This window comes from Gordonia westfalica, assembly GCF_900105725.1.
In the GTDB taxonomy this organism is placed as follows: domain Bacteria; phylum Actinomycetota; class Actinomycetes; order Mycobacteriales; family Mycobacteriaceae; genus Gordonia; species Gordonia westfalica.
Map to the genome: position 1 here is coordinate 1 of NZ_FNLM01000036.1, position 56,438 is coordinate 56,438.

The following is a 56,438-nucleotide window of genomic DNA, read 5'->3' on the forward strand; positions in this document are numbered from 1 at the left end:
CGCGGCGGTGTCATTAGTGCCACTCCCCGAGTTGGCATCACCCCCGCCCAGTCACCCACGAGACCGTGCTCGCCGACGAAGAACACGCCCCCCACGCGCGGAGCATAAGTTTCCTCAGCTACCTCTTGTGTGAGGAAGCTGTGGTGCCTGCTGCGACACGGGCATCGACCGCGGCACGGGAGGCAGACCCCTCGCGGTGATCTTCGATGCCACCGCCGAATCCGGTACCGCACCTGCCGTCACGTCCTCCAGGATTTGGGCTGCCTCATCACGGGCCGTGCGGGTCTCGTCCCGCAGGGTGGCGACAGCGTTCACCACGGCTGGGGTGTAGGCGTCGGGGTCGTAGTCCTCGATCAACTCCTGCAGCGTGTGCGAACCTTCTGTCAGGACAACCGAATACCACTTCGACCGGTAATCCTTCGCCCCGAAGATCGCCTTCTGCACCTGGTACGGACCCTCAGGGAGCAACCCCGAGTCGTAGAAACCAGGGGCGGACGGGTGCGTGGGCGGGTTGATGGGGATGACGGTGGGCGCCGAGTACACGGTCACCCCAGCGTTGTTGCGGTCCACCGGCACCCGAATCCACAGTTTCGAATCCCGCGGCGGGAACCCCCCATCGGGGAGCTGATACACACCAGTCAAACGTCCGGACATGAACTTCCTTTCGAACAGGAGGGGGGGTACCGCAGACGGGCGCCTTATGCGGGGGTGATGTTGATCCAGCAGCCAGACACTGACTGAGGTCCGCCATTCGAGGCATGCCACATGGTGAGTTGGTCGCCTGCGGCGACGGTCAACGACACTGTGCCGGTGAGTCCGACGCTGCCGACGTCGACACCGTTGCGTTGGATTTTGATGTTGCCGTTACCAGTCGCCGACCAGGTGAGGGTGACGTTCCCGGCGCCCTTCACGACGAGCGCATTGTTGGTGACCGTCGCCGGATAGGTGGGGTCAGAGGTGAACCCGGTCACCTGCACATACGGGAGGAACGAGTTCGATACTGACCCGTTCTGCATGCGTTGACGGGTGAACGTGACGAGGGTGGCGGTCGCGGCACTCGATGTTGCAGCACTGTTGGTGCCGGTCAGGGTGTGGCGGGGTCGGGATGTGGCTGTGCCAGTGACAGTCACAGTGTTGGCGGCGGCGAGCTGGGGGCGCAGGTCTGCGGTGTCGGCGACATTAATGGTTTGCAGTGCCGCCAGCGTGTAGCGTGCCCGCGCCGTACCGGTTTGGTCGGCAGCCACCGTTTGAGAAGCGGCTAACGGTACGCGTAGGCCACCCAGTTCGGTGGCCTGCCCCACGGTGGTGGTTTGGGTGGCGGAGATGGTGTGTCGTACCCTCACCACCGCCACAGACGTCACCTCGAACGTTTGGGAGGCATCCGCATTCACCGATCCCACCGATGGCACTGACGATGCTGTCGGCGCCACCACCATGTCTTGTGCTGCATCCAGCTCAATGCGTGGGCGGGTGACGACAGGTTGGGTGATGGTGATGTCTTGTGTGGCGGTCAGGGTGTAGAGAGTTGCCGTCGACGCTGCAGGGGTGACAGTGGTCGCTTGTGTAGCGTCGAGTGTGTAGCGGGCGCGGCCATCGCTGCTGGTGTCGGTGGTGATGGTGTTGGTTGCGGTCAGGGTGTAACGGGCACGCACCACACCCACACCAGCCACCACACCCGAACCGGTACCGGCTATGCCGACACCGAGTTTCCCGGACTGCCCCACCTGGACGGATTGCTCCGCATAGTCCACGCAGAGTCGGGCGTACACCACACCCGCAGCGGTGACGGTGATGGTGTTGCCGGACATCAACCGTTCTTTGGTGCGGGGCCGGCGGGTCCGATAGTGCGGGGCCGTCGGCAACCTCACCCCAGTGTGCCGGGCTTCCGGTACCACCACCCGCGTGTGGGGTGCAGCAGGTAGCACCACACCCACCCGCGGAACCGGTACCGCCGTAAACAGGTAGGGACGGTTGGGGACTGCCGTCACCACCCTGCCTGCCAGAACGATCATCTACGTGATGGTGATCGTGGGGGTGACGTCGATGGTGGCGTTCGCACTGACTGTGGTGGAGGGGATGGACAGTTTGTCCAAATAGGTGCCGGAGGTTTGCGCCGAGTACACGCCGGCCGCGACGACGGTGGTGGCGGGCACGTTGATCGACACCTTCGACCCGGTCATGGAACCCGACGCCGGAGTCCCCCAGGTCGTCTGCTGGCGGGCATACGCGGGGGTACCGCCCGACACCTCGGATGCGCCGGTGCTGCCGGGGTCGGCGGTGTGCAGGGAAATCCACGTTCCCTGCGCTGCATACGCATTGAGCAGGGCGGTTTTCATCGCGTTGGTGGCGAGTGCCATGTCATTCTCCTAGGTTGTAGTTGATGTCGAGGTGGAGGGTTTGTTCGGCGGTGAGGTCGACGTGTTCCCGCCCGTGATCGTCGATCCAATGTCGGGTGCCGTTGTCGTCGGTCCACTCAGACACGGCGGACTGCTTTCCCGTAGTAGAGGGGATATTCCTGGGTGGGGGTTTCGGGCATCGACACCGTGAGCAGGAAGTGGGTGGCCCGCCCGATGATGGGGGCCAGCGTTTCCTGTTGCACCACATAGTCGATGGAGGGTGGTTCCACCACGCCGGGGATGGAGATGATGGGGGTGGTGGCGTTCCGGACGGGGTCGCCTTCGAAAAAGTAGAGGGTCGATGCTGCACCGACCGGCCACGATGTGATGTTGCCGGAGGTGGCGTCGATGGGGTCGAGGGAGAAAACCAGGTCACTGTTCTGGTAGAGATCGCCGCGATGTTCGCGGCATCGGTAGCTCACGCAGTCGAGACACCATGGATCGACCGCGGAGCCCCCCTACCAGAACAGTGACCTGGTTTTCTCCCTCGACCCCATCGACGCCACCTCCGGCAACATCACATCGTGGCCGGTCGGTGCAGCATCGACCCTCTACTTTTTCGAAGGCGACCCCGTCCGGAACGCCACCACCCCATCATCTCCATCCCCGGCGTGGTGGAACCACCCTCCATCGACTATGTGGTGCAACAGGAAACGCTGGCCCCCATCATCGGGCGGGCCACCCACTTCCTGCTCACGGTGTCGATGCCCGAAACCCCACCCAGGAATATCCCCTCTACTACGGGAAAGCAGTCCGCCGTGTCTGAGTGGACCGACGACAACGGCACCCGACATTGGATCGACGATCACGGGCGGGAACACGTCGACCTCACCGCCGAACAAACCCTCCACCTCGACATCAACTACAACCTAGGAGAATGACATGGCACTCGCCACCAACGCGATGAAAACCGCCCTGCTCAATGCGTATGCAGCGCAGGGAACGTGGATTTCCCTGCACACCGCCGACCCCGGCAGCACCGGCGCATCCGAGGTGTCGGGCGGTACCCCGCGTATGCCCGCCAGCAGACGACCTGGGGGACTCCGGCGTCGGGTTCCATGACCGGGTCGAAGGTGTCGATCAACGTGCCCGCCACCACCGTCGTCGCGGCCGGCGTGTACTCGGCGCAAACCTCCGGCACCTATTTGGACAAACTGTCCATCCCTCCACCACAGTCAGTGCGAACGCCACCATCGACGTCACCCCCACGATCACCATCACGTAGATGATCGTTCTGGCAGGCAGGGTGGTGACGGCAGTCCCCAACCGTCCCTACCTGTTTACGGCGGTACCGGTTCCGCGGGTGGGTGTGGTGCTACCTGCTGCACCCCACACGCGGGTGGTGGTACCGGAAGCCCGGCACACTGGGTGAGGTTGCCGACGGCCCCGCACTATCGGACCCGCCGGCCCCGCACCAAAGAACGGTTGATGTCCGGCAACACCATCACCGTCACCGCTGCGGGTGTGGTGTACGCCCGACTCTGCGTGGACTATGCGGAGCAATCCGTCCAGGTGGGGCAGTCCGGGAAACTCGGTGTCGGCATAGCCGGTACCGGTTCGGGTGTGGTGGCTGGTGTGGGTGTGGTGCGTGCCCGTTACACCCTGACCGCAACCAACACCATCACCACCGACACCAGCAGCGATGGCCGCGCCCGCTACACACTCGACGCTACACAAGCGACCACTGTCACCCCTGCAGCGTCGACGGCAACTCTCTACACCCTGACCGCCACACAAGACATCACCATCACCCAACCTGTCGTCACCCGCCCACGCATTGAGCTGGATGCAGCACAAGACATGGTGGTGGCGCCGACAGCATCGTCAGTGCCATCGGTGGGATCGGTGAATGCGGATGCCTCCCAAACGTTCGAGGTGACGTCTGTGGCGGTGGTGAGGGTACGACACACCATCTCCGCCACCCAAACCACCACCGTGGGGCAGGCCACCGAACTGGGTGGCCTACGCGTACCGTTAGCCGCTTCTCAAACGGTGGCTGCCGACCAAACCGGTACGGCGCGGGCACGCTACACGCTGGCGGCACTGCAAACCATTAATGTCGCCGACACCGCAGACCTGCGCCCCCAGCTCGCCGCCGCCAACACTGTGACTGTCACTGGCACAGCCACATCCCGACCCGCCACACCCTGACCGGCACCAACAGTGCTGCAACATCGAGTGCCGCGACCGCCACCCTCGTCACGTTCACCCGTCAACGCATGCAGAACGGGTCAGTATCGAACTCGTTCCTCCCGTATGTGCAGGTGACCGGGTTCACCTCTGACCCCACCTATCCGGCGACGGTCACCAACAATGCGCTCGTCGTGAAGGGCGCCGGGAACGTCACCCTCACCTGGTCGGCGACTGGTAACGGCAACATCAAAATCCAACGCAACGGTGTCGACGTCGGCAGCGTCGGACTCACCGGCACAGTGTCGTTGACCGTCGCCGCAGGCGACCAACTCACCATGTGGCATGCCTCGAATGGCGGACCTCAGTCAGTGTCTGGCTGCTGGATCAACATCACCCCGCATAAGGCGCCCGTCTGCGGTACCCCCCCTCCTGTTCGAAAGGAAGTTCATGTCCGGACGTTTGACTGGTGTGTATCAGCTCCCCGATGGGGGTTCCCGCCGCGGGATTCGAAACTGTGGATTCGGGTGCCGGTGGACCGCAACAACGCTGGGTGACCGTGTACTCGGCGCCCACCGTCATCCCCATCAACCCGCCCACGCACCCGTCCGCCCCTGGTTTCTACGACTCGGGTTGCTCCCTGAGGGTCCGTACCAGGTGCAGAAGGCGATCTTCGGGCGAAGGATTACCGGTCGAAGTGGTATTCGGTTGTCCTGACAGAAGGTTCGCACACGCTGCAGGAGTTGATCGAGGACTACGACCCGACGCCTACACCCCAGCCGTGGTGAACGCTGTCGCCACCCTGCGGGACGAGACCCGCACGGCCCGTGATGAGGCAGCCCAAATCCTGGAGGACGTGACGGCAGGTGCGGTACCGGATTCGGCGGTGGCATCGAAGATCACCGCCGAGGGTCTGCCTCCCGTGCCGCGGTCGATGCCCGTGTCGCAGCAGGCACCACAGGCTTCCTCACACAAGAGGTAGCTGAGGAAACTTATGCTCCGCGCGTGGGGGCGTGTTCTTCGTCGGCGAGCACGGTCTCGTGGGTGACTGGGCCGGGGGTGATGCCAACTCGGGAGTGGCACTAATGACACCGCCGCGTTGACTGATCTCATCGCTGCCGTGCCTGACGGTTCGACGATCGTCTTCGATGCCACCAAGACCTACCGCTCGACCCCTTGTCGATCACCGTAAGTCACTCACGCTCGACTTCAATGGCGCACGGGTTGTGACGAAAACGATGGACTCCGGCGACCTGTCGGTGGCCAGCCCTTTATCTCGTGGTCGTCCACCGTCGGCCCTGAGGTTGATCTCAGCAGCTCGGGTTCGCCCGTGGAGCTACCGAGGTAATCACGAACCCTTTCTCAGGATCGAACGGGTTCTCAACCGACGACCTGGTCATCGTCCGTGACCGATACCCGTCGCCGGTGGGACACTGGCGCGAACGCCTCGTGGGTCGGACGCGGCGAGGTCAACATCGTGCAGTCGATCACGCCGTCCACAGGAACCGTGCGCCTCCGCATCCCCCTCAGCCACCAGTACCAGGCCAACTTCTCCGTGGTCCCCACGCTGCAACGCATCTCGACCCCGGTCCGTCCGGTCGTCAAGAACATCGGACTCATCATCGACACCAACCCCGACGGCATGTACACCGGGACATCGAGACCTCAGGCGGTCACCTGTTCTACTTCTACGCCTGCGTGACCCCGAGTGGAGAACGTGCGCGCCGAGGGTGGAGAACCACATCGTCAACTTCAACAAGTGCCTGCGCCCGCGAACCATCGACATCGAGGGCGAAACCCATTCCAGACAGGATCAGGCACGGGTACATCGGGCGCATGACTCACTGCGTCGATGGCGAGTTCACCCGTAGCGTCGCCTACGGGACACGACACGTCGCCAACTACGTGGCGTCGGCGCGGTGTGGGTCGCGGTCGTGCCGGTCGTACCGCCCGCTGGGGTGTCCTACCAGACCCACGGACTGCGGTCACGCGACATCTACTCGGTCGATGACACCGTGGTCGGCGGCGACTCGTCGGGCTGGTCACACGGCAACACCACCTACGCGGGCGACTACGGTATCGCATTCTACGACCGCGCTACTACGGCACCAACAACGGTGTTCTCGCGCGCTGCGCAGCACTGGTACACGCATCATCGACCCGAGATTCACACACAGCCAAGGCGTGGAGGTGTCGAGCCTCGCGTCAGACGTGATCGTGGACCTCACCAGGGACCATCGAGATATTCGGAGAAGCGGACGTCCTACGCGTACACGCCGCGATGTCAACGCAGCGGCGAGTACAAGCGGCTCGGTCACGTCCACGGCCCGGCGATCTCGTTGGAACTCGCGCCCTGGTGTCCCTCGAGTGACTGTGCGGCCCGCATAGGTGGCGTCGAGTACGACCAGGGCGACGACCAGTTGCAGCGATGGGACGGCACCGACTGGGCCGAAGTCGAATCCGCAGCGGCGAGTACAAGCCGGGCTCGGTCACCGTCCACGGCCCCGGCGATCTCGTTGGAACTCGCGCCCTGGTGTCCCTCGACGTGACTGGTGCGGCCCGCATAGGTGGCGTCGAGTACGACCAGGGCGACGACCAGTTGCAGCGATGGGACGGCACCGACTGGGCCGAAGTCGAATCCGGTGGCGCAGCAGGCGTCACGCTCGATACCGACCAGACGATCACCGGGGCGAAGTCGATGGCCGAGGTGGGATTCTTCGGCACGTCCGCGCTCGGCACGAAGCCGTCCGCAACAGACGACCTCGGCACCGTCCTGTCCAGCCTTGGACTTCGCACTGCTGGTGGTGCGTATCCGATCACGACCTCGGGGGCGGTCGCTCTCACAGGCGGATTCCGTACCGGGCTCGGCAATCGATCCGGTACCTACAACATCACCACCAACACCGCGCCGTTCAACATGTGCGATGCCAGTGGTGGAGCGTTCACGATCTCACTGCCGAACACCGGATCGGCTGGGTATCGCTTCACTATCAAGAAGATCGACGCCTCAGCCAACGCGGTCACCGTGTCCGCGCCGATCGGCATCGACGGTGTGCCGACCCTCGTGCTCACCGATCAGTGGGAGTGGGTGGAGGTCGTCAGCACTTTCACCACAGGCCAGTACATGATCGTCGGTCGGGGCTGACCCCCGCCCATAACCGGAATCGGGACACCGCTGTCACGGCTCCCAGGCGTCGCCGAGTACCGCGGCGAGCCGGTCGGTGAGGTCCGGGGCCTCGGCGCGCTGGGAGTAGACCACGTCGTCGCATTCGACGGCGAGTGCGAGTAGGTCGGGGTCGGGTGGTGTCCATCCGCCGTCGGTGGCTTGTGTCATTTCGGCTTGCTGGCGGCGCATCTGTGCGCGTATGGCTTCGGCTGCGGCGCGTAGTACGTCCCGATCGGTCACCAGGTGATCATACGGGTTTCGTGAAATGTGTTGCGCTGCAACAGAAGTCGATGCTACTGTTATCTCACAAGTTCAGAGCGGGTGAGGTTCAGGAACACACACTGATCGTCGGAGCGCGATGCGCCGGCCACTGATAGGAAACACTGGGAACCCGATCGCAGAGCGTCATGATGCGACACCCGCTCTGAACTTGGACAACCTTGAACGCCCCATCCTCTTCGTGAGGGTGGGGCGTTTTCTTTGCGTTGAGGGGAACCCCGCCACCCCGCGGCTGCGTCCAAGGCTCATGACTCCACGCATCCGCATCTACCGACCACCCTACGATCCGGACTGCCCCGAATGCCGGCGACTGGTGGAGGACTTTGGGGGAGACGCCAGTCTGTTGGTGTCCCCAAAGTCGGATCAAAGTGCGGACTGGACGGACTGGTTCAGGACGGACGCAGAATCTCCCGCTCCGCATTCACGTCCACCAACTCACTCAGTGATACCTGATCGAGGCCAAGGGTGAGCTCTGTGACAGTACGTGATGTGACCTGCCGCCAGCGGCCCTTGGCAAACACAAAGTCACCCTCCTGGATGTCCTTGAATAGCGTGGGCACCGGACCATTCGCGAGTGCGCTCAGCCATTGACTTTCCCTGCCACCGTTGCGCACTCCGCAGGTCAGCGGAGGTGACTGACACTCTGCGCGGCCCCAGACTGTGGGCCGAGCGCGTACCTGAGTTCGCTCCTCGCGGCTGATGATCTGCGATCCACACGCGCACGTTCCGAATTGCCGGGTGTTGCCTGTGAGTTGACCCATGTGGGGATCTTAATGGCTTGCCCGGCAAGGGTGGGTGTGTCACCGGAGAAATAGGCCACAACCTGGGACAATAGGAGAATGACCGTAGCCGAACTGATCGCCAAGCTGCAGCAGATGCCCCAGGATGCCACCGCCTGTATCGACTGGGCGCAGATGGGCGTGTGGTCTGAACCTACGGGCGGCTACTACTACGGCGAAGCCGAGAGTGTCGTCCTCCATGACGGAGACGTGTACATCACCTCTGGTGAGGTCGAGCCGTGAGCGCGCCTGAGCTCAAGGACGAGTGTCTCGTGGTTCCCGGGCAGGGATGCCGCAACTTCCGCCCGGCACACCGGCGTGAAGCCCACCCCGCCGACACCTTCTCAGAGGTTCGTGTCGCCGACCACGGCGATCGGACCTGGGAGGCTCGCGAGTTCTCCGTCAACGTCCTGTCTGGCCGCGACTGCCCGTTGAATGCGGAGCTGTTCCCTGCCCAAGCTGAGGCGCAGGTGTACGCCGACGCCCGCAACACGGGCTATCTCCACACCGGCGCAATGATCTGCGTACACGAATGGCGGTTGGAACAGGCGAGGGCGGGGAACGATGCTTGAGTTCAAGGTAGGGGATCGTGTGCGGACTGTTGTCGGTGACCACACTGGGCGAATCGTGGACTTCGTACCTGGAACCGACTGGCCCATCCTCTACGTCACCAACTCCACCAGCCATCCCGAAACGGTTGGCGAGTATGTACCCAACGATCCCAGCAAGCTCGTACGACAGGACTGGACCGATGCCTGAGTTCAAGGTAGGGGACCGCGTGCGGGTGACCTCACTAGGGAACGCCGAGGCGGCTGGGAAGATCATCGCCCAGGAACGCGTGCCCGACCTACTGCACCGGGTGGAGTTCACTCACGCCACGGCATGGGCGCGGGAGTTGTTCGGCGACGGGTGGTGGTTCGCCGACACCGCGCTGGAGCACATCGACTGATTACGAAGGCTCATGCCGCTCTCCATCGACGTGTATGTACAAGTACAGCCACCCAGCGTGGTGCTGGATGGCTGTACTTGAATGCCTTGGCTGTAACCGTGGCTGTAGTCGAGAGCCTGTGTGGTCTCTGACCTGGAGCGGGTGACGGGAATCGAACCCGCGTAGCTAGTTTGGAAGACTCGCGACGGAGGGGACTGGACCTCACTTTGCGAGATACACGTAAGTCTAAACGTAAGCGTCGGAGTGAAAATGCCCTCTGACCTGGAGCCGATGACGGGAATCGAACCCGCGTATTCAGCTTGGGAAGCTGATGTTCTGCCATTGAACTACATCGGCGTGCGAGCGCTGGGCTCGCGATCGAAAGCCTAGCAAACCGGCGTCCGGGTCTTCGCGAGCGGCGCGAAAAATCTTCCCGGATGGGGTTGCGCACCTGCGAGGACGCACGTACACTCGAACATAGTTTCGAGTAAAGCCATGATGACGGGGGTTTAATCATGGCTTTAGGCGAGCCATCTGCATCACAACCACTTCTTCTCGACCAGTACGAGCGTCTACACGCGCTGCTGGACGAGATCAGTGAGACGGCGTCCACGGACTGTTCCGATACAGACCTGCTCAAGGTCGCGATGGAGCACGAACGCGCCGAGCGTCGCATGCTCACGTCGTTCGCCGCCCACATCATCGATATCGACGAACGCTCCGCATACCGGAAAGCCGGCAGTCAGACCGTCACCAACTTCGTCACCAGCGTGCTCAACCGCAGCGGGGAGGCCAATCGGCTGCTGAACCGCGTGTGGGCGATCGGCAAGTTCCCCGACATGCAGGGCGAGGTGCTCGAGCCGCGATTCCCGGAGACCGCCAAAGGTGTTGCCGAAGGCGAGATCTCGGGGAGGAACGTCGACGTCATCGTCGAGGTGATGAAGAAGATCCCGGTCGCCGTGGACCCGGCCGACCGCGAAGCCGCCGAGGCGACGCTTGCCCACTACGCGAGCGACTACGACCCGTCCTCGCTGCGCCAGCTCGGCACACGCATCCTCGCCCACCTCGACCCCGACGGGACACTGACCGACGACCGCGATCGCGCCCGAATGCGCGGCATGCGCCTCGGTCCGCAGGACGCACAGCTGATGTCCAAGCTGACCGCCGATCTCGACCCGAAGACCCGGGCGATGCTCGACGTCGTACTGGCGGTGTGGGCAGCGCCGGGCATGAACAACCCCGACGACCCGGAGTCACCCGTCGGAGACCCCGGCAGTGCTGATCCCGATGCCCTCGCGGCCGCTGCCGAACGCGACAACCGGTCGGCCGCGAAACGCAACCACGACGCCTTCTCCGCGTTGCTCCGGTACGCGCTCGACAGCGGCGCGCTCGGCGGTTCCCACCACGGGCTGCCACCACACCTCATCGTCACGATCACCGAATCGGCCCTCCGCGAGCGGGCCGGGGCTCCCGCGCGCACCGCAACGGGCACCCTGCTTCCGATCAAGGACGCCGTCGAACTCGCCGCAGAGTCGCAGCAGTACCTCGAGGTGTTCCGCGACCACACCAGCGAGGTCCTCTACCTCGGACGAGCCAAGCGCCTGGCATCCCGGGCCCAGCGGATCGCCGCGGTGGGTCGCGATGGTGGCTGCACGTGTCCTCGCTGCACGCGGTCGTCCTTCGACTCCGAACTGCACCACGTGGCCGAATGGACAGCCGACGACGGCCCCACCGACATCGACAACATGACCACCGCATGCGGACCGCACAACCGTGCGGTCGGCCCCGGCGACGACCAGTGGGCCACCACGATCGCCACCGATGGGGTCGACGCAGGTCGCGTCGTCTGGCGCCCACCGACGTCGCACCCGGATCAGACCCCGAAGGTCAATCACGCCAACCGCACCGACGAGGTCCTCAACCGCATGCGAGCCGACGCCCGACGACGCCGGTCGGGTGGCCACGGGGGAGCCGAATCGTCCGGGCGGACGGATACCGGCGCAGATCCACCCTGACCATTCGATAACCTCGACACCGTGCTGCTCTCCGACCGCGACATCCGCTCCGAGATCGCTGACGGGCGCCTCGCCATCGATCCATTCGATCCTGCGCTCGTCCAGCCCTCCAGCGTCGACGTCCGGCTCGACAGTCTGTTCCGCGTGTTCAACAACACCCGGTACACCCACATCGACCCGGCCCAACGCCAAGACGAACTCACCACCCTCGTCGAACCCACCGAGGGTGAGCCTTTCGTGCTGCACCCGGGTGAATTCGTGCTGGGCTCCACCCTCGAGGTGTGCAGCCTGCCCGACGACCTCGCCGGACGCCTCGAAGGAAAGTCCTCACTCGGCCGCCTCGGTCTCCTGACACACTCGACGGCCGGCTTCATCGACCCCGGCTTCTCCGGCCACATCACGCTGGAACTCTCCAACGTGGCCAACCTGCCGATCACGCTGTGGCCGGGCATGAAGATCGGCCAGCTGTGCCTCATCCGGCTCAGCAGCCCGGCCGAACATCCCTACGGCAGCGAGAAGGTTGGTTCGAAGTACCAGGGGCAGCGCGGACCCACCCCGTCGAAGGCCTACCTGAACTTCCTCAAGAACGACTGACCGCGCCAGTTTTCGATACCGCTCATCGCACGCTCCTCGCCTACTCAACCGGCGACGGCTGACTGAGGAGTTCACCCGACCGACCGCCACACGCAACTCCACGGTCGGTTCGTGGCTCACCGTCGGCGTAACCGTTGCGGTATGAAGCTCACGGTTATCGGATGCGGATACCTCGGCGCGACGCACGCGGCCTGCATGGCCGAACTCGGGCACGACGTCGTCGGCATCGACGTCGACCCCCGGAAGATCGAACGCCTACAGGACGGTGATGTCCCGTTCTTCGAACCCGGGCTCTCCGACATCCTCCGCCGCAACCTCGACGCCGGACGCCTCCGATTCACCACCGATCCACTGGCGGCCGCCGACCACGGATCGGTCCACTTCATCGGCGTCGGCACACCCCAGGAAGCCCGTGGACACCGCGCCGACCTGTCCCACGTCCACACTGCCGTCGAGACGCTCGTGCCGACGCTGCGAGGCAAGCACGTTCTGATCGGCAAATCCACCGTTCCCGTCGGCACGTGTGAGGAACTGTCGCAACGGATCTCGTACCTCACCGCGCCGGGCGCCGACATCGAGCTGGCGTGGAGCCCGGAGTTCCTGCGGGAGGGCTTCGCCGTCGAGGACAGCCTCGCGCCCGACCGTCTCGTCCTCGGCACCGGGCGACTCGTCGACGACCCGCAGGCGCCGCGGACGGAAACCCTGGCCGGGGAGGTCATCCGGGACATCTATCGCGAGGTCCTCGAGACCGGAGTCCCGCTCATCGAGACCGACTGGGCCACCGCAGAGCTCGTCAAGGTATCCGCCAATGCGTTTCTGGCGACCAAGATCTCGTTCATCAACGCGATGAGCGAACTATGTGAGATCGCCGGCGCCGACATCGGCACCCTCGCCGACGCCATGGGTCACGATCCCAGGATCGGCCGACGCTTCCTCAACGCAGGGCTGGGTTTCGGCGGCGGCTGCCTCCCCAAGGACATCCGGGCGCTGACGGCACGCGCCGACGAGATGGGCGCACCACGGGCCGTCGGGTTCTTGCGCGAGGTCGACGCCATCAACATGCGTCGACGCAGTGCCGCTGCGGAACTCGTCGCCGAAACGATCGGGGGAGAGGTGTTGGGGCGCAACGTCGCCGTCCTCGGCGCCGCCTTCAAACCCGAGAGCGACGACGTCCGGGACTCCCCGGCGCTCGCCGTCGCGAGCCGACTCGCCCTCGACGGGGCGTCTGTCACGGTCTTCGACCCCCAGGCCATGGAGAACTCGCGCCGATTGCAGCCGTCCCTCGGCTACGCGGCGTCGGCACGTGAGGCCTGCGACCGCGCGGATGTCGTCGTCATCACAACCGAATGGGCGGAGTTCGTCCACATGTCGCCCGACGAGCTCTCGCCGGTGGTGCGGCACAAGCGCATCGTCGACGCCCGACGCTGCCTCGACGCGCAGGCCTGGCGTGCGGCGGGGTGGGATTACCGCGCCCTGGGCGGTCCCGTGGCTGCACCGAAGAATCGGGACAAGAAGTTCGTTCACGCAGGTGAACGGGCTGTCGTCGAAAGCGGCCCTGCGCGTTGACGTGTTAGGTTGAACCCCGCGATTGACCGGGGGGCACCTTCTCGCCGTGGGGGGCGTGTTGGGCGAGGTGCACACAAGTGCAGGAATTGATCAGATGACCGACACGGTGTTCGATTCGGCTACGGGGCCGGCCTCTGCATCTGCAGGGGTCCCGGTGAACCCAGCCGTGCTCGACGACGTGCGGGCCAAGCTGCGCCGGCGGGGACTGGACGACGATCCCCAGGTGGTCCTGCTCGGTCTCGACGGAAACGGATGCGTGTCCGTCGGGCGTTTCGACACCTCGCGCGGCACCGTCGCCGACACATACTCCGACGTGACGCTGTCGCTGGGTGCACTCGACCATGCCATCGCCGACCACCTGACCAGGATCGGACGCGTCGAGTCACCGACTTCACCGGACTGGCAGAACGAACTGTTCGAGCTCATCGCACGCGGACGCGAAAGGCTGCAGGACTCCGACGGCACGTTCCTGATGGGACGGCAACACATTCGGCTGTTCCGGATGGCGCGGCGCGACGTCGAGGAGGCTGGTGGCGCTCTCACGGCACGCAGTGAGGAACTGGCATGCGCGGCGGTCGCCGGAGCACAGGCGCACGCTGTCGTCGTCGCCGACGGACTCGGGGTGTGGCCGGGCTTGCGCGACGGGATCGCGAGAGCCGTGACGGTGCCGATCATCGACGCCGTGCCCGGGCCGTTGGCCGCCTCCGTATCGGCGGGGCCGATCAGCCCTCCTCCGGAATCACTCACGCCGACTACGGCGGGAGACGGTCCCGAGGTCACGGGCGGAGGCGATGTCCCGCCGGACCCCGCCGACGACACAGACCCCCGCGCCAGCGGACACCCCGCAGACACTCGACCCCCAGACACTCACCCTGCAGACACCATTGACAGCACAGACCTGACCGAACCGGAAGCTGTGGACGACAATCGAGACGAGGTGCAGTTGGACGCGGACGCCGCCGTGGCGGCCGAGAACTCCGACGAGCCTGTCGCCGGGTGCGCCGAGCCTGCGCCGGAGCCCGGGCGCCCCGATCCCGAACCCGAGGTCGAGGTCACCGTCGAGGCTGTTACTGAGGCTGTCACCGAGGCCGCGACAGAATCCGGCACCGACACGACGCCGGATCCGGTCGCCGATGAGGTGACGGCGCCGCCGGTCCCGGAAGCGCCCGAGGCTGGTGACATCGCTCCCGATGCCCCGACCGGCGGCTTCTCGATCCCGGTCGATCCTCCGGCCGGAAGTCCGGGCCGCTCAGGGGATTTCCCGGCCATCGGTGTCGAGAAGATGTCTCCCGAACAGCTCTCGCAGCCGGTATCGCCTGCTCCCGCAACGGCTTTCGGCGCCCTCACGGCCTCCGCCGCGGCCGACGCGTTGTTCACCGCTCCGCAGGTCCCGGGCGTCGGTGCTCTGCCGTCTCAACAGCCCACGGCATTTCAACAGCCCACGGTATTTCAACAACCCACGCCCGTTCAAGCGCCGGTTGCCTCCCACCCCGTCGAGCATGCGATGCCGCAGAACGGGATCGGTCACCCTGGCGTCGGTCCGGCTCCGATCGGGCCACAGCCCGGCATTTTCCCTGCGCCGGAACCGTATTCGCTGGTCAATCCTATCCCTCCCGCGCCGGCGCGTCGACGAGGCAAGGTCCCCGCGAAGCGGGTACTGACAGGGCTGGCGCTGCTGTGCGCGCTTGCCATCGTCGGTGTCGCGGTCGCGCTGGCTGCGGGCGGCAACGGCTCCTCGCAGGCGCCCGTCGCGACGCCCACCACGCCCACCACGACGGCGCCGACGAGCCAGGAGTACGCCGATCCGGCCATCTTCGCGGAGGCGCGTCAGCCTGCGCAGCGCTACACCTCACCGCCGCCACCCGTGGCGACGAACGAGCCCGCGCCCTCGCCGCGACCGCGTTCCCGCGCACCGCGTCCGCAGCGCGGTGTGACGATCCCGAACCCGATCCCCGGACTCCCGCCGATCGTCCTCCCGTGAAATCAGCCGGCGGGGCGCGGCGCCAAGCCCCGCGCGACGAACGCCAGCACCCTCTCGTAGTTGTCCGCGCCGTCGACCTGTGGTGGATGCGTGCCGGCGAGTTCCAGGCCGACTGCGCCGTGAACCGCCGACCAGGCCTGCATGGCGAGATCGGCCGGATCGCCGGCCATCACGACACCGGCGACCTGCCCGTACCGGATGACGTCGACGAGTACGTCGAACGCGTGCGCCGCCACCTCGAGATCCGCTGTGCAGCGACTGGAGAACATCAGGCCGTAGAGGACAGGGTTCGACACGGCGAACTCGCGGTAGCCGCGACCTGAGTTCTGCAACCGGTCGACCGGGTCGTCGTCGGTGGCTCCGACTGCGCGTGCGAATTCGACGAAACCATCGGTGACCAGTGCATCCAGGAGTCCGTCGCGCCCGTCGAAGTGGTTGTAGACGCCCATCGGCGCGACCTTCGCCTCGGCCGCCACCGCTCGCACGGTCAACCCGGCCTCGCCGTCCCGCTCGAGGATCTCGCGACCGGCGCGCAGGAGGGCGGACCGGACTTCGGCGGCTGACGTTCGGGTGCGCGGCTTCGCGGTGGACATATTGACAATCTACTAGCACGGTGTTCTTCTTGAATAGAACGTTGTTCTACAACAGTGTGACGACGTTCTATATCTGAACCTCATCTCGCTCACGGAACAGGAGAATGCCGATGCGTACAGGACGTATGGGCTCACGCTGGTGGGCGCTCGGCGCCCTCAGCTTTGCCGAACTGCTGGTCATGATCGACAACACGATCGTCAACGTCGCCCTGCCGACGCTGGCCCGCGACCTCGACGCCGGGATCTCCGGGCTGCAATGGATCGTCGACGCCTACACGCTCGTGTTCGCCGGACTGCTCCTGACCGGCGGCTACCTGGGCGACCGATTCGGCCACCGGCGCATGCTCCTGACCGGTATCGCCGGGTTCATGGCGGTGTCGGTCCTCGCGGCGTCGTCGCAGAACCTCGGCCAGCTCATCGCTTCCAGAGGAGGACTGGGACTCTTTGCCGCCCTGGTGTTCCCGGCGACACTGGCCATCATCACGACGATCTTCGTCGACGCCAAGGAGCGGGCGATGGCCGTCGGTATCTGGGCGGCGGTCTCCGGTATCGCCGTCGCCATCGGTCCGGTGCTGGGCGGTTGGCTTCTCGAACACTTCTCGTGGACCTCGGTGTTCTGGGTCAACGTCCCGTTCGGTCTCGCCGCGTTGATCGTGATCCTCGCCGTCGTGCCCGGCACCCGACCACTGGCGGTGCCACGATTCGACTCCATCGGTGTGGGCCTGTCCGTCGCCGGCCTGGGGCTGCTGACATACACGCTGATCGAGGCGCCGCACGTCGGCTGGGGTGAGGTCCGGACGGTGCTCGGAATCATTGCGGCACTGACGATCCTGTCCGTGTTCGTGGTGACGCAGCTGCGTATCGCCCATCCGATCCTGGACGTGCGGTTGTTCGCCAACCGGCACTTCGCCACCGCGGCCGGGATGATCAGCGTGGCGTTCTTCGCGCTGTTCGGGTTCATCTTCCTGATCACCCAGTTCTTCCAGGCGGTCAAGGGATACGGCCCGCTCGCCGCCGGCGTGCGAACCCTGCCGTTCGCCGTGGTGATGGCGGCGCTGTCGCCGGTGGCGATGGCGCTGTCGCACCGGTTCGGGCCCCGCTTCGTCGCCGTGGCCGGCGCCTTCCTGATGTCGGGAGGCTTCGCACTCGTCGAGATCTCCTCGCGCGCTTCGGGTTACTGGGAGCTCATCGTGTGGTCGATGTCGCTGATGGCCGCCGGCCTGGCATTCATCTCGGGCCCGTGCACGCAGCTCATCATGGATGCGCTGCGGCCGGAACAGGCCGGTGCCGGCAGCGCCGTCAACGACACCACCCGCGAGATCGGCGGCACCCTCGGGGTCGCGGTGCTCGGCTCGATCCTGACCTCGGCCTACGTCGCCGGCATCGGGGATCGGCTGTCGGGCAGTGGTTTACCGCGTGAGGTCGTCGCGACCGCGGAACAGTCGGTGATGGCCGGTGTCGAAGTGGCCGGCCGGGTACCCGCCGAGATGAGCGACCCGGTCCGGGCCGCGGTCCAGCAGGTGTTCATGGACGGTCTGCACAACGCGGTGTGGGCCGCGGTGGCGATCACTGCTGCAGCCGGTGTGACAGCGGCGTTCCTGCTGCGCGGCACGGTCGCCGGACGGCACGCGGTGCCCTTCGAGACGCATCCTCCGCAAGCTCCGGATGCTCCTCAGGGGGCAGTCGAGACGCATCCTCCGCAAGCTCCGGATGCTCCTCAGGGGGCAGTCGAGACGCATCCTCCGCAAGCTCCGGATGCTCCTCAGGGGGCAGTGGGGACGCATCCTCCGCAAGCTCCGGATGCTCCTCAGGGGGCGGCAAGCACTGGAGCCGGGGACACCTCACAGGTCGAGCGTGAGGTTCCCGCCGGCACTGCGTGACACGCAGGTCAGAATGGTCCCGGCCTCGCGTTCGGGCTCGGTCAGGATGTTGTCCCGGTGATCGATGTCGCCGGACAACGTCCTGACCTTGCATGTGCCGCAGAAACCCTGCTGACAGGAGTAGGGGACCGAGGGCATCACCCGCCGGATCGCGGCGAGTGCCGACTCGTCGGCGGCCACCGGGATCTCCTCGCCCGTGGACGCCAGCGTGACCGTGAACGGCGAGCCGTTCTCGACCGGCGGCGGGCTGAAGCGCTCGTAGTGCAACTCGATGTCCGCGCGGTCGGCCAGATGGCGGCGGAGGTTCTCCAGCATCGGGACCGGTCCGCAGCAGTACACGGCGAGGTCGGCGTCGGACCCGGGGACCGGACCGACCAACTCCGGCATGGTCGGGAGTCCGTGCCGGTCGTCGGTGCGAATCGTGATGCGGTCGCCGAACCTCGCCACCTCGTCGAGGAACGGGATGGAGTCGGCCGAGCGGCCGGTGTAGATCATCGACCAGTCCAGGCCGAAGCGCTCGGCGACGGCCAGCATCGGCAGGATCGGCGTGATGCCGATTCCCGCGGCGATGAAGCGAAGCCGGCGGGCGGGGGAGCCGTGGCCGGGGACGGCCAACGGAAAAGCGTTGCGCGGTCCCTTGATCGACACCACGTCGCCGACGTTCAGGGCGTCATGGACCTCGATGGAACCGCCTCCGCCGTCCGGGATGCGACGTATCGCGATGCGGTAGTGCTCGCGGTCGGCGGTGTCGCCGCACAACGAGTACTCCCGCATCCGCCCGGAAGGCAGCAGCATGTCGATGTGGGCGCCGGCATGCCAGGACGGCAGCACCCCGCCCTCGGCAGCGGCCAGCGTCAGGGCGATCACGTTCTCGTCATGTGCGACGACCTCGCGCTTCACGATGCGTACCTGCGTGATCCCGGCGTTGGCCGGGGTGGGCCGCAACGGGGACAGCGGTCGCCACGCAGGCCACCATACGCGCATGAATGCGGTCCCCACCGTGAGGATCGGATCACGGCGCCACCGCCCGTAGAGATGCGGAGGCGGTTGGGTGAGGCTCGTCGAATGCGGATGTGCGCGTTGGTTCATCGCGGCCCTCACGCGGCGTTGCGCGCAGCCGGGGAGCTGGCGAGATATGCGACGGCCTGCGCGGTGCTGCCGATCTGTTCCGGACGGAATCCGGGACGGAAGTAGCTGAACGTGGAGAAGACGATGCTGCGCAGTGGAGGCAGCACGTTGGCTCGCACGCCGCGGTGGAACTGCCACTTCTTCTGGAAGTAGTTGTACGACACCGACTCGTCCTGCTTCATGATGAACCGGTAGCCGCGCTGCACCAGGAACAACAGTATCGGTAGGACTGCGAGCATCGCGCGTCCCCGTCGAAGGTAGCTGTCCCCGAAGTAGGCCGCGACGTCGTGTGCGACCGCGCGGTGCTCCACCTCCTCGGCGCCGTGCCACATGAACAGATCGGCCATCGTCGGATGCGCACCGGCCTTGATCCAGTTGTTGTTCAACGCGAAGTCGCCGAGCACCGCGGTGTAGTGCTCGAGGGCAGCGATGAGCCAGAGCCGTTCGATGAGGTGCTTGTGCCGGGCTTCGGGCGAACCGCTCGTCGCCGGCCCGAGCACCCTGCGGAAGATCCATTCCATCTGCAGCTGGTACGGGCGGGGATCGATGCCGTGGTGGTCGAGGAACTCCCACAGGACGTGGTCGTGCGCCTCGGCGTGCATGGCCTCCTGGCCGATGAAGCCACGCATCCGCGAGGCGAGTTCCTCGTCGGCGACCATCGGCAGCGCCTCGTTGTAGGTCTGCACGAACCAGCGTTCGCCCTCCGGGAGGAGCAGGTTGAGCACGCTGACGAAGTTCGACGCCACTGGATGGCCGGGAATCCAGTGCAGGGGAACGGAATCCCAGTCGAATGTCACGTTGCGGGCGTGTAGTTCGACGGGGCCGGGATCGGCCTGCTCGGTCAGATCGGGCCGCGGGCGTTCGACGGTGCTCATCCGGTGACCTTCTGTCGGGCGCCGATCCGGGACAGCCACGGCGCGAAACGGTAGATGCGATAGCCGACCTGCGCCTCGGGGGTCACCGGGACGACGGCCTTGTTGTGTTCGATGGCCGAGACGATCTCGGTCGCCACCCGATCGGGGGTGAATCCGCGACGCTGATAGAAGCGGTCCAGCCGATCCCGTTGTGTCTGTTCGGTATCGGCGTCGAGTCCGGCGATCGGCGTCGACGACACGATGTTGGTGTCGACGATGCCCGGGCAGATGGCGCTCACGCCGATGCGGTGTTCGGCGAGCTCGGCACGCAACGACTCCGAGAACAACAGGACGCCGGCCTTCGACGCCGAGTACAACCCGAGGCTGCGCGACGGTGTGAATGCGGCGGCCGACGCGATGTTGACGATGTGCCCGCCCACGCCGCGCTCGACCATCTGCCGGCCGAACTCGCGGCTTCCCGTGATGACGCCGCGCAGGTTGACGTCGAGCAGGCGATCGACCTGCTCGTCGGTCGCGGCGAGAGCGCCTCCGGCCAAACCGATTCCCGCGTTGTTGATCACGACGTCGGGGACGCCGTGCTTCTCGCGGACCGTCCCGGCGAACGCGGCGAACGCGTCGGTGTCGGACACGTCGAGGAGATAGTCGTGCGCCAGGGCGCCGGCGATCTTGCAGGCCTGCGCGGTCTCGGCCGCCGTCTCCAGGTTTCGGTCGGCGAGCACGAGTTCGCAGCCGCGCTCGGCGAGCAGTAGTGCGGTCTCCCGCCCGATACCGCTGCCCGCGCCGGTGATCACCACCAGCTTCCCGGCCAGCGGCTTCGGCTCGGCGAACACCCGCGACCGTTCGACCGTCGGTGGGACCTCGCTCTCGGTCTGCGCGGCAAGGAAGTCCAGAACCGTCTCGGTCAGATATCCGGGGTGGGTGTACGGCAGCCAGTGTCCCGTCGGGGTGTCGCGCCGCCACAGCTTGGCCACGTATGCCGGGGTGTTCTCGTAGATCGCCGGACGCAGCGCGATGTCGCGTTCGTTGACCACCTGCAATACCGGCACCACGGTCGAACGTGGCTCCGGACGTAGCAGTTTCTGGCGAATGTTGGCGCGGTACAACGCGAGTCCGGTGATCATGTCGCGACGCAGGGTGTCCGCGACGACGACGTTCTCCGGCGGGGTGCCCTCGACTCTGCGCAGGAACTGCTTCCACGCCCGCGGACTCCCGAGTGCGGTCAGCAAGGCGTTCGGCAGCACCGGGAGCTGGAACAGTCCCGTGTAGGCCGATGAGAGCGACTGTGTCGCAATGGTTCGCACGCGCCGCGGCGTCGGGCGGGTCACGCCGTCGTGCAGCAGCCGGCCGAGGTGATCGAGATTGGGTCCGGACACCGAGACGAAGGACGCGATGCGGGTGTGCGACCGCGGCCTGCTCACGGCCTCCCACGCCTGGACCGAACCCCAGTCGTGACCGACCACGTGCACGGGAGCGTCGGGACTCACCGCTTCGGCGACCGCGAAGAGATCGTCGGCGAGTTCGGTCAGCCGGTACGCCCGGACCTCGCGCGGACGGTCGCTCTCGCCGAAGCCGCGGCAGTCGTAGGCCACCACGTGGTACTTCTCGGCCAGTCGGGGCGCGATGTGCGTCCAGAGATGGTGGGTGTCGGGCCAGCCGTGAACCAACAGGACCGTCGGATCGGCCGGGTCGCCGAGTTCGAAGGTGGCCAGCGTGACGCCGTCAGCGGTCACCGTCCCCCGTCGCCAGTCGGGTCGAACCTGTATTGCCTCTTCGGACATTCGTGCCACCTCGTCGTAGACCTCGATGGAGATACACGTTACCAACGGTTACATAAATGTCTAGACCCTCGCGTGAACCCGTCTCAGTGCGGATTCCCCGGGTACGCGTGCCGAAACGCAGCAGAAAGCACAAAAGGCCCGGGTCGGTGAGACCCGGGCCCTTCGTGACGGCCCTCCGCAAGCTCCGGGCCTCCTCAGGGAGCGAGGTGGACGCACGCTCCGCAAGCTCCGGGCCTCCTCAGGGAGCGAGGTGGACGCACGCTCCGTAAGCTCCGGGCCTCCTCAGGGAGCCAGGTGGAGGGAGCGAGGTGGTGGCGTGAACTACTGCCGGTACGACGACAAGAAGTTGCCGATCCGTTCGACGGCTTCCTTGAGGTCCCGCGACCACGGCAGCGTGACGATGCGGAAGTGGTTGGTGTCGTCGAGGTTGAAGCCGGTGCCCTGCACGACGAGGATCTTCTCCTGCAGCAGGAGGTCCTGGACGAACAGCTCGTCGTTGTGGATCTCGTGTACCTCGGGGTCGAGGCGCGGGAACGCGTAGAGCGCGCCCTTGGGCTTCACGCAGCTGACGCCGGGGATCTCGTTGAGCTTCTCCCAGGTGACGTTCCGCTGCTCGTAGAGGCGGCCGCCGGGGGAGACGAGCGCCTCGATGGACTGGTAACCGCCGAGGGCCACCTGGATCGCGTGCTGGCCGGGCACGTTCGCACACAGGCGCGTCGACGCCAGGATGCCCATGCCCTCGATGAATCCCTTGGCGTGATCCTTGGGTCCGGTCATCACGACCCAGCCGGCGCGGTAGCCGCACACCCGGTAGGCCTTCGACAGGCCGTTGAAGGTGAGGCACAACAGATCCGGCGCCAACGACGCGACGTTCACGTGCTCGGCCTCGTCGTAGATGATCTTGTCGTAGATCTCGTCGGCGAGGATCAGCAGCGAGTGCTGCCGCGCGAGTTCGACGAGTTGCTGCAGGACCTCGCGTGAGTAGACCGCGCCCGTCGGATTGTTGGGGTTGATGATGACGATCGCCTTGGTGCGATCGGTGATCTTCGACGCGATGTCGGCGATGTCGGGATTCCAGCCGTTGTCCTCGTCGCAGCGGTAGTGCACGGGACGTCCGCCGGACAGCGAGGTCATGGCCGTCCACAGCGGGTAGTCGGGGGCCGGGATCAGGACCTCGTCACCGTCGTTCAGCAACGCCTGCATCGTCATCGTGATGAGCTCGGAGACGCCGTTGCCCAGGATGACGTCGTCGACGTCGAAGTACGGGAAGTCGGGGATGAGCTCGTATCGCGTCACCACCGAGCGTCGGGCGGACAGCACACCCGCGGACTCGGAGTACCCCTGCGAGTACGGCAGCGCGTGGATCATGTCGCGCATGATCACGTCGGGGGCCTCGAACCCGAACAGCGCCGGGTTGCCGATGTTCAGCTTGAGGATGCGGTGGCCCTCCGCCTCGAGCCGCTGCGCGTGCGCGTGTACGGGTCCGCGGATCTCGTAGCACACGTTCTGCAGCTTGAGCGACTGCTCGAGCGGCTTGAGGTTCTGGTTCAGATGCGACACATGGGGCCTACTCACGGGTCCAATTGTGGCAGCCGGGCGCAAACGGGTTTCCGCCAGTGCTGTGCGGAAGTCGTCCGACACACGAAAAACGGGCTCCGACCGTGGTGGTCGGAGCCCGTTTTCGGTTACTGCGGACTACTTGTGGCCGGGCCGCTTCTTGCCGGCGGCGATGCCGAAGCCCTTGGCCTTCGACGCGCCGGTCTCGGCGATGGTCCGGGCTTCGCCCGAGCCGTTGCTCGACGGGGCCGGGACCTCGGTCCCGTTCGTCTCGGCTGCCGGTGCTTCCGCTGCCGGTGCTTCCTCGACCGCCGGTGCCTCGGCAGGTGCCTCGGGTTCCGGGGCGGCCTCGGGAGCAGGGGCGGCGTCGGCCGGCGCTGCAGCAGGCCTCGGAGCGGCCTTGCTCGCGCCACCGGGGCGCTTCTTGCCGGCGGACATGCCGAAGCCCTTGGCCTTGGCCGGCTTCTCCTCGGTCAGTGCCGCGGCCGAACCGCCCTGGGGTGCCTCGGCTGCCGGGGCGGCGGCTTCGGCGACCGGTGCCTCGGCTGCCGGTGCCTCGGCTGCCGGCGCTGCTGCCGGAGCTTCTGCGGCCGGCTTGGGAGCGGCCTTGCCGATCCCGCCCGGACGCTTCTTGCCCGCGGACATGCCGAAGCCCTTGGCCTTGCCCGCGGTCGCTTCGGTAGCCGCAGCGACGGCGGTGGCCGACTCGGTGTCGGCGGTCGGAGCGGCATCGGGTGCGGACTCGGCCTCGGCGACCTTGTTCTCGGCGGGAGCGGTCACACCGGCGTCGGCGGCCGCCGCGTTCGGGGTGGCCGCCTTCTGGCCGGGACGCTTGCCGGCGGCCATGCCGAAGCCCTTGGCCTTGCCCGGCTTCGCCTCGGCAGCAGGCGCCTCGGCCTTCACGGCCTCGGACGACTCGGCCTCCGCAGGCGCCGGCGCAGCCGAAGCGGCAGGCTTGCTCGCCGCACCCGGACGCTTGGCGCCACCCTTCATGCCGAAGCCCTTGGCTGCGGGCTTCGTCTCGGCAGGCGCCGCAGCGGTTGTCTCCGCGGCGGTCTCGGCCGGTGCAGCAGCCGCAGCACCCGGCTTCTTGCCGCCCTTCATGCCGAAGCCCTTCGACGCGGGCTTCTTCTCGGCGGGTGCGGCCTCGGGAGCCGGTGCAGCGGTCTTGGCCGCGGCGCCCGGCTTCTTGCCGCCCTTCATGCCCAGTCCGACCTTCGGCTTCGGAGCCGCCTCGGTGGTGGCCGTCGAGGTTGCCGCAGCAGCCGCGGGCACCTTCTCGGGCTCCGGTTCCGGTTCGGGCTCGGGAGCGGTCGGACGCGGTCCGAGGTAACGGCCACCGAGCTTGACCTCGGTCTTGCCACGCTTGACCGAGTCGAGCAGCAGCTGCGCGACGTCGACGACCTCGACCTTGCCCTCGGCCTCGGTGCCGCTGGTCCGTGCGGTCACACCGTCGGTCAGCATCACGCGACAGAACGGGCAGCCGGTGGCGACCTTCTTGACCTGCTCACCGGAGGAGATGTCGCCGAGGGTGTCGAGCGCCTCGTCGACCCGGTCGATGTTGATGCGCTTGCCGATCTGCTCTTCCATCCACATGCGGGCGCCACCGGCACCACAGCACATGGACCGTTCGCCGTGACGCGGCATCTCGGTGAGAGTCGATCCGGCCGCACCCATCAGTTCGCGAGGTGCGTCGTAGACCTTGTTGTGGCGGCCCAGGTAGCAGGGGTCGTGGTAGGTCACGTCCTCGCTGATCGGAGCGACCGGCACGAGGCGCTTCTCCCGGACGAGCCGGTTGAGCAGCTGCGTGTGGTGGACGACCTCGTACTTGGCGCCCAGCTGCGGGTATTCGTTGCCCAGCGCGTTGAAGCAGTGCGCACAGGTGACGACGACCTTCTTGCGCTGCTCGGGCGCGGTCGAGAAGACCTCGCCGAGCATCTCGATGTTCTGCTGCGCGAGCATCTGGAAGAGGAACTCGTTGCCCGCGCGTCGTGCGGAGTCACCGGTACAGGTCTCGCCCTCGCCGAGGACCATGAAGTTGACCGCGGCCATGTCGAGGAGCTCGGCGACAGCCTTGGTGGTCTTCTTCGCGCGGTCTTCGTAGGCGCCGGCGCAACCGACCCAGAAGAGGTACTCGAAGCCCTCGAACGACTCGACGTCCTTGCCGAAGACCGGGATGTCGATGTCCATCTCGTCGATCCAGGCGGTACGCGCGGAGGCGTTCTGGCCCCAGGGGTTGCCCTTGTTCTCGAGATTCTTGAACATGCCGGCCAGCTCGGTCGGGAAGTCCGACTCGATCAGGACCTGGTAGCGGCGCATGTCGAGGATGTGGTCGACGTGCTCGATGTCGACCGGGCACTGCTCGACGCAGGCACCACAGGTGGTGCAGCTCCACAGGGTCTCGGTGTCGATGACCGCGCCGAGTTCTTCGGGATCGAATTCGCCGTCAGCCGACTCGATGCCGTTGCCGCCGCCGATCTTGCCCTTCGACTCGCCGACGAGCTTGCGGGCGGCCTCCGCGCGAGCGGCCTCGGGGATCGCGTTGAGCTTGGCCTCGTCGACGTTGCCGTCGGCGTCGACCAGGCCGACCTCGTCGCCGCCCATGTCCTTGCGGCCACCGGCCAACAGGTACGGGGCCTTGGCGTTGCCGTGGTCGCGCAGCGACATGATGAGCAGCTTCGGCGACAGCGGCTTGCCGGTGTTCCAGGCCGGACACTGCGACTGGCAGCGGCCACACTCGGTACAGGTGCTGAAGTCGAGCCAGCCCTTCCACGAGAAGTCCTCGATCTTGCCCGCACCGAACGCGTCGACGTCGGGGTCGGCGGTCTCCATGTCGAGGACCTTGCCCTGGCTCATCATCGGCTTGGCCGCACCGAGGGCGACGCCACCGTCGGTCTCACGCTTGAAGTAGATGTTGAAAAACGCCGAGAAGCGGTGCCATGCCACGCCCCAGTCGGTGTTCAGGCCGACGACGGCCAGCCACACCATGCCGCTCATCAGCTTTATGACCGCGAAGATCGACACGAGGGTCGGCGAGGCCGGGAGGATCTTCGCCACCTGCATGGTGAAGAAGTCGGAGTATGCGTTGGCGTGGCCGTACGTCGCGATCTTCGATGCCTTCACGAGGATCATGCCCAGGCCCTCGAGCAGGACGACGGCCTCGACGAAGTAGGCCGCGCCGAATCGCGATCCCGAGAACCGCGACAGTCGCTCGGGCACACGCGGATGGTTCATCTGACGGATGACGATCAGGACCATGATGCCCACGACGGTGCCGATGCCCAGCAGCTCGTCCCACAGATGCCACGCGAAGGTGTCGCCGAAGACGGGCCAGTGGAACTTCGGGTCGATCGACTGGCCGTAGGCCTCGAACCAGAGGAGGGCGCCGCCCATGAAGCCGATCATGACCAGCCAGTGGGCCCAGCCGACCGAACGGAATTTCACCATTCGGGTGTGCGCGATGAATTCCTTGATCATCGTCGTCAGTCGGGGGATGACCGGCCAGAAGCGGGAACTGTCGACCTTCTGGCCGAGTTTGATGGTGCGGAACATTCGCACCACTCCGCCGAGGAACAGGTACCAACAGAAGAGGCTGATCACCGCTGCTGTGGTGCCGATGGCAATCGTCGTGGCTGTCACGGGCGCGTACCGGCCTTTCGTCTAGGTCGTCCGACACCGGAGGAAGCGCACAGAGTGCGCAGGGCTGTCCCCGCGGAGCGGTGTACTACAGGTAACCGTAATTCTTCACGCCGTCGGCGCGTTGCCAAGGTTGGCCTAATTATTGCTGGTCTATCTCACACCGAATGATACTCGCGAGTAACTTACTGTCGAGTCAGGGTGTGGAGGATCCCACTCCGTCGCCGCGGCCGTCCGGGCGTCAGCTGACCCGGGCCACCTTCTCCAGCTCCTCGAGTGCCGTGTCGAGGTGTGTCAGCAGCCGCTGCAGGCTCGGGACCTGCGCACGTGCCCCGATCAGGCCGAAGTTGATGTGTTCGGCCGTGCTCGTCACGGTGATGTTCAGCGCGAGACCCTCCATCGCGATCGACACCGGATAGAGGCCGTCGAGACGTGCGCCGTTCCAGTACAGCTCGGTCGACGGTCCCGGCACGTTGCTGATGATGATGTTGAACTGCTGCGGGACGTACTGCACGAAACCGGGGACGGTGGCGAAGGCGAGTGGCGCGAAGTTGGCTGCACCCAGGGCGAGCGCCTGCAAGGGCTTGAGCCCGCGGACGACGTCCTTGGCCTGACGGGCGGACGAGACGAGTGAGTTGAGCCGGCGTTCGGGGTCGGGCTGATCGGTGGCGAGGTCGACCATGATCGCCGTCACGGCGTTGCCGTCGGTGTCCCCGTCGGTGTGCATCGACACGGGCACGGCGGCGATCAGCGAGGAATCGGGCAGGGCGTCCTGATCGATCAGGTACGACCGGAGCGCGCCCGAACACATCGCGACTACGACGTCGTTGAGGGTGATGTCCATCGAGTCGGAGATCGCGCGCAGACGGTCGAGTTCCCACTGCTGGGCGGCGAACCGGCGTGCGCTGCCGATCGCCACGTCGAGGATGGTCCGCGGGGCGCGGGGTACCGGCGGTACGAAGCCGGGTTCGCGGATTCCGGCGATGGCGACCCTGGCCGCCGCCGGTCCGAGCCCGGCCACCTGGAGGCCCGCGTCGGCGATCCCGGAGATCCGCGAGCGCAACGTAGGCGCCGGTCGTGGGCGCTTCTTCTCGACGAGGGCGGGATCCCACGGTGCCGATCCGGACCGGTCGTCGGGGTCGGGCGAGAGCATGCGTTGTAGCAGACGAAGCGCCGACACCCCGTCGACGATGGAGTGGTGGATCTTGCTGTAGATCGCGAGGCGGCCGTCGTCGAGGCCCTCGATGACGTGGATCTCCCACATCGGCCGGAACCGGTCGAGCAGGGTGCCGTGGTTCAGCGATACGTAGCGCAGCAACTCGCGGATGCGACCCGGACGCGGAAGCACCGCGCGCCGAACGTGATAGTCGAAGTCGATCTCGGCGTCGTGGGTCCAGGCGACGTTGCCGAGGATGGTGACCGGCGACGCCGGGCGCTTGCGGAAGTGGGGGTGGATCTCGCGGCAGGAGGAGAAGGCGGCGATGACCTCCTCGGCGAGGTCGGCCGATGACTGACCCTCCCGCGGCACGAACAACTGCAACCCGCCGACGTGCATCGGCTGCTCGCGCGTCTCGGCCAGCAGGAATATCGACGAGGTCACCGGCATGTACTGCATTCACACTCTTTTCCACGGTGGTCCGGGTACGCGTCGGGCTGAGCGCAGCAGGTCACCCAAGTATCGGCCCGGGGCCATCGCCGGCGGCATCGAATGGGCATCTTTGGGTGAGATGCGTTCGTACACCTAGTGTCCTGAGTCATTAATTCGTGTGCAGTAGTGGGCGATGGAGTCGAGGATCTGGTCAGCGGTCTTGACCCACACGTAGGGGCGGGGGTTGTCGTTCCAGGTCTCGATCCACGCTCTGATGTCGGCATTGAGTGCTCGTACGGTGCGGTGGGTGGAGCGTTGGAGTTTCTTGGTGGTCAGTTCGGCGAACCAGCGTTCGACGAGGTTCATCCAGGATGAGCTGGTGGGGGTGAAGTGGACAACAAACCGCGGGTGCGCGGTCAGCCATCGCTTGACCGCGGGTGTCTTGTGGGTGGAGGCATTGTCCATGACCAGGTGGACGTCGAGCTCGTCGGGTACCTCGGCGTCGATCTTGCGGAGGAATCCGATGAATTCCGTTGCGCGATGCCGTGAGTGAAGCGAACCGATGACTTTGCCCGACGCGATGTCCAACGCCGCGTACAGGCTGGAGGTGCCGTTGCGCACGTAGTCGTGGCTGGCCCGTTGCGGGGTGCCCGGGAGCATGGGAAAGATCGGCTGGGTGCGATCGAGCGCTTGGATCTGGGTCTTCTCGTCAACGCAGAGCACCAGGGCACGTTCGGGTGGGTTCATGTAGAGCCCGACGACGTCGCGGACCTTTTCGGTGAACATGGGATCTTTCGACAGCTTCCACGAATCCTGTTTGTGTGGAGCCAATCCGAACGCTCTCCATACACGCGAAACAGTTGACTGCGACATGTCGAGATGCTCAGCCATCGACCGAGTCGACCAGTGTGTCGCATTCTTCGGAGTGGTCTCGAGAGTTGCGGTGATCAGGTCTTTGATCTGCTCGTCGCCGACGGTTCGAGGTCGCCCGGGCCGGGGTTCGTCGAGCAACCCCTCGCAGCGGTGCTCGACGAACCGGCCTCGCCATCGCCGCACGGTACCTCGGTTGAGGCCGAGTCGTTGTGCCACTTCGGTATTCGACCCGCCATCTGCGGCAGCGAGAACGATTCGTGATCGCATCGCCAAACCCGAGGCCGTCGTTCGCCGACGCGCCCACCCTTCGAGCTCACGGCGCTCGTCATCGGTCAGAACAATATCCACTGCTCGCGGACCCCGGGTTGCCATTCCCCAGTCTATCAACCGAATGACAATTAATGACTCAGGACACTAGGTTGTACACGTGAGGTCAGCAGCTCGTCTCGTCGTGCCGGTGCTGTTGGTGGTCGTCGAACTGTGGATCACCGTCGCGGCCACGTGGATGTACGCCGTGTCGGCAGGCCGGGTCCTCGACGGGGGTCAGGTGCCGTCGCGGTCGACGCTGCTGGTGCTCGGTTCGCTGGTGGAGGACGGGACTCCCGGCGACTATGTGCGCGGGCGACTGGACACGGCGTCGGCGTTGTATCGCGACGGGCGTGTCGACCGAATCATCAATTCCGGCAACGGTTCTCCCGAAGCCGGTGATGAGCCGGCGGCGATGCGGAGCCATCTCGAGACAGAGGGTGTGCCGGCGCGGGTGATCGTCGACGACCCCTTGGGTCTCGACACCGCGGCGAGTTGTCGTCGTGCGCGGGAGGTGTTCGGTGTGAGTTCGCTGATCATCGTGACGCAGGACTTCCACCTGTCGCGCGCCATCGCGCTGTGTCGTGGCGAGGGGGTCGATGCGCGCGGTATTGCAGCCGAATGTGATTGCCCGTCATGGACATTGATCCGCAACCACATCCGCGAGACGGTGTTCGCGGGACCGAAGGCGGTGCTGAGTCGTGTCGGCTGAGACCCGCGCGTGCGGCGCGCCGCCCGAAACTCGAGTCCCGTGGATCAGCGTTACGGCTTCGGTTAGGCTAACCAGGTCCGATTGACGGCCACCGCGACAGGAATGGCCGGGAGAAAGCGGGAGCGCATGCAGACCACCAGCCTGATCCGACGAGCGATTGCGACGGCCGGGGCCGCGCTGATCGCCACGAGCGTCCTCGCCGCCTGCACCGGGAGTGACTCGTCCGGAGACGACGAGACCCTCATCCTGTATTCAGGCCGCTCGGAATCCCTGGTGGGGCCGCTCGTCGAGCGCATCGGCGGAACCATCCCGGTGACCGCCGCCTACGACAAGAAGGCCGCGCAGATCCTCGAGGAGGGTGATCGCTCGCCCGCGGACCTCTTCTTCGCCCAGGACGCGGGTGAGCTGGGCGCACTGGCCGACGCCGGCTTGCTCGAACCGCTACCCGCGGACATCGTCGAGACCGTCCCCGATGCCTACCGCTCCGGGACCGGCTCCTGGACCTCCACCTCGGCTCGCTCGCGGGTCCTGATCTACGACCCGCGGCAGCTGTCCTCCGATGACCTGCCCGCCGGGATCGACGGTCTGCTCACCCCGGAGATGCGCGGCAAGGTCGGATACGCGCCGACGAACGCGTCGTTCAAGTCCTTCGTCACCGCACTCAGATTGACCCGCGGTGAGGACGGGGCCCGAGACTGGCTCACCGCATTTCTCGCGAACGACCCCAAGTCCTTCGAAGGGAACGGTCCGATCGTCGAGGCGGTCAACAACGGGCAGCTCGCCGCAGGTCTGACCAACCATTACTACTGGGTCCAGGAAGTCCAGGAGAAGGGCCTCGAGAACGTACCGGGGCGACTGCACTTCTTCTCCGACCAGGACCCGGGTGCCCTGGTGAACGTGGGTGCGATCGGTGTACTGAAGACCGCGGGTGACAAAGAGGCGGCGTTCGATTTCATCCGACAACTCCACACACCCGAAACCCAGACCTATTTCGCGACCGAGGTCGGGGAGTACCCGGTGATCGGCGACGAACCGCTCCCGGTCGAAGGACTTCCGACGCTGAATCAGCTGTCGCCGCCGAAGATCACGCTCGACGAGCTCGCCGACGTGTCCGGCACCGACAAGCTGCTCAACGAGGTCGGCGCTGTCTGACGGTCTGACCCGCGCGTCGTCTCGTCCCGGCCGGACCATCCGGTCGGGACGAGCGCTGCTGGGGTTCGTCAGCGTCATCATCGCCCTGTTCCTCGTCACCCCGCGATCTACCTGGTCGTCCGGGTGGCGGGAATCGGGGGCGATGAGGCCCTGGCGTACCTGTTCCGGCCGCGAACGGGGCAACTCCTCTGGCGGACGACGCAACTCGCGGTCATCGTGACCGTTGCCTCGATCCTGCTGGGCGTCGGATCGGCGTGGTGCGTGACCCGTGGGATCCGCCGCGGGCGCCCCGTCGTCATCGCCTTGCTCGCTGCGCCCCTTGCCATCCCGTCGTATGTGTCCGGATTCGTGTGGACGCGCCTGGTTCCGGGATTCGAGGGCCTCTGGGCTGCGGCGCTCGTGCTGACGCTGGCCTGTTATCCCCTTGTCATGCTGCCCACCCTGGCGGTGCTCAGCGGGACCGGGCGCACCGACGAAGACGCCGCGCGAACGCTCGGCTGTGGTCCCGTGACGGCGTTCGTGCGGGTGACCCTGCCGCGCATCCGAACCGTGATCGTCGCCGGCGGACTGCTGGTCGCGTTGTACGCGATCAGCGACTTCGGCGGGCCTGCCATCGTCCGGTTCGAGCCCTTCACGGTCGGAATCTACAACGCCTACAACGGAACCCTGGATCGCTCCGTCGCCGCCCTGTACGGGCTGGTGCTCGCGCTGATAGCGGTGGTGCTCGCCCTCGCCGAACGGCACGTGCGGCGCGACGTCGACTCCGGCGTCACCCCTCGGCGGGCCCGGACGGCCCACGACCGACTGCCGGCCTGGGCCTTCGTGATCGTGACCGTCGGCGTCGGCGTCGTGGTCCCGGTCGCCGGCCTGGTGAACGAGATCCGCGAGTCGCGTCGGCTCGGGTTCGACGGCCTCGGTGAGTTGCTGGCCTGGGTCGGCCCGTTCACGAAAACGACGATGATCCTGTCGGTACAGGCGGCGATCGTCATCGCGGTTCTGGCTCTCCCCCTGGCGTTCTTCGTATCCCGGCCTCGGACGAGGACCGGTGACACCGTCGAGGTGGTGTCCTACCTCGGCTACACACTGCCCGGCGTGACGGTCGCGTTGTCGATGGTGTTCCTGGGGACCCGGGTCTTTCCCGACTACTACCTCTCCGCGACGATGCTCATCGCGACCTACGCGGTGCTGTTCCTGCCCGTGTGTCTCGGGCCGGTTCGATCCGGGGTCGACGCGATCCCGCCGCAGGTGGCCGATGTGTCGCGCACCCTGGGCGCGGGTCCGCTGGCCACCGCCGTCCGCGTCCGGTTGCCGCTGGTGATGCCTTCCGTGCTGGCCGGTGCCGCACTGGCGTTTCTGTCGGTGGCCAAGGAGCTCCCCGCCACCCTGATGCTCGCTCCGATCGGTACGCGGACGCTCGCCACCGACATGTGGAGTCTCAACAATGATCTGAACTATGGGCGGGCCGCAGTCCTCGGCCTGGTTCTGATCATCGTCGCGTCGGTACCGACCGCGGCACTGTCCACCCTGTTCGGAAGGGGCGTGAGCCGATGAACGACGCGGTGCGGATCGAGGACATCTCGGTCTCGTTCGGTGATTCGACCGTGCTCGACGGGGTCTCCCTGCGGGTGCCGTCCGGCTCGATCACCGCGGTCATCGGCCCGTCCGGATGCGGCAAGACCACCCTGCTGCGGACGATCGCGGGCCTGGAACAGATCCGATCGGGGCGTATCGAAATCGGGGGTGTCGAGGTCGCCTCGGTTCGAGCTGATCGCGAGCGCAGGGTCGACGTCCCGACCGAGCGCCGCAGTTTCGGTCTGGTCCCGCAGGAGGGCGCGCTGTTCGGCAACATGAGCGTCGCCGGGAACGTCGGGTTCGGCCTCGGCCCGTGGTGGCGTCGGACACCGGGCCGGGCGGCCCGCGTCTCGGAGCTGCTCGAGGTCGTCGGGCTGAGCGAGTTCCGCGGCCGTCACCCGGGCGCGTTGTCCGGCGGACAGCGGCAGCGAGTGGCACTGGCCAGGGCGCTGGCCCCACGGCCAGCCGTGATCGGACTCGACGAGCCGTTCTCCGCACTCGACGCCCAGTTGCGCACTCGACTCCGCGACCATGTTCGCGACACGATCCTGGCCGAGGGGTCAAGCGGACTGCTTGTCACCCACGACCGCGAAGAGGCCATGGCGATGGCCGACGAGATCGTGGTGCTGATGGCCGGACGGGTGCGCCAGGTGGGATCACCCGAGGAGATCTATCTCGCGCCGGTGGACGTCGAGGTCGCGCGGATGTTCGGCGAGGTCTCGGAACTGCCCGGCGACGCGGACGGGGATGTCGTGCGTTGTCCGGCCGGATCGCTGCGTTTGCGGAAGCCGGCCCGTGGTTCGGGGACGGTCTTGCTCCGTCCCGGTGACCTCGACGTCGTGACCTCCCCGGACGGGTCGGAACTCGGTCGAGCGAGGGTGCTCACGGTCAGGCCGTGCGGAGAGCACATCGAGGTCCGGGTGTCGCTGTCCGCCGCCGATCAGGCCCGACGCGACGCCGAGGTCGAACTGTTGGTGCGCGCGGAACCCGAGTGGGCGGGTTCGCCGGGTGATCAGATCGCGTTCCGGCAGCGCCGTCCGGCGCACTTCTGCCCGGCCTCCTGAACCCGCGCACCGGGTACGGGCGTCACCACCAGCCGGTGGTCTTCTGCAGATCCGCTTCCATCGCCGGGATGAGGCTGCGCACGAACGTGGCGGACAGATGGTGGTAGTCGTGCCACATCAGGATGTTCCCGACCACCGCCGGGCAGTACGTGTCGTCGCACATGGCGTCGGTGTAGTCCAGGAAGGACATGTTCGGGAACTCGTCGGCCAGCGCGGCGGCCGGGTCGGTCGGCGCCATGGCCTGTGCGCGGGAGACACCGCACACCTCGGGCTTGCGACCGCTGGCGAGGCACTCCGGCGGCTTCATCTGGCCGGTCGACCACGGGTTGTCGCGGATGCCGATCACCTTCTGCCCGCGGTCGCGGAACCGGGCGAAGATCTCCTTGTAGTCCTTGGGCACGTTGTCGCCCTTCTCCGCCCCCTGGGGCGGACGGGTCGAGGTGGTGAACACGTAGTCCGGCTTGTCCACGGCCAAGCGTTCCATCACGCGATTCGACCAATCGTTGCACTGGTAGTACTTCTGGCCGAACCAGGTGAAGACGTGCTCGGTGGTCAGCGCGCAACCCACCTTGAGGTAGGTCGTGACCCGGAAGTTGTTCCGCTTGCCGATGTCGTCGAGCGCGGTGATCCACTGCTCGGCATGTGAGCCGCCGACCAGGGCGATGGTGCGGGTGGCGTTCACGTCGCCGTAGTACCCGACCTTGATCGACGGGTCCTTCCAGCCGCTGATGATCGAGTCGTAGGAGGTGATCGGCCAGTCCTTGTCGACCACGTCGGGGCTCGGCTGCGCGGTCACCTTCGGGACCGGCGCACCGTCGAGGAAGGCTCGCGCGCCGGGGTACAGGCGAGGGTCGAGGTTCTCGGTGTTGAGGGTCGCGTTGGCGGCGTCGCGCTGCCAGGTCACCGCGGCGCTGCCGGCGGCCACGCTGACGATCAGCAGGATCGCGAGAACCGCACCACGGTAGCCGCGCGAGTTCTGGAAGCCGGGTTTGTCCGCCTTCTGGGGCTTGCCTGCCGTCTGGGGCGCGTCGGCGTCGGTCTTCTTGCGTCTGAGCGAGCCGGAGCGCAGCGGTGCCTCGACGTACTTGGTGGTCAGCCAGGCGATCAGCACGGACACACCGAGGATGCCGGTGCCCTCGAGCCAGGACACCTCGTCCTGGTAGCGCCACGCCATGTAGAAGATCAGCAGCGGCCAGTGCCACAGGTACAGCGCGTAGGCGATGGAACCGAGCCACACCAGCTGCGGATGCGAGAGACCACGACTCACCCGGGCCTGCCCGGCAGCGGGACGGGCGGTGGCGGCCGAGCCCGCCCAGATCAGGACGAGCGTCGCGCCGACGGGCACGAGCGCCCACGCCGCGGGGTACTCCTGGACGCCGGCGATCCACCAGCCGCACGTGATGATCAGGCCGAGCGCGACGACGCTGAGCAGGTTCCGCATCCGGGCGGACATTGCCAGCTTCGGCATCCACACCGCGAGCAGGCCGCCGGCGAGCGGCTCCCACAGACGCGCGACGGTGTCGTAGTAGGTGAACGGCTGGTTGATGCCGTGGCGGTAGTTGGCCCACGCGAAGGACACCAGCGCGACGCCCAGCAGCGCGAACCCGACGATGCCGCGCACGACCTGGGGCCGGCGGAACAACTCGAACTTGAATGCCAACGCGCGCAGCACACCACCCAGCGCGAGCGCGGACAGCAGTGTGATCAGGAAGAACTGACCCTGCATCGACATCGACCACAGGTGCTGCATCGGGCTGTTCGCGGAGTCCGCGGCCGCATAGTCCTGCGACTCGAACGCGAGATGCCAGTTCTGGTAGTACAGCGCGCTGGCCTGCAGTTCGGCGCCCAACGGGCCCCACCGCGTGGTCGGCATGACCAGCGCGATCATCGCCGCGACGAACGCCAGCACCAGCAGCAGCGCCGGCAGCAGGCGGCGGACCAGGCGCCAGAACCGCGGCCACGGGTTGATCGCCTTGCCCCACGAGGCCGACGCCGGCTGGGTCGCGAGCACGTGCTTGAGCAGTGACGCCACGAAGAAATAGCCGGACAGCGTCAGGAAGACGTCGACGCCGCCGGAGACCCGGCCGAACCAGACGTGGAAGACGGCGACCAATGCGATCGCGATGCCGCGCAGGCCGTCGAGGTCGAGTCGATAGCCCGAGGTGTTACCGGTCGCGGCGTCCTCGTTGGGCGTCGCGACGACCGGGGTCACTTCGGGAACGGGCGTGCGCACAGAGGGCGATGGTACTTGTCCCCGACCCCGCCACGCCGCGCCCGAGGCGGGTGTCGGAAGACACACAGGTGGTTCGAAGGTTCGCGATATGCCGCCACGACCTCGGAATACGGCCGTACGCTCGGAGGATCCCCGCAAACCGCAGTGTGAGGAGTTGCATGCTGTTCTTCTCGATGGGCCTCTCGCTCGACGGTTTCGTCGCCGACCGTGACGGCGACTTCAACTGGTCGGTGCCGGACGACGAACTCTTCGAATTCCACACCGACCGGATACGCGAACTCGGCGCGGAGATTCTCGGACGCCGGCTGTACGAGACGATGCGGGTCTGGGAAACCGACCCGGCGATGCGCCACGACGAGGCGAGCATCGCCTTCGCGGATCTGTGGACGGCACTTCCCAAGGTGGTGTTCAGCCGCACGCTCGACCGCGTCGAGGGCAACGCCAGACTCGCCCGACGTCCGTTGGCGGACGAGGTCGCCGAGGTCGTCGGCTCGACCGACGGTGATGTCGAGATCGGCGGTGCCGACCTGGCGTCGCAGGCCTTCGAACAGGGCCTCGTCGACGAACTCCGCATCTTCCGCTACCCGGTCGTGGTCGGCGGCGGTACGGCGTTCTTCCCGCCGGTCACCAAACGGGTCGACCTCGATCTCGTCGAGACGCGGGTGTTCGGCGGTCAGGTGATCTACGAGAGACATCGGGTGAATCGCGAGTAGCCCCCGCGTATCCCTCTGCCGGCCGAACAGCGCGACCGCACATTCGTTCGCGGTGCGTCTAAACCTTCAGCCACGACGATCCCCCCGGCACCCTGTCTCCCAGTCATCACATGCATCACATGCAACCGATCAGGGGAGACATACATGACGACACGACGATCCGCCGCGATCATCGGGGCGGGCCTGGCCGGGACCTCCGCGGGTCTCGGCCTTCTCGACGCCGGTTTCGACGTCACTATCTACAGCGACCGCGACCGCGAGACGCTGCGCGACAAGGTCCCGCCGACCGGGGTGGGCGTCTACTTCGGCAGGTCCCAGGAGTGGGATGCCGAGATCATCGAGGACCTGTACGAGGTCGGCAAGACCACCGGCATGAGTGTCCGCCTGTACGGCGGCGCCGGCGAGGACCGTGCCCCCGTGCTGGAATACGATCCGGACTACGGCTACATCGCCGCGGCCGTCGACCTCCGCCTACGTGCCGACGACCGGCTGGGCCGCTTCCTGGATCGCGGCGGTCGCTTCGAGGTCACCACGGTCGACGTCGACCGCCTCGACGAGATCGCCGCCGCGGCCGACCTGACTCTCGTCGCCACCGGCAAGGGCGGATTGTCGTCGCTGTTCCCGGTCGACGAGTCGCGCACCCACTACCGCGAGCCGCAGCGTCGTCTGCTGCAGGTCACCCTGACCGGCGTCGATCACGGCCCCGATGTGTTCTCCTACCGTTCCCCGGCGGGCGCCGGTCACTCGCTGTACAACCTCGACAGCGAGAACGGCGAGCTGTTCGTCGGCCCGTTCCTGCACAAGGACGCCGGGGCGACCTGGTCGTTCATCGTCTTCGCCAAGCCGTCGGGCGCGTGGGCCTCGCGCATCGACGACGTCCACGACGCGGTGACCGCACGTCGCGCCATCGCCGGCATCTTCGGTGAGTTCTTCCCTGAGGACGCACCGGTCATCGACCGGCTGCAGGTCATCGAGTCCGATCCGGTGTCGTGGCTGAAGGGTGCGGTCACCCCGACCGTGCGTCAGGCAGTGGCCACCACCAAGAGCGGACATCCGGTCTCGGCCATCGGCGACACCGCCATCGCCGTCGACCCGGTCGCCGGCCAGGGTGCCCAGAACACGGTCATCCAGATCGCCGAGCTGGTGAAGGCCGCCCGCGCCCACGACGGTGAGTTCAGTGCCGACTGGCTCGCGGAGGAGTTCGAGAAGCACTGGGAGCGTCGCGGTCAGGCCGCCGTCGAGGTCACGCGACTCTTCCTCGGCGACCCGGACTACGCGACGCATCTGGAGTTGTCGTTTCCGGCTGCCGCCGTCGATCCGAACGTCGCGCAGGCACTGCTCGGTCTGCTGTCCGACCCGAATCCGCTCCTCGGCCTGCGGACCCGTGAGGATGTCGAGAACTTCATCACTGCGGTGGCCGGGGAACCGTACGACCAGGTCCTCGCCCGCTTCGCGCCGGCCGGACAGTTCAGCGGCGCCGCCCCGGCGACCGTGACGGTGTGACGCCCATGTCGCATCACTGACCACCAGTTGATCCGCACCCCGGTCGCGTTCTCTCGAATGCGACCGGGGTGCGGTGGCATGTGACACCCGGACCGGCTGTGTCACATCAGAATGTGATACGAACAACAGCGTCCGTTGTGCCGGAATCAGAGGGGGAGCACGTGAAGACGGGTTGGACGTTGGCCGACGCGCCTCCACAGACCGGGCGGGTTGCCGTCGTCACCGGCGCAAACGGTGGGATCGGCCGTGAGGCCGCCCGCGGGCTGGCCACTCTCGGAGCGACGGTGGTGCTGGCGTGCCGCAACGTCGAGACCGCGGCCGCCGCACGCGACGACATAGTCGCCGAGGTCCCCGGTGCCGAGCTGGAGATCGTCGACATGGACCTCGCCGGCCTCGACTCCGTCCGTGCCGGCGCCGAGGAGATCCGACGGCGCCATCCCTGCGTCGACGTGCTGGTGAACAACGCGGGCGTGATGCGCGCGGAACGCGAACTGACGCCCGACGGCTTCGAGATGGACTTCGGCACCAACTTCCTGGGCCACTACGCGCTGACCGGGTTGCTGATGGACCGACTCCTCGCGGCAGATGCCGCTCGGATCGTCACCGTCGGCAGCCATGCGCACCGCGCCGGCAACATCGACTTCTCCGACCTGCCCATGGACCGCACGTTCACCAGTGCCGGCGCGTACTCGCGGGCCAAGCTCGCCCAGATGCTGTTCTCGCTCGAGCTCGATCGCCGCCTGAGAACGGCTGGCGCACCGGCGATCTCGCTCGCCGCCCATCCCGGTGGTACGAGGACCGGTGTGATGCGGGAGCAGAACAGGTTCCTGCAGTGGGCGTATCACGCGCCGTCGTTGCGGTGGCTCACCGATCGATTCATCATGGACCCGCCCGAGGGGGCGCTTCCGATCCTGCGTGCCGCGACGGACCCGAAGGTCTCGGGTGGCCAGTATTACGGTCCGACAGGAAGTTTCGGTCTCGCCGGCCCGCCGATGCTGGTCGAGCCTTCACCCAAGGCGAAGGACCGTGCGGTAGCCGAACGGTTGTGGGACGTCGGCGCCGAACTCACCGGCATCGGTATCGACTTCGGCTGAAGGGGATTCCCGTCTCGAGGGAGGGAAGCTCGAGAGTGGGTTCGCCGAGCTCGATACCGACACCGCGCCGGCTCACAAGGTGAAGCGGCCGGCGAAGCTTCGTAGTGGGAGGTCGGCACTGGTCACGATCCCGGGCGGGGCCGCGACCACCGAGCGGATCGAGTTGAGTGCGGGCAGGCCGGTCACGGTCATGCCGATCGACGCGAAGTTCTCCGGTTTCGAGAGGTCGAATCCCTTGCGCGGGAAGATCATGTGCTTGGAGTAGATGTTGGGATCGCCGGTCACCTGCGTGATGTAGCAGGCCTGGATGTTCCATGACGGGTCGGTGTGCGGCGTCATCTGCCATTCCAGATGCGATTCGACGCGCGGCACACCGTCGACCATGCCCTGGTACTTGATGTAGCTCCCGCCCAGTGATCCGGCGGGGAGCTGATACCAACCGAGGTCGACGTCCTTGGTGCACGCGCCGAGCTCGTAGGAGAACGCCACCTCGTCGAGTTCGAGATCGAAGGCGTCGGCCATGAGGTACACGGAATCGGCGAAGACGGCGGTGTACTTGTACAGCGAATCCGGGATGCTCGGGTCGTCGACCGGCAGGCCGTAGCCGACGGCCTTCCACGTGTCGACCGAATGGTGGCAGGAGACGTCCACCGACTCGGTCACCGTGACGTTCTCGATGTCGGCGACATCGGCGGTGTGCACGATGCCGAGGATCTGGGCCAGACCGGGATTCATGCCGGTGCCGTAGAAGGTGGCGCCGCCCTTCGCGCAGGCCTCGGCGATGACGTCGCTGACCCTGCGTCCGGAGTGGTGCGGATGGTTGGTGTCCCGGTGGAAGCCGGTGATCCAGTCGGCGGTGGTCACGATGTCGATGCCGGCCTCGAGGACCTGCACGTAGAGGTCCTCGTCGGGGAACACGCCGTGGAAGGTGAGCACGTCGGGGCGTGCGGCGATGATCTCCTCGACGGTGCCGGTCGCTCTCACACCGATCGGTCCGATGCCGACGATCTCGCCGGCGTCACGACCGATCTTGTCCGGTGTATAGCAATGCAGCCCAACCAGTTCCAGATCCGGATGACTGCGGATGCGGTCGATCATCTCGGAGCCGAGATTGCCGGTGGCGACCTGGAAGACCCGGATCGCTTCGGGTGTGGTCATCGGGTGGTCCTTTCGGGACGGGCGTGGAGGTCAGGACTGCGCTGCCGCGCGGAGTGCGTCGAGTTCGGATCGGCGGATGCGTACGTACTCGTCGGCCGACGCGCCGCCGTCGGGGTAGAACTGCCGGGCCCATTGCCTCAGGGCGGTGAAGCCGGCGAACTCCTTGCGGGACAGCGCAGGTGGGTCGGAGTAGCGCTGATGTGCCCAGATGTCGATGTCGGCGGCGAACTGTTCGATCACCAGGTCGGCCATGGTCTTTCCGTACCGGGTGATCTCCCCGGTCTCCTCGCCGGGCTTACGTCCGATCCAGACGGTGAACCGCACGTCGGAGGTGTGCTCGTCGACCGGGGTGACGGCGGGCATCGTGCGGTTGTCGACCATGCCCCAGCTCTTGGTGACCGAACAGCCGAGGCCGGCATTGATGGATTCGACTCCGCTGGTGGCACTTTCGAGGGTCGCACCCTCATCGAAGGCGATGGTGAAGTCCACGTAGGACACCGGCCCGGAGAAGTCGTGCCGGGTGAAGTCCGGCATGAACGGTGTCTTGTGGACGAACTTGAAATGGGCGAAGTCGACGCCGTTCTCCATGATGTACTGCGGGTGGATCTGCAGGCCCGACCGGAACAGCGTCGCGGCGGGGACCGGCGGGTAGTAGTCGCCGGCGGTCGCGTCGTCGCCGAAGTCCGCGAAGATGTCCGGGACGTCGAAATGCGCTGGCCGCCCGTCGACGTCGTGCCAGATCCACACGGCCTCGTTGCGTTCGACCACGGGGTAGCTGCGGATCCGCCGCCCCTTGTTGGGGTGGTTCTCATACGGGATGCAGACGTTGCGTCCCTCGCGGTTCCATTCCCAGCCGTGGAACGGGCAGACCAGGTTCTCGCCCTCCACGTGGCCGCCGTGACCGAGGTGGGCACCGAGGTGTTCGCAGTAGGCGTCGAAGACGGAGATCCGGCCCGACCGCGACCTCCAGGCGACCATCTCGCGCCCGAAATACTTCATCGTGTGCACGGCGCCGACGGCGATCTCGGCCGACCACGCGACCTGGAACCATCCGGTGGGTGTCATAGACAGCGGCGTTCGCGCCATGCGGCCACGGTATGACCCTCCGAACAGGAATACAAGAGGGTTCTGTGAAAATCGTTCGGAACCGGCTCTTTCATGGAGGTTTGAGGGGTGCTTCAGTCGGTTACTCGGATGTCCAACAACTTTCTTGGAAACCGTTGGAACATCGGACGCCGGTTTGTATCATTGTACCGGTGCTGTGACGTGGCTTACAGCAATGATGCCGGGAGGCCGTGATGAACGCAGGTGGTGGAATCGGCGCTGCTCGATTGGCGCTCACGGGACTGGTCCGACCGGCCGAGGCCCGTCGCCGGCTGCGCAATCGGCAGTACGAGAACGAGCTGTTCAACTCACGTGAGCCCGAGCGTGCCTCGTGGGCCCTCACCGACGACGACGCTCGCCTCCGCGTCCACCACTACGGTTCGCCCGATGCGCCGGTGCTGGTCCTGATCCACGGGTGGTCGTGCTGCATCGAGTACTGGAACCCGCAGATCAACGCCCTCGCCGAGCGTTACCACGTCATCGCCTATGACCAGCGGGGCCACGGTGAGAGCACCTGGGGCAAGCGCACGTTCGACGCCGACGTCCTCGCCGACGACCTCCAGGCCGTGGTCGATCAGTCGGTTCCGGATTCGTCGAAGGCGGTCTTCGTCGGCCACAGCATGGGCGGGATCACCGTGCAGGCCTGGGCGCATCGCCACCGCGACCGGGTAGAAGAGCGCGCCGCCGCACTGGTTCTCGCGAACACGACCTGGGGCGGGATCGTCGACGAGACGCGGGTCCTGCCGCTGCTCAACAATCCGCTCAAGGCCCCGCTCTGGCTCCCCCAGGCGGCCCTCTCGGTGCCCTTCCCGCTGCCCGGCGGCCGATTCGCTCGCAGCCTCGTCCGGACCCGAATCCTCAACGGCCGGTCGGCGACCGTCGACCACGCCGCCTTCGTTCTCGCGATGACCCGCTCCTGCAACCCGGCCGCCCGGGCGAAGGCCGCGGTCGGACTCACCCGGCTCGCCCTCGGTCCGGTTGGCGCCGAGGCGATCACGGTGCCGACCACCGTCATCGGCGGACGTCACGATCTGCTGCTTCCGCACGCGATGACACAGCGCATCGCCCACTCGCTCTCGGTGCGCGGGTACCTCGACCAGCTCGTCGTGCTCGACACCGGTCATGCCTCCAACATCGAGGCCGCCGAGGACTTCACCGCCGAGCTCCATCGGGTCATGTACTCGGTGTCGACGCCCCCCGAACTGGAGGGCGCCGCGAGCTGAGCGCGCCCCGCCGCTGTGGTGAGGAGTCACCGTGACCGACTACGGACAACCGTTGCGCTTCGGGTTCTTCCCGAGTCCGCGCGCCGACCGGGTCGACGATCTTCTGCGACTCGTGGACGTCGCCGAGCGTGCCGGACTCGACCTGGTCAGTGTGCAGGACCATCCCTACCAGCGACGTTTCCTCGACACCTGGACCCTGCTGTCGGTCATCGGTGCCCGCACGGAGTCGATCAGGTTGTCGCCCAACGTCGCCAACCTCCCGTTGCGTCCGCCGGTGATGCTGGCCAAGGCGGCGTCGAGTCTCGACATCCTGACCGGGGGCCGCGTCGAACTCGGTCTCGGGGCGGGAGCCTTCTGGGACGGGGTGGCCGCCGCCGGTGGGCCGCGCCGGTCGCCGGGTGAGGCGGTCGACGCGCTGGCCGAGGCGATCACCGTGATGCGGGCCTTCTGGGCCGGTGGCACAGTCGATCTCGACGGCGAGTTCTACCCCGTCCACGGCTTGCACGCCGGACCCGCTCCGGCCCACGACATTCCGATCTGGCTCGGCGCACTCGGCCCCCGGATGCTGCGGCTGACCGGAGAGGTCGCCGACGCCTGGGTGCCCAGTCTGCAGTTCGTCCCACCCGACCAGGTCGCGGAGAAGAGCGCGGTCATCGACGATGCGGCGCACGCGGCCGGTCGTGATCCCGCGGAGATCACCAGGATCTACAACATCGCGGGCACTTTCGGCGCCGGCGACGGACTCTTCGCCGGCAGCCCCGGCCAGTGGACGGAACACCTGACCGACCTCACGGTGACCCTCGGGATGAGCACGTACATCCTGGCCACGGACGATGCCGACGATCTGGCCAGATTCGCGAACGAGGTGGCGCCGGCCGTCCGCGAACTCGTCGCCGCCGAACGCCAGGGCTGAACTCCCAGCGGCTACCATCGGCGACCATGACCCCCGTCGACGCCCGCACCCCGGCCGGTCCGCCGGCGCCCGGTGCGCGGCGCGCGAATCGACGTGGGCAGGCGACGCGCGACGCGATGCTCGACGCCGCGATCAGTTCGCTGGCCTCCGGCGACCCGGCATCGGTGTCGGGCAACCGGATAGCCAAGGACATCGGGGCGACCTGGGGTGCGATCAAGTACCAGTTCGACGACATCGACGGCCTCTGGGCAGCGGTGCTGCACCGAACTGCCGAACAGCGCGGCGATCTGCCGGTCAGCGTGAAACCCGAAGCGCCACTTGCCGATCGGGTCGAGGCGATCACCGATCTGATGTACGACGGACTCACCGCGCCGGAATCCCGCGCCATCGAGACCCTGCGGGCGGCGCTGCCCCGCGACCCCGACGAACTCCGGCGGCTGTTCCCCAAGACCGCCGCCGAATTCGCCTCCTGGGGCCCGTCGTGGACGGAATCCTGTCAGCGCGCCTTCGCCGATCTCGATGTCGACCCCGAACGCGTCCGCGAGGTCGCGGCGTTCCTGCCCGGCGCCATGCGAGGTCTGGTCTCCGAGAAACAACTGGGCAGTTTCCAGGATCAGGAACTGGCCCGGCGCGGACTCGCGCGGGCGATCGTGGCGCTTCTCGCGCCCGTCTCCTAGTCCCGCCACGCATCCGTCGTGCGTGAGATGACGGTCTCGACTGTGAGGATCACGACACACAGCATCGCCAGCGTGCCCGGTCCGAAGACCAGGAGGTTGTCGATCCGTTCCCAGGCGGCCGGACTCCACAGGGCGACCCAGGTCAGCACCAGGGCGACAGCGGTGGCGAGCTCGCCGACCACGTTGACGGTCATGAAGATGCGGGCGGACAGCTTGTGGCGTTTCGCGATCCGGCGGGAGAAGTGGAAGTCGGCGCCGAAGGCCAGAAGGAGGACGGCGAATACCGACAGCAGCACGCCGAGGTCGTTGGGGGTGAGGTCACGCATGGCGCTCATCGTCGCTCACCTCCGGTGGCAGTACGGGCGAAGGGGTGACCCGCGTTTTCAAACCGGCGTGATTTTAAAGTCGGCCGGGCTGGCGGGTCCGCATACAGCTGTATACAACTAAATGCAGTTTTCCGTGACGTGCTGCAACCAGAAGGAGTCTTCGTGGGGATGGGAACGACGACCATCGAGTCGGCAGAGGTGAAGGCTGCCGTCGCGAGCCTCCGGGAGAAGGCGCCGTTCGTCTACGGCCTCACCAACTACGTGGCCGCGAACCTCAGCGCCAACGTGCTCCTCGCGCTCGGCGCCGGGCCCGCCATCGGGTCGGCACCCGGGTGGACCGGCGCATTTCCCGCGGGAGCCGGCGCGGTGTGGATCAACGGCGCGGCGCTGATGTCGTCGGTGACGCCCGAGGCGCTCGACGAGGCGGCCGCGACAGCACACCGGGCCGGTACCCCGTGGGTGCTCGATCCCGTCGCGATCGGTGCGGGCGCGGCCGAGTACGACGCGATCCTCGGTGCGCTGCTGAAGCACAAGCCGTCGATCATCCGCGGCAACGCGAGTGAGATCGCCGCCCTGGCGGGTGGTGCCGGAGGCAGTGGCGTCGATTCGACCCTCGACTCCTCGGAGGTCATCGACATCATCAAGGGTCTCGCGACCCGCCTCGACGCGGTGGTCGCGGTGTCCGGCGAGGTCGACTATCTCTGCGACTCGGCAGGCCGGGCGACCGCCGTCCGCGGCGGTGATGCGCGGATGCCGCAGGTCACCGGCACCGGATGCAGCCTGGGTGCGCTCAGCGCCGCATTCTGCGCGGTCGTCGATCCGTTCACCGCCGCCGCTGCCGCACACGCGGCGTTCGCCGCCGCGGGGGAGCGGGCCGGCCGGCGTGCCTCCGGCACCGGGTCGTTCGCCGTCGCGTTCGTCGACGAACTGTCCGACCTCTGACTCTGCCCCCGGCCACGGGAGAGCGCCGCACCACCAACCGCCGATCACTCGCAAAGGAGCGAATGAGATGCCCAGCAGGAAGATTCATCTGGCCGCGTTCATGAACGCAGGTCCGCAGGGGACGGTCGGTTGGCGGCACCCGGATGCCGGCGACGGCTTCCTCGCCGCCGAGCACTACCTGCACATCGCGCGAGTGCTCGAGGATGCCCGCTTCGACATGGCGTTCGTACCCGATGCGCTCGCCGTGCCGCGCAGCCTCGGCGGCTCCTTCGCGCCGGCGGTCGAGTTCGGTTCGGGCACACCGCGTCTGGACCCGATGACGGTCATCACCCTGATGAGTTCGGTGACCAGCAACCTCGGTGTCGCCGCGACGATGTCGACGGGTTATCAGGAGCCCTACAACCTCGCCCGGTCGATGGGCACCCTCGATCACCTCAGTGGCGGACGCGCCGGCTGGAACGTCGTCACCAGCTTCCAGGATGCGGAGGCGCAGAACTTCAATCAGGACAAGCTCCCCGACCGCGAGGAGCGCTACGCGCGGGCCGAGGAGTTCCTCGAGGTCGCGACCCGGTTGTGGGATTCGTGGTCCGACGACGCACTCATCCGCGACAAGGCCTCGGGCCGGTTCGGGCATCCCGACCAGGTGGAGGCCATCGATCACAAGGGCAGGTTCTTCGAGGTGCAGGGCCCCCTCGGGGTTCCCCGTCCGCCGCAGGGTTATCCGGTCATCGTGCAGGCCGGTGCATCGCCGACGGGTCGTGACTTCGCGTCCCGCTGGGCCGATGTCGTGTTCTGCAGCCATGAGTCGCTCGAGAGCGCGGTCGGCTTCTATCGGGACATGAAGAAGCGGGCGGCCGCGCATGGTCGAGATCCCGAGCAGCTCAAGATCCTTCCGGCCGCGACGACGGTCGTCGGCACCGACTACCGCGATGCGATGGCCAAACACGAGGCGTTCTTCGAGCTCGTCGACCCCATGGCGGGTCTGTCCCGTCTGGCCTATCACGTCAACGTCGACCTCACGAAGTACGACCTCGACGGACCGCTGCCGTCGCTCGAAGTCGTCGGAGTGGAGGGGCATTACCGCGAGGTCGTCGAGTTCGCCGAACGGGAGAAGCTGTCCATCCGCGAGATCGGCCGCTGGTACGGCGCTCGCACCGAGGGCAACATGATCGGCTCGGCCACCGACATCGCCGACGCGATGGAAGAGTGGCTCGACGCCGGTGCCGCCGACGGTTTCATGATCCAGGCGACCCACGTCCCGGCGGCCTTCGAGGATTTCGCCACCCAGGTGGTGCCGGAACTGCAGCGGCGCGGACTGTTCCGCACCGAATACGAGGGCGACACCCTGCGTGAGAACCTCGGGCTCGCCCGACCCGAACGCGGCGAATGGCGTAACCGGGCCAAGAGCGTGGCCGACGCCGCGGCCGGCGGGGCCGGCGCGTGACCGTCGCCGACTCCGCACTCGTCTCGGCCGAATGGCTTCGTCGCCATGCGGATTCGACGATCATCCTCGACGCCAGCGTCGAGCGTTCGGTGGATGACAACGGACAGACGGTGTTCGCCCCGGGTGACGCCGTGTTCCGGGCTGCGCACATCCCCGGGGCCCGTTTCGCCGATCTCTTCGCGACCTTCTCCGATCCCGATGCGCCGGTGGCGTTCACCCGCCCGACCATCGATCAGATGGCCGCCGCCGCAGCACTTCTGGGTATCACGCCGTCGGACGACATCGTGGTCTACGACCAGCTGAGCGGTGCGTATGCCGCGCGCGTGTGGCTGGTCCTGCGGTCCTTCGGATTCGAGCACGCCAAGGTCCTCGACGGCGGGTTCGCCCGCTGGACGCAGCTGGATCACCCGGTGGCGGCCGGTGACGCGCCCGCCCCTGCCGCCGGCGGCCCGGACGTCGTCGCGCTGCGCGACCTCACGGGTCCGGCATTCGCCGACCTGATCGAGGTCCATGACGTGGCGGTTTCCCAAGCGTCGTCGACGACGATTGTCTGTGCGTTGCGCGAACCCGACTACACCGGCGAATCCGGGGGTGAGCGGCCCGGCCACATCCCGGGAAGCCTGAGCGTCCCGTTTCCCGACCTGCTGAACGACGACGGCACCTTCTCGACCGAGAGGACCCGGAAGGCGTTGCAGTCGGCGGGAATCGGCGCCGATACCGAGGTGATCGTCTATTGCGGCGGCGGCATCAACGCGGCCGGTGCGGCCCTGGCGTTCGCCGAGGCCGGCTACCCGCTGCCGCGCGTCTACGACGGTTCGCTGAGCGAGTGGCGCGCGCATCCCGAATTACCGCTGGTGACCGGGCCGCTGCCGCGATGACGTCTGACCCGACGGTGCCGTCTGAAAGGATCGAGGGGCCTCGTGATGTCCGACCCGCATGACCCGATGGAAGGTGAGCGCCGATGAAGAGTGCCCGCGACGCGGTCTACGAAGCGCTGCACGAGCGTCTGACGCACGGCCACTACCCGGCAGACGCCACACTGATCCCACAGACGTTGAGCGAGGAGTTCGGCGTGTCACGGACCCCGGTGCGAGAAGCGTTGGGGCTGCTCGAGCGCAAGGGGCTGCTGGTCGCGGCATCGCGGGGATTCAGCCTGCGCATCCGCCGTGACGAGGAGATGCTCGAGATCTTCGAGGTGCGGGCCATTCTCGAGTCCAGTGCGGCTGCCGCAGCGGCGCAACGGCATACGCCGGTGGATGTCGCGCGCCTCAAAGAGGCATTGGCGCTGAGTTCGGGTCACACCGATCCCGCCGACATCCGTCACGCACTGAACGTCTTTCACGATTGTGTGCTGCAGGCCGCACACAACCAGACCATCTACGACATGGAGCGCGACCTACGCGACCAGATCAAGGTCAGCGCGCCGTGGTTCACCCCGACCGGCCGCGAGAGCTTCGAGAGTGCGGTGAGGGAGCACGAGCAGATCCTGTCGGCGATCATCGACGGCTCGCCGGAGAAAGCGCGGCTGCTCATGCTCGAACATCTCAATCACGATCGGGACGTGCGGATCTCGCAGCTGGTCTCCCGGACCATGGGCGCGGCGGACACCTCGGCTCGCTGAGCCGCTGACACCCGGCTCGCTGCGCGTCTCACACCCGCGGGGCGACGAACCTCGCGGCGTCGAGCGTCATGCCGTTGACCGAGTAGAGCGTGTGCAGGGCGTTGGGGCCGCCGACCGGGGCGCCGTCGCAGATGGTGTCACCGGCGACGCAGTAGCGAACGGTCTTGCCGCGGTATGGAGTGGAGACCCGGACCGGCGGTGCGCCGATGTCGTCGATGAAGCGGTCCGACGGAGCGCCGAAGAAGACGATCGCCGCGACGTTGCGTGACAGCGACGCGGGCAGCGGCGGCGGCACGTAGCGGTCGTAGGCGGCGTACCGCGCGGGAAGGTCGAGACCGGCGTGGACCGCGTAGCCGGCCACGACGGCGCCCTGGGAGTATCCGCCGAGGACGACCTTGGTGCGCGGGCAGTTGGCCGCCAGGTACTTGACGCGGTTCTGCGTGGTGCGGACCCCGTCGGCGACGGTCCGGGCGAACTTCAGGCGGTTGCTGAACTGGTCGCTCGCCGGGTACGGGACGCCGTAGGCGGCCACCGACTTGCCCGGCAGCTGGCTCCGAACGGCCTCGACGAACGACAGACCGGTCAGCCCCAGTGGTGGCGCGGGCTCAATGGTCCCGCGTGCGAACACGACCTCGACGTCGGAGCATCCCGGCTTGGCGTCGGCCGGGCTTCCGGCGATCAACGCCCCGGTCATCGCGGCCATCAGGGACACGGCGACGATGCTCAATCGCGTGATCACGCCAGTTCGCCGCCGGGTCGTTGGTGAGTTCGCGTCGTCGTTCATTCTGATCCCGTCGGTGGTGGATGTGCTCATCGTCGCGGGGGTCCTCATGTCGTGGCTCCCAGTCGTGACCATCCCACGTTCCCCGGGCACCACGTCACCAAACCCGGAATACTGATTCGGCATGCGGAGCCGTCATGTGAGCACGGTGATCGGCGCGGCAGCCGACGATGTCTACCGATTCGTGTCGGAACCGGACAATCTCCCCAAATGGGCCGCCGGACTGGCGAGTTCGGAGATCGTCCGACGCGGTGACGACCTCCTGGCCGAGTCGCCGATGGGCACCGTGACCGTACGGTTCGTTCCGCGGAACACATTCGGGGTCGTCGACCACGACGTGATCCTCCCGAACGGCGACACCGTGCACAATCCGCTGCGCGTGCTGCCCCATCCCGAGGGTGCGGAGGTGGTGTTCACCCTGCGGCAGTTGGCCATGTCCGACGACGAGTTCGACCGGGACGCCCGCATGGTCGAAGAAGACCTGGCGCGGCTCAAGGCGCTCTTGGGGTAGCCGCCTGGCCGACCGGACCCGTTTCGGCGGATTCGAACTGATTTACCGATGTCGAATTTCCGCCTGCCTACATCAACGATCAGATTCCCCTCAGTTATACGAATGTGATTCGGCCGTGATGTCGGGGGCCTGAACGGGAGCGTCGTGAACAAGGCCGTACGTGGGTCGGTCTGCGCAGCGGTTGCAGTGGTCGTCGCGCTCGGTTCGCTGGTCGGTGGGGGTGCGGCATCCGCCGACTCCCTCTCGCGGTCCCTGAACCTGCCGCTGGTCAATCGTGACGCGTCGTAGGGGCCGGGCGGTGTGCACCCGGCGTTGCCGACCGATCCCAGCACGCTGAAGAGGCTGGTCGAGCAGGCCCGCGATCGCGGGCTCGACCCGTCGTCGTATGAGGCGTTGCTGTTCCAGTACTGGCTCGTGGAGACGACGACGCGCGCCGGCATGGGCGGCCTGGTCGGCGGCGACTTCGGCGGTGGCCTCCTGGATTACAAGGACGCCACCGAGATCTTCGAGTTCAGTCGGCTGCAGCCCGTCGCACACGCGATCGTGGCCCGCGCCAACGAACTTGCGGGACCGCAAGCGGTGAACAGCCTGCCCGGCGGACTGCGCGCGCTGGCTCGTGTGGGCGCCGAGATCACCGCCGACGATCTGCGCCGGGTCCAGGGCCAGATCCTGGTGATGCAGAAGAACATCTTCTCCGACCTGATGCCGATGCACCGGGCGTACGTCGTCGGCGGACTGCCCGCACTCCGGGAGATGAACGACGCGGGCATCTTCGACGACGAGATCATGCGCGCCTGGGAGGGCATCGCCTCCAAGGAACCCGCCAGAGTCGCCGCCGGCAATGCCCGACTGCTGCAGCGTGAGCAGGGCGAGGTCATCGCCCGTCAGTGGGACGCGACCCGCAACTACAAAGGCGACGTCGGTGAGGCGATGACCTACGGCAGCACCGTGGCCGCTGCGCCGTCGGTCGCCGGCGTGATCCCGCCGAGGTCGTTCCGCCCGATGACGGTCGACGGCCGCGCTCCCGATGGTCGTCGTGCGACGGTGACTCTGCCGCTGCCGGAATGGAACTGGTCGGTGTACGAGGATCGGTGGATCTACATCACCGGGTTCGCGACATCGCCGCGCGGGCCGGCGTGGGCGTCGGCACCGTGTACCGGCACTTCCCGACGCGCGCCGACCTGGTGACCGCGGTCTACCGGCATCAGGTCGACGAGTGCGTGGCGCTCGCCGAGACCTTGAACGCCGACGACGTGCCGCCGCCGACGGATGCGCTGTGCCGGTGGACCTCGGCGTTCACCTACTTCCTGGTCACCAAACACGGACTCAGTGACGCTCTGAGCTCGGACGATCCGAGCCTGAACAACCTGCACGCGTTGATCTTCGACAGTTTGGTCCCGGCATTTGCCTCGTTGGTCGAGCGGGCGCAGGACACGGGAGCGGTCAGCAAGGACGTCAGCGCGGTGACGTTCCTGCGTGCATCTCCAACCTGTGCATCGTCGGACCCGGCTATACCGAAGCGGACGCAAAGGCGATGGTGGGCCTGCTGCTCGAGGGTTCGGGTGCCTCGCCCGGCGAATCGCTGACAAACTCGTCCCCCTGAGCACCCTCCGAGGGCGTATTGCCCTCCGAAGCCCCTCAGATGGACGAAATCTTCCGATCGCGATGAGAAAGCACCTCGGGCAGGGTCTTTCTCTGTATCGGTACGGACCAACCAAGGGATCGGCAATGGAGGCATCGGCAATGACCCGTCTGCTGTTCGTCCACGGCGCAGGTGGATTCACCGACGACCGTCCTATCGCCGACGGTCTCGGCGACGCACTCGGCGTGCCGGTCGACATGCCGGAGTTCTCCGGCGACGACATGTCCCTGCAGGCGTGGGCCGATCCGTTGCGTGCACGGCTGTCCGCGATGGCACCCGACGATCTGCTCGTCGCCCACTCGTTCGGCGCATCGATCCTGCTGCACGTGCTGGCCGAGGCCGGCTACGCAGGGCCGAAACGCGCCGTACTCCTCGCGATGCCGAACTGGGGGCCGAACGGGTGGGCGATCGAGCAGTACGACTTCGCCGGACCACCGCCACGCGGTGTCACGCTGTCGCTGCACCACTGCGTCGACGACGAAGAGGTCCCGGTCGGACACCTGGACCTGAATGCCGCGTTGCTCCCGGGTGCGCACCTGCATCGTCACGAGACCGGTGGTCATCAGTTCGTCGGGCAGGTCGGCATCGTCGCCGCCGACGCGCGACACGACTGCCCGTGACGGCGGTGGTTGCGCGTAGCCGATCCGACCGTGACCCTGGGTAGACAGCGACCCCGAGGTCTCGGGAAGGCAGACATGACCGCGAACCATCCGGCGGATGCAAGCCCTGTGGGCATACCTGCTGCGTCGACCGCGGGCCGATGGCTGATCGTCGCCGCGGTCCTCGGTTCGGGCGTCGCATTCCTCGACGGCACGGTCGTGAACGTCGCGCTGCCGTCCATCGCGCGTGACCTCGGCACCGATCTGCGTGGGCAGCAGTGGGTGCTCGACGGCTATCTGTTGACGTTGAGCTCACTCCTGCTGCTGGGCGGCGTCGCCGGTGACCGGTACGGGCGACGGCTCATCTTCACCGGCGGGCTGGCGATGTTCACGGTGGCGACGATCGGTTGCGGTGTGGCGCCGACCATCGAATGGCTTGTGGTCGCGCGGCTCGTCCAGGGCGTCGCGGCGGCGGCCGTCGTGCCCGGCAGCCTGGCATTGATCAACGCGGAGATCGCGCCGGAGGATCGCGGTGCGGCGGTTGGGCTGTGGGCCGGAATGTCCGGCGCGACCAGCGCGCTGGGGCCGTTCGTCGGTGGGTGGCTCGTCGACGCGGCGTCGTGGCGATGGGCCTTCTTCCTGAGCGTGCCGCTGGCGTTGGCCGCGCTGGTCATCTCGATTCGGCATGTGCCGGAGTCCCGCGATCCGTCCGCACCGCCGCGCCTCGATGTCGCGGGGTCCGTGACGATGGCGCTCGGTCTCGCGGGCCTCATCTTCGCGTTGATCGAGGGGCCGTCGAGCGGCTGGTCCGCGGGGACGACCGCCGCCGGTCTCGTCGGCGTGGCAGCGCTGGTCGCCTTCGTGGTCATCGAGACGCGGGTACGTTCGCCGTTGTTGCCGCTCAGGCTCTTTCGGTCGTCGCAGTTCACCGGAGCCAACCTGACGACGCTCCTCGTGTACGCGGCCTTGGGTGGCGCACTGTTCCTGCTGGCCCTGCAGCTGCAGCAGAGTCTCGGCTATTCGGCGTTCGAGGCCGGGGCGGCGATGTTCCCGAGCACGTTCATCATGCTGTTCGGCTCCCCGCTGGTGGGGAAGCTCGCGCAGACCACCGGGCCGCGACTGCCGATGACCGTCGGTCCGCTGATCGCCGCGGGCGGCTTCGCGCTGATGTCGCGCGTGCAGCCGGGCACGGACTACCTGGCGCACGTGCTGCCCGGCGTCCTGCTGTTCGGGCTCGGGATGACGGTCACCGTCGCACCGCTGACCGCGGCCGCGCTCGGTGCGGTCGACGACGCGCTGGCCGGCACCGCGTCGGGCGTGAACAACGCGGTGGCCCGCGTCGCCGGCCTCCTGGCCGTCGCGGTGCTGCCCGCGGTGGCCGGTATCCACGCCGGCCCCGGAGAGCCTCTCGGCGACGGCTTCCGGACGGCGATGTACATCTGCGCGGCCTTCTGCGCCGTCGGCGGGCTCGTCGCGGCCCTGACGATCAGCTCCGGCGCGGGTTTCCGGCCACAGGTCCGGGCCGGGATGGACACCGCATGTCAGGACGCCTGCACCCGCCGCGAACAACCGGCGAATCCATAGCTCGAAACCGCGCTCACCGCGGTTTCGAGCTATGAAGTGGCTAGTCGGAACGCTTCCCGGTTCCGGCCGCGATCGCCCACAGCACCAGCACCGGCTGGAAGAACAGACGCGTGAGACGCTTCTCGTCGGTGTCGAGGCCGAAAGCGTCGATGTGGTCGACGTACTGGTGGATGTTGCCGGGGAACACCGCGACGAAGAACGCCGCGACGATCCACGAGACGATCTTGCGATGGCGCGGAAGGGCGATGAGTGCCGCACCCAACGCGATCTCCACCCCGCCCGAGGCGAGCACCACGAAGTCCTTGCTGAACGGCACCCAGTCGGGCACCTGGGCCTGGAACTCGTCGCGCTGCGCGGTCAGGTGGCCGATCCCGGCGATCGCCAGGACGGCTCCGAGCGCGATCCGGGCGATCGCGCGGCCCAGCGGCTGGCGGGCGGTGGTGGGGGACAGGATCGACATGCAGGCTCCTCCAATGGTCGCGTCTGTTGCGTTCCCGGTGGTTCGTGACCGTTGCGGTCTCGGACTGGCAGGGAGGGTGATTCGACTGATTCTCCCTTCGGCGGCGACCTACGAGAATTAGTCGCGGTACCTAGTAAATGTGTGATACATATGTGACCCCGGACACCGTCGTCCGGGGTAGTTGTCCGCACGGAGGTCAGCCCATGTCCCTCGACCCGATGTCGGTGTTCCGACACCAGTCCTCAGGCCACCCATTCGCCACGACGCGACTCGGGGAACGGTCATGACGCTGAAGTCGGTGTGGGACGCGCTGAAGGCTTCCGCAGGGGTGGTCGTCACCGCGGCGGCGTTCGCCGTCGGGTTGGCGGTTCTGGTGGTGGCGCAGGTCGTCGTCTTCGCGGCCCGCCTCGCAGTCGATCTTCCCGGCTGAACAACCCCCGCCGGTTGATCGATCAGGAATCGAGAAGCGTGAACGCTTCGATGCGCCATAGCGTCGGAGCATGCCAAACGTCAACGCACTCACCCTCGAAGTTCCCGACATCAGCGCCGCGGAGGTCTTCTACAACAAGGCTTTCGGACTCGACGATCGATTGCGGTTCCGGACCGCGGAATCACCGAGCCAAGGCTTTCGCGGTTTCGTGATCTCGCTCGTGGTCGCCGACCCTACGGTCGCCGATTCCTTCCTCGATCCCGCGATCGACGCCGGCGCCACCGTGCTCAAGCCCGCCAAGAAGTCCTTCTGGGGCTACGGCGGCGTGGTCCAGGCGCCCGACGGCGCGATCTGGAAGGTCGCCAGCTCGTCGAAGAAGCCGACCGGTGCGCCGACTCGCGAGTTCGACGACCTGGTCCTGCTGCTCGGCGTCGACGACGTCGCGGCCACCAAGCAGTTCTACGTCGACCGTGGATTCACGGTGGGGAAGAGCTACGGCCGCAAATACGTCGAGTTCGAGAGCGGCCCGGGGTCGGTGAAGCTCGCGCTCTACGGTCGAAAAGCCGCGGCGAAGGACGCCGGCGTCGACGCCGCGGGTTCCGGGGCGCATCGGCTGTCGATCTCCGCCGACGCCGGGCAATTCGTCGATCCAGATGGGTTCGACTGGGAATGACTCTCTGTTTGTAGGATCTCATCCTCTTTGTCAGTCGCGAACTGGGGTTTCTCATGATCATGTCACCTGTGGGTTCTCACTAACTTGTCAGAATCCTCAGGCCAGCACTGCTCCCCGGCCGGCGCGTCATAGTTCGAGGTTGCAGTGCTGAAGCGGCGGGTTGCTAGGAGACCGCTACGCGACGTGAACTGCGGCTTGTGAATGGTCGAACCGTCCGACCGGCTGAACAAGGGCGATCGAACGCCGGCCGGTGTCGTGG

Annotated in this window: 56 protein-coding genes, 1 tRNA gene and 2 pseudogenes; 38 read left to right on the forward strand and 21 right to left on the reverse strand. The window is 66.8% G+C overall.

Features of this window, described 5'->3' with window-relative positions; all coding sequences use genetic code 11:
- Positions 1-114: 114 nt before the first annotated feature.
- The 5 genes from BLU62_RS26270 to BLU62_RS26285 all read right to left on the reverse strand — a co-directional run bounded on the left by BLU62_RS26270 (position 115) and on the right by BLU62_RS26285 (position 2,818).
- On the reverse strand, positions 115-654 hold the full coding sequence (locus tag BLU62_RS26270) for a hypothetical protein (RefSeq protein ID WP_139180086.1): 540 nt from the start codon (positions 652-654) through the stop codon (positions 115-117).
- A 44-nt stretch (positions 655-698) separates the two neighbouring features.
- Complete coding sequence (locus tag BLU62_RS26275; RefSeq protein WP_074847995.1) at positions 699-1,808, reverse strand: hypothetical protein; 1,110 nt, start codon at positions 1,806-1,808, stop codon at positions 699-701.
- Positions 1,809-2,012: 204 nt separating this feature from the next.
- On the reverse strand, positions 2,013-2,357 hold the full coding sequence (locus BLU62_RS26280) for a phage tail fiber protein (RefSeq protein ID WP_074847993.1): 345 nt from the start codon (positions 2,355-2,357) through the stop codon (positions 2,013-2,015).
- A gap of 1 nt (position 2,358) precedes the next feature.
- Positions 2,359-2,481 (reverse strand): hypothetical protein, encoded by a 123-nt coding sequence (locus tag BLU62_RS34435; protein ID WP_280141504.1) that lies wholly within the window; start codon positions 2,479-2,481, stop codon positions 2,359-2,361.
- Entirely contained in the window at positions 2,474-2,818 is a 345-nt protein-coding gene (locus tag BLU62_RS26285) for an LtfC-like domain-containing protein (protein ID WP_074853336.1), read from the reverse strand. Before BLU62_RS26285 ends, BLU62_RS34435 begins: the two co-directional genes overlap by 8 nt.
- 189 nt (positions 2,819-3,007) lie before the next feature.
- Between BLU62_RS26285 and BLU62_RS26290 the strand changes: the two genes are divergently transcribed.
- From BLU62_RS26290 to BLU62_RS26320, 7 genes are all read left to right on the forward strand, one after another.
- Positions 3,008-3,277: a hypothetical protein gene (locus BLU62_RS26290; protein WP_139180087.1), complete on the forward strand. Its 270-nt coding sequence runs from the start codon at positions 3,008-3,010 to the stop codon at positions 3,275-3,277.
- A 1-nt stretch (position 3,278) separates the two neighbouring features.
- Positions 3,279-3,458 (forward strand): hypothetical protein, encoded by a 180-nt coding sequence (locus BLU62_RS32610; RefSeq protein WP_139180088.1) that lies wholly within the window; start codon positions 3,279-3,281, stop codon positions 3,456-3,458.
- Between the two features lie 366 nt (positions 3,459-3,824).
- The gene (locus tag BLU62_RS26295; protein WP_074853340.1) at positions 3,825-4,547 is read left to right on the forward strand and encodes a hypothetical protein; all 723 of its coding nucleotides are present in this window, start codon (positions 3,825-3,827) and stop codon (positions 4,545-4,547) included.
- A 68-nt stretch (positions 4,548-4,615) separates the two neighbouring features.
- Positions 4,616-5,083, forward strand: coding sequence for a hypothetical protein (locus BLU62_RS26300; protein ID WP_074853342.1), 468 nt, complete (start codon positions 4,616-4,618; stop codon positions 5,081-5,083).
- 224 nt (positions 5,084-5,307) lie between these two features.
- On the forward strand, positions 5,308-5,508 hold the full coding sequence (locus tag BLU62_RS26305; protein WP_074853344.1) for a hypothetical protein: 201 nt from the start codon (positions 5,308-5,310) through the stop codon (positions 5,506-5,508).
- Between the two features lie 423 nt (positions 5,509-5,931).
- Positions 5,932-6,228 carry a hypothetical protein gene (locus BLU62_RS26310; RefSeq protein WP_074853345.1) on the forward strand — a complete coding sequence of 99 codons (297 nt, stop codon included), beginning with the start codon at positions 5,932-5,934 and terminating at the stop codon, positions 6,226-6,228.
- Positions 6,229-6,954: 726 nt separating this feature from the next.
- Complete coding sequence (locus BLU62_RS26320; protein WP_139180089.1) at positions 6,955-7,671, forward strand: hypothetical protein; 717 nt, start codon at positions 6,955-6,957, stop codon at positions 7,669-7,671.
- Positions 7,672-7,704: 33 nt separating this feature from the next.
- On the opposite strand, the gene BLU62_RS26325 is transcribed toward BLU62_RS26320, so the two are convergent.
- Entirely contained in the window at positions 7,705-7,932 is a 228-nt protein-coding gene (locus tag BLU62_RS26325; RefSeq protein ID WP_074848029.1) for a hypothetical protein, read from the reverse strand.
- 878 nt (positions 7,933-8,810) lie between these two features.
- On the opposite strand from BLU62_RS26325, the gene BLU62_RS26330 reads away from it, so the two are divergent.
- Genes BLU62_RS26330 through BLU62_RS26340 form a run of 4 tightly spaced genes read left to right on the forward strand, consistent with a single transcriptional unit; the run spans position 8,811 to position 9,699 of the window.
- Entirely contained in the window at positions 8,811-8,993 is a 183-nt protein-coding gene (locus tag BLU62_RS26330) for a hypothetical protein (protein ID WP_074848014.1), read from the forward strand.
- Positions 8,990-9,322, forward strand: a complete 333-nt coding sequence (locus BLU62_RS26335) for a hypothetical protein (protein WP_074848012.1) — start codon at positions 8,990-8,992, stop codon at positions 9,320-9,322. The genes BLU62_RS26330 and BLU62_RS26335 overlap by 4 nt, the downstream gene beginning before the upstream one ends.
- Positions 9,323-9,377: 55 nt before the next feature.
- Positions 9,378-9,509, forward strand: a complete 132-nt coding sequence (locus BLU62_RS34440; RefSeq protein ID WP_280141505.1) for a hypothetical protein — start codon at positions 9,378-9,380, stop codon at positions 9,507-9,509.
- Entirely contained in the window at positions 9,502-9,699 is a 198-nt protein-coding gene (locus BLU62_RS26340) for a hypothetical protein (RefSeq protein ID WP_074848010.1), read from the forward strand. The genes BLU62_RS34440 and BLU62_RS26340 overlap by 8 nt, the downstream gene beginning before the upstream one ends.
- Before the next feature lie 262 nt (positions 9,700-9,961).
- On the opposite strand, the gene BLU62_RS26345 is transcribed toward BLU62_RS26340, so the two are convergent.
- Positions 9,962-10,035, reverse strand: a tRNA-Gly gene (locus BLU62_RS26345).
- A 158-nt stretch (positions 10,036-10,193) separates the two neighbouring features.
- Here BLU62_RS26345 and BLU62_RS26350 point away from each other — a divergent pair.
- The 4 genes and pseudogenes from BLU62_RS26350 (at position 10,194) to BLU62_RS26365 (ending at position 15,834) form a co-directional block, all read left to right on the forward strand.
- Positions 10,194-11,693 (forward strand): HNH endonuclease, encoded by a 1,500-nt coding sequence (locus BLU62_RS26350; protein ID WP_074853349.1) that lies wholly within the window; start codon positions 10,194-10,196, stop codon positions 11,691-11,693.
- A 21-nt stretch (positions 11,694-11,714) separates the two neighbouring features.
- Complete coding sequence (gene dcd / locus BLU62_RS26355; protein ID WP_074853351.1) at positions 11,715-12,287, forward strand: dCTP deaminase; 573 nt, start codon at positions 11,715-11,717, stop codon at positions 12,285-12,287.
- 141 nt (positions 12,288-12,428) lie between these two features.
- A pseudogene (locus BLU62_RS26360) lies at positions 12,429-13,866 on the forward strand (UDP-glucose dehydrogenase family protein).
- A gap of 141 nt (positions 13,867-14,007) precedes the next feature.
- Positions 14,008-15,834 carry a hypothetical protein gene (locus BLU62_RS26365; RefSeq protein WP_244278406.1) on the forward strand — a complete coding sequence of 609 codons (1,827 nt, stop codon included), beginning with the start codon at positions 14,008-14,010 and terminating at the stop codon, positions 15,832-15,834.
- A gap of 2 nt (positions 15,835-15,836) precedes the next feature.
- On the opposite strand, the gene BLU62_RS26370 is transcribed toward BLU62_RS26365, so the two are convergent.
- Positions 15,837-16,427 (reverse strand): TetR/AcrR family transcriptional regulator, encoded by a 591-nt coding sequence (locus tag BLU62_RS26370; RefSeq protein ID WP_074853354.1) that lies wholly within the window; start codon positions 16,425-16,427, stop codon positions 15,837-15,839.
- 110 nt (positions 16,428-16,537) lie between these two features.
- Between BLU62_RS26370 and BLU62_RS26375 the strand changes: the two genes are divergently transcribed.
- Positions 16,538-18,307 carry an MFS transporter gene (locus BLU62_RS26375; protein WP_244278407.1) on the forward strand — a complete coding sequence of 590 codons (1,770 nt, stop codon included), beginning with the start codon at positions 16,538-16,540 and terminating at the stop codon, positions 18,305-18,307.
- On the opposite strand, the gene BLU62_RS26380 is transcribed toward BLU62_RS26375, so the two are convergent.
- The 7 genes from BLU62_RS26380 to BLU62_RS26410 all read right to left on the reverse strand — a co-directional run bounded on the left by BLU62_RS26380 (position 18,269) and on the right by BLU62_RS26410 (position 30,114).
- Positions 18,269-19,396 carry a PDR/VanB family oxidoreductase gene (locus BLU62_RS26380; protein WP_074853355.1) on the reverse strand — a complete coding sequence of 376 codons (1,128 nt, stop codon included), beginning with the start codon at positions 19,394-19,396 and terminating at the stop codon, positions 18,269-18,271. The two genes, BLU62_RS26375 and BLU62_RS26380, sit on opposite strands and share 39 nt — an antisense overlap.
- An 8-nt stretch (positions 19,397-19,404) precedes the next feature.
- Positions 19,405-20,310: a metal-dependent hydrolase gene (locus BLU62_RS26385; RefSeq protein ID WP_074853357.1), complete on the reverse strand. Its 906-nt coding sequence runs from the start codon at positions 20,308-20,310 to the stop codon at positions 19,405-19,407.
- A complete protein-coding gene (locus tag BLU62_RS26390) occupies positions 20,307-22,088 on the reverse strand; it encodes an SDR family oxidoreductase (RefSeq protein ID WP_074853359.1) in 1,782 nt (593 codons plus the stop codon). Before BLU62_RS26390 ends, BLU62_RS26385 begins: the two co-directional genes overlap by 4 nt.
- 321 nt (positions 22,089-22,409) lie before the next feature.
- Positions 22,410-23,663 (reverse strand): pyridoxal phosphate-dependent aminotransferase, encoded by a 1,254-nt coding sequence (locus tag BLU62_RS26395; protein ID WP_074853364.1) that lies wholly within the window; start codon positions 23,661-23,663, stop codon positions 22,410-22,412.
- 120 nt (positions 23,664-23,783) lie between these two features.
- Positions 23,784-27,284 (reverse strand): (Fe-S)-binding protein, encoded by a 3,501-nt coding sequence (locus BLU62_RS26400; protein ID WP_074853366.1) that lies wholly within the window; start codon positions 27,282-27,284, stop codon positions 23,784-23,786.
- Positions 27,285-27,522: 238 nt separating this feature from the next.
- A complete protein-coding gene (locus BLU62_RS26405; RefSeq protein ID WP_074853368.1) occupies positions 27,523-28,896 on the reverse strand; it encodes a WS/DGAT/MGAT family O-acyltransferase in 1,374 nt (457 codons plus the stop codon).
- A gap of 126 nt (positions 28,897-29,022) precedes the next feature.
- A complete protein-coding gene (locus BLU62_RS26410) occupies positions 29,023-30,114 on the reverse strand; it encodes an IS630 family transposase (protein ID WP_074847987.1) in 1,092 nt (363 codons plus the stop codon).
- 133 nt (positions 30,115-30,247) lie between these two features.
- Here BLU62_RS26410 and BLU62_RS26415 point away from each other — a divergent pair, with 133 nt between their 5' ends.
- From BLU62_RS26415 to BLU62_RS26430, 4 genes are all read left to right on the forward strand, one after another.
- Positions 30,248-30,760, forward strand: coding sequence for a SanA/YdcF family protein (locus tag BLU62_RS26415; protein ID WP_074854270.1), 513 nt, complete (start codon positions 30,248-30,250; stop codon positions 30,758-30,760).
- A gap of 126 nt (positions 30,761-30,886) precedes the next feature.
- The gene (locus tag BLU62_RS26420; RefSeq protein WP_074853369.1) at positions 30,887-31,912 is read left to right on the forward strand and encodes an extracellular solute-binding protein; all 1,026 of its coding nucleotides are present in this window, start codon (positions 30,887-30,889) and stop codon (positions 31,910-31,912) included.
- Between the two features lie 123 nt (positions 31,913-32,035).
- Positions 32,036-33,463, forward strand: a complete 1,428-nt coding sequence (locus BLU62_RS26425) for an ABC transporter permease (RefSeq protein WP_244278408.1) — start codon at positions 32,036-32,038, stop codon at positions 33,461-33,463.
- Positions 33,460-34,548 carry an ABC transporter ATP-binding protein gene (locus BLU62_RS26430; protein WP_074853372.1) on the forward strand — a complete coding sequence of 363 codons (1,089 nt, stop codon included), beginning with the start codon at positions 33,460-33,462 and terminating at the stop codon, positions 34,546-34,548. Before BLU62_RS26425 ends, BLU62_RS26430 begins: the two co-directional genes overlap by 4 nt.
- A 22-nt stretch (positions 34,549-34,570) precedes the next feature.
- Here BLU62_RS26430 and BLU62_RS26435 read toward each other — a convergent pair whose 3' ends face one another.
- A complete protein-coding gene (locus tag BLU62_RS26435; RefSeq protein ID WP_074853374.1) occupies positions 34,571-36,781 on the reverse strand; it encodes an acyltransferase family protein in 2,211 nt (736 codons plus the stop codon).
- A 158-nt stretch (positions 36,782-36,939) separates the two neighbouring features.
- Between BLU62_RS26435 and BLU62_RS26440 the strand changes: the two genes are divergently transcribed.
- The 3 genes from BLU62_RS26440 to BLU62_RS26450 all read left to right on the forward strand — a co-directional run bounded on the left by BLU62_RS26440 (position 36,940) and on the right by BLU62_RS26450 (position 40,091).
- Complete coding sequence (locus BLU62_RS26440) at positions 36,940-37,494, forward strand: dihydrofolate reductase family protein (RefSeq protein WP_074853375.1); 555 nt, start codon at positions 36,940-36,942, stop codon at positions 37,492-37,494.
- 144 nt (positions 37,495-37,638) lie between these two features.
- Entirely contained in the window at positions 37,639-38,997 is a 1,359-nt protein-coding gene (locus tag BLU62_RS26445; RefSeq protein ID WP_074853377.1) for a styrene monooxygenase/indole monooxygenase family protein, read from the forward strand.
- Positions 38,998-39,158: 161 nt separating this feature from the next.
- A complete protein-coding gene (locus BLU62_RS26450; RefSeq protein ID WP_074853378.1) occupies positions 39,159-40,091 on the forward strand; it encodes an oxidoreductase in 933 nt (310 codons plus the stop codon).
- Positions 40,092-40,163: 72 nt separating this feature from the next.
- Here the strand turns inward: BLU62_RS26450 and BLU62_RS26455 are convergent, their stop codons facing one another.
- A complete protein-coding gene (locus BLU62_RS26455) occupies positions 40,164-41,249 on the reverse strand; it encodes an NAD(P)H-dependent amine dehydrogenase family protein (RefSeq protein WP_074853380.1) in 1,086 nt (361 codons plus the stop codon).
- Between the two features lie 30 nt (positions 41,250-41,279).
- Positions 41,280-42,335 carry a Rieske 2Fe-2S domain-containing protein gene (locus BLU62_RS26460; protein ID WP_074853382.1) on the reverse strand — a complete coding sequence of 352 codons (1,056 nt, stop codon included), beginning with the start codon at positions 42,333-42,335 and terminating at the stop codon, positions 41,280-41,282.
- Between the two features lie 212 nt (positions 42,336-42,547).
- Between BLU62_RS26460 and BLU62_RS26465 the strand changes: the two genes are divergently transcribed.
- The 3 genes from BLU62_RS26465 to BLU62_RS26475 are packed head-to-tail and all read left to right on the forward strand — an operon-like array spanning position 42,548 to position 45,166.
- Positions 42,548-43,576: an alpha/beta fold hydrolase gene (locus BLU62_RS26465; protein WP_074853383.1), complete on the forward strand. Its 1,029-nt coding sequence runs from the start codon at positions 42,548-42,550 to the stop codon at positions 43,574-43,576.
- A 31-nt stretch (positions 43,577-43,607) separates the two neighbouring features.
- Positions 43,608-44,489, forward strand: coding sequence for an LLM class flavin-dependent oxidoreductase (locus tag BLU62_RS26470; protein WP_074853384.1), 882 nt, complete (start codon positions 43,608-43,610; stop codon positions 44,487-44,489).
- 26 nt (positions 44,490-44,515) lie between these two features.
- Complete coding sequence (locus tag BLU62_RS26475; protein WP_074853386.1) at positions 44,516-45,166, forward strand: TetR/AcrR family transcriptional regulator; 651 nt, start codon at positions 44,516-44,518, stop codon at positions 45,164-45,166.
- Here BLU62_RS26475 and BLU62_RS26480 read toward each other — a convergent pair.
- Complete coding sequence (locus BLU62_RS26480; RefSeq protein ID WP_074853388.1) at positions 45,163-45,501, reverse strand: hypothetical protein; 339 nt, start codon at positions 45,499-45,501, stop codon at positions 45,163-45,165. The two genes, BLU62_RS26475 and BLU62_RS26480, sit on opposite strands and share 4 nt — an antisense overlap.
- Before the next feature lie 159 nt (positions 45,502-45,660).
- On the opposite strand from BLU62_RS26480, the gene thiM reads away from it, so the two are divergent.
- The 4 genes from thiM (at position 45,661) to BLU62_RS26500 (ending at position 49,499) form a co-directional block, all read left to right on the forward strand.
- Positions 45,661-46,434 carry a hydroxyethylthiazole kinase gene (gene thiM, locus BLU62_RS26485; protein WP_074853389.1) on the forward strand — a complete coding sequence of 258 codons (774 nt, stop codon included), beginning with the start codon at positions 45,661-45,663 and terminating at the stop codon, positions 46,432-46,434.
- A gap of 67 nt (positions 46,435-46,501) precedes the next feature.
- Entirely contained in the window at positions 46,502-47,878 is a 1,377-nt protein-coding gene (locus BLU62_RS26490) for an LLM class flavin-dependent oxidoreductase (protein ID WP_074853391.1), read from the forward strand.
- Entirely contained in the window at positions 47,875-48,756 is an 882-nt protein-coding gene (locus tag BLU62_RS26495) for a sulfurtransferase (protein ID WP_074853393.1), read from the forward strand. The genes BLU62_RS26490 and BLU62_RS26495 overlap by 4 nt, the downstream gene beginning before the upstream one ends.
- A gap of 83 nt (positions 48,757-48,839) precedes the next feature.
- The gene (locus BLU62_RS26500; RefSeq protein WP_074853395.1) at positions 48,840-49,499 is read left to right on the forward strand and encodes a GntR family transcriptional regulator; all 660 of its coding nucleotides are present in this window, start codon (positions 48,840-48,842) and stop codon (positions 49,497-49,499) included.
- A 28-nt stretch (positions 49,500-49,527) separates the two neighbouring features.
- Here BLU62_RS26500 and BLU62_RS26505 read toward each other — a convergent pair whose 3' ends face one another.
- Positions 49,528-50,283, reverse strand: a complete 756-nt coding sequence (locus BLU62_RS26505; RefSeq protein ID WP_051989251.1) for a cutinase family protein — start codon at positions 50,281-50,283, stop codon at positions 49,528-49,530.
- Between BLU62_RS26505 and BLU62_RS33090 the strand changes: the two genes are divergently transcribed.
- The 6 genes and pseudogenes from BLU62_RS33090 to BLU62_RS26530 all read left to right on the forward strand — a co-directional run bounded on the left by BLU62_RS33090 (position 50,231) and on the right by BLU62_RS26530 (position 54,616).
- Positions 50,231-50,398 (forward strand): hypothetical protein, encoded by a 168-nt coding sequence (locus tag BLU62_RS33090; RefSeq protein ID WP_167544042.1) that lies wholly within the window; start codon positions 50,231-50,233, stop codon positions 50,396-50,398. The genes BLU62_RS26505 and BLU62_RS33090 overlap by 53 nt on opposite strands.
- 6 nt (positions 50,399-50,404) lie before the next feature.
- Positions 50,405-50,791: an SRPBCC family protein gene (locus BLU62_RS26510; protein WP_005195457.1), complete on the forward strand. Its 387-nt coding sequence runs from the start codon at positions 50,405-50,407 to the stop codon at positions 50,789-50,791.
- Positions 50,792-50,935: 144 nt separating this feature from the next.
- Positions 50,936-51,898, forward strand: a pseudogene (locus BLU62_RS26515) (hypothetical protein); the annotation flags it as partial.
- Between the two features lie 29 nt (positions 51,899-51,927).
- A complete protein-coding gene (locus BLU62_RS26520; RefSeq protein WP_244278409.1) occupies positions 51,928-52,377 on the forward strand; it encodes a TetR/AcrR family transcriptional regulator in 450 nt (149 codons plus the stop codon).
- Positions 52,378-52,534: 157 nt separating this feature from the next.
- A complete protein-coding gene (locus BLU62_RS26525; RefSeq protein WP_074853397.1) occupies positions 52,535-53,053 on the forward strand; it encodes an alpha/beta hydrolase in 519 nt (172 codons plus the stop codon).
- A gap of 75 nt (positions 53,054-53,128) precedes the next feature.
- On the forward strand, positions 53,129-54,616 hold the full coding sequence (locus tag BLU62_RS26530; RefSeq protein WP_074853399.1) for a DHA2 family efflux MFS transporter permease subunit: 1,488 nt from the start codon (positions 53,129-53,131) through the stop codon (positions 54,614-54,616).
- Positions 54,617-54,656: 40 nt separating this feature from the next.
- Here BLU62_RS26530 and BLU62_RS26535 read toward each other — a convergent pair whose 3' ends face one another.
- On the reverse strand, positions 54,657-55,076 hold the full coding sequence (locus BLU62_RS26535) for a DoxX family protein (protein WP_074853401.1): 420 nt from the start codon (positions 55,074-55,076) through the stop codon (positions 54,657-54,659).
- 283 nt (positions 55,077-55,359) lie between these two features.
- Here BLU62_RS26535 and BLU62_RS33095 point away from each other — a divergent pair, with 283 nt between their 5' ends.
- Complete coding sequence (locus BLU62_RS33095; RefSeq protein WP_167544043.1) at positions 55,360-55,506, forward strand: hypothetical protein; 147 nt, start codon at positions 55,360-55,362, stop codon at positions 55,504-55,506.
- A gap of 70 nt (positions 55,507-55,576) precedes the next feature.
- Positions 55,577-56,179 carry a VOC family protein gene (locus tag BLU62_RS26540; RefSeq protein ID WP_074853403.1) on the forward strand — a complete coding sequence of 201 codons (603 nt, stop codon included), beginning with the start codon at positions 55,577-55,579 and terminating at the stop codon, positions 56,177-56,179.
- Positions 56,180-56,438: the final 259 nt, after the last annotated feature.

What these genes read in the sequence shown, in the direction of transcription:
- BLU62_RS26280 (WP_074847993.1), bottom strand. Translation starts at nt 2,357, where the DNA reads ATGGCACTCGCCACCAACGCGATGAAAACCGCCCTGCTCAATGCGTAT.
- BLU62_RS26380 (WP_074853355.1), bottom strand. Translation starts at nt 19,396, where the DNA reads ATGAACCAACGCGCACATCCGCATTCGACGAGCCTCACCCAACCGCCT.
- BLU62_RS26525 (WP_074853397.1), top strand. Translation starts at nt 52,535, where the DNA reads ATGACCCGTCTGCTGTTCGTCCACGGCGCAGGTGGATTCACCGACGAC.
- BLU62_RS26420 (WP_074853369.1), top strand. Translation starts at nt 30,887, where the DNA reads ATGCAGACCACCAGCCTGATCCGACGAGCGATTGCGACGGCCGGGGCC.
- BLU62_RS26385 (WP_074853357.1), bottom strand. Translation starts at nt 20,310, where the DNA reads ATGAGCACCGTCGAACGCCCGCGGCCCGATCTGACCGAGCAGGCCGAT.
- BLU62_RS26480 (WP_074853388.1), bottom strand. Translation starts at nt 45,501, where the DNA reads ATGAGCGCCATGCGTGACCTCACCCCCAACGACCTCGGCGTGCTGCTG.
- BLU62_RS26455 (WP_074853380.1), bottom strand. Translation starts at nt 41,249, where the DNA reads ATGACCACACCCGAAGCGATCCGGGTCTTCCAGGTCGCCACCGGCAAT.
- BLU62_RS26430 (WP_074853372.1), top strand. Translation starts at nt 33,460, where the DNA reads ATGAACGACGCGGTGCGGATCGAGGACATCTCGGTCTCGTTCGGTGAT.
- BLU62_RS26300 (WP_074853342.1), top strand. Translation starts at nt 4,616, where the DNA reads ATGCAGAACGGGTCAGTATCGAACTCGTTCCTCCCGTATGTGCAGGTG.
- BLU62_RS26275 (WP_074847995.1), bottom strand. Translation starts at nt 1,808, where the DNA reads ATGTCCGGCAACACCATCACCGTCACCGCTGCGGGTGTGGTGTACGCC.
- thiM (WP_074853389.1), top strand. Translation starts at nt 45,661, where the DNA reads ATGGGAACGACGACCATCGAGTCGGCAGAGGTGAAGGCTGCCGTCGCG.
- BLU62_RS26445 (WP_074853377.1), top strand. Translation starts at nt 37,639, where the DNA reads ATGACGACACGACGATCCGCCGCGATCATCGGGGCGGGCCTGGCCGGG.
- BLU62_RS26340 (WP_074848010.1), top strand. Translation starts at nt 9,502, where the DNA reads ATGCCTGAGTTCAAGGTAGGGGACCGCGTGCGGGTGACCTCACTAGGG.
- BLU62_RS26530 (WP_074853399.1), top strand. Translation starts at nt 53,129, where the DNA reads ATGACCGCGAACCATCCGGCGGATGCAAGCCCTGTGGGCATACCTGCT.
- BLU62_RS26535 (WP_074853401.1), bottom strand. Translation starts at nt 55,076, where the DNA reads ATGTCGATCCTGTCCCCCACCACCGCCCGCCAGCCGCTGGGCCGCGCG.
- BLU62_RS26405 (WP_074853368.1), bottom strand. Translation starts at nt 28,896, where the DNA reads ATGCAGTACATGCCGGTGACCTCGTCGATATTCCTGCTGGCCGAGACG.
- BLU62_RS26465 (WP_074853383.1), top strand. Translation starts at nt 42,548, where the DNA reads ATGAACGCAGGTGGTGGAATCGGCGCTGCTCGATTGGCGCTCACGGGA.
- BLU62_RS26505 (WP_051989251.1), bottom strand. Translation starts at nt 50,283, where the DNA reads ATGAACGACGACGCGAACTCACCAACGACCCGGCGGCGAACTGGCGTG.
- BLU62_RS32610 (WP_139180088.1), top strand. Translation starts at nt 3,279, where the DNA reads ATGGCACTCGCCACCAACGCGATGAAAACCGCCCTGCTCAATGCGTAT.
- BLU62_RS26410 (WP_074847987.1), bottom strand. Translation starts at nt 30,114, where the DNA reads ATGGCAACCCGGGGTCCGCGAGCAGTGGATATTGTTCTGACCGATGAC.
- BLU62_RS26440 (WP_074853375.1), top strand. Translation starts at nt 36,940, where the DNA reads ATGCTGTTCTTCTCGATGGGCCTCTCGCTCGACGGTTTCGTCGCCGAC.
- BLU62_RS26295 (WP_074853340.1), top strand. Translation starts at nt 3,825, where the DNA reads ATGTCCGGCAACACCATCACCGTCACCGCTGCGGGTGTGGTGTACGCC.
- BLU62_RS26370 (WP_074853354.1), bottom strand. Translation starts at nt 16,427, where the DNA reads ATGTCCACCGCGAAGCCGCGCACCCGAACGTCAGCCGCCGAAGTCCGG.
- BLU62_RS26415 (WP_074854270.1), top strand. Translation starts at nt 30,248, where the DNA reads ATGTACGCCGTGTCGGCAGGCCGGGTCCTCGACGGGGGTCAGGTGCCG.
- BLU62_RS26490 (WP_074853391.1), top strand. Translation starts at nt 46,502, where the DNA reads ATGCCCAGCAGGAAGATTCATCTGGCCGCGTTCATGAACGCAGGTCCG.
- BLU62_RS26390 (WP_074853359.1), bottom strand. Translation starts at nt 22,088, where the DNA reads ATGTCCGAAGAGGCAATACAGGTTCGACCCGACTGGCGACGGGGGACG.
- BLU62_RS26330 (WP_074848014.1), top strand. Translation starts at nt 8,811, where the DNA reads ATGACCGTAGCCGAACTGATCGCCAAGCTGCAGCAGATGCCCCAGGAT.
- BLU62_RS26460 (WP_074853382.1), bottom strand. Translation starts at nt 42,335, where the DNA reads ATGGCGCGAACGCCGCTGTCTATGACACCCACCGGATGGTTCCAGGTC.
- BLU62_RS26500 (WP_074853395.1), top strand. Translation starts at nt 48,840, where the DNA reads ATGAAGAGTGCCCGCGACGCGGTCTACGAAGCGCTGCACGAGCGTCTG.
- BLU62_RS26270 (WP_139180086.1), bottom strand. Translation starts at nt 654, where the DNA reads ATGTCCGGACGTTTGACTGGTGTGTATCAGCTCCCCGATGGGGGGTTC.
- BLU62_RS26375 (WP_244278407.1), top strand. Translation starts at nt 16,538, where the DNA reads ATGCGTACAGGACGTATGGGCTCACGCTGGTGGGCGCTCGGCGCCCTC.
- BLU62_RS26350 (WP_074853349.1), top strand. Translation starts at nt 10,194, where the DNA reads ATGGCTTTAGGCGAGCCATCTGCATCACAACCACTTCTTCTCGACCAG.
- BLU62_RS26475 (WP_074853386.1), top strand. Translation starts at nt 44,516, where the DNA reads ATGACCCCCGTCGACGCCCGCACCCCGGCCGGTCCGCCGGCGCCCGGT.
- BLU62_RS26540 (WP_074853403.1), top strand. Translation starts at nt 55,577, where the DNA reads ATGCCAAACGTCAACGCACTCACCCTCGAAGTTCCCGACATCAGCGCC.
- BLU62_RS26510 (WP_005195457.1), top strand. Translation starts at nt 50,405, where the DNA reads ATGCGGAGCCGTCATGTGAGCACGGTGATCGGCGCGGCAGCCGACGAT.
- BLU62_RS26320 (WP_139180089.1), top strand. Translation starts at nt 6,955, where the DNA reads ATGGGACGGCACCGACTGGGCCGAAGTCGAATCCGCAGCGGCGAGTAC.
- BLU62_RS33095 (WP_167544043.1), top strand. Translation starts at nt 55,360, where the DNA reads ATGACGCTGAAGTCGGTGTGGGACGCGCTGAAGGCTTCCGCAGGGGTG.